Source organism: Pseudomonas rossensis (genome assembly GCF_039888995.1).
Lineage (GTDB): Bacteria > Pseudomonadota > Gammaproteobacteria > Pseudomonadales > Pseudomonadaceae > Aquipseudomonas > Aquipseudomonas rossensis.
Genome location: NZ_JBBWCB010000014.1, coordinates 1 through 55,844, shown reverse-complemented (window position 1 = coordinate 55,844; position 55,844 = coordinate 1). Strand labels below are relative to the sequence as shown.

Sequence of the window (55,844 nt, the reverse complement as noted above, 5' to 3'; positions counted from 1 at the left end):
ACATCGAAGAGGTTTACCGACAGGTGCTGCGCAGTGCCCAGCGCCGGGTGGTGATCGCTAATGCCTACTTCTTTCCGGGTTATCGCCTGCTGCGCGAGATCCGCAACGCGGCGCGCCGTGGCGTCGATGTGCGACTGATCCTGCAAGGTCAGCCCGATATGCTGGCGGCCAAACTCGCCGCGCGCATGACCTATGACTACCTGCTCAAATCCGGCGTGCAGATTTACGAATATTGCGACCGTCCGCTGCACGGCAAAGTCGCGCTGGTGGATGAGGATTGGAGCACGGTCGGTTCGAGCAACCTCGACCCGTTGAGCCTGTCCTTGAACCTGGAAGCCAATGTGTTGATCCGTGATCGCGCCTTCAACCGCGACCTGTTCGAGCGCCTCGAAGACCTGAGTAACAACCATTGCAAGGTCATGTCCACAGACAAGTCCCCGCGCGGGCGGGTCTGGCACATGACCGTCGGCTTTCTGGTGTTTCACTTTCTGCGGCACTTCCCGGCCTGGGCCGGTTGGCTGCCGGCGCATAAACCGCGCCTGAAACCTTTTACCCATTCTGCCGGGAGTGACACCTGATGAGCCACTCTGATACGCAACCGGCGGCCCACGCCGACACCCCGACCAAATCCCGCTGGAGCCGCTGGAAACGGCCGCTGACAATGCTGTTTTTCCTGGCGCTGATCGTGCTGTTCACGATGCTTGCCCAGCGCATGGAATGGGATGAAGTGTTCACCAACCTCGCCGATTTCAAGGTGCGCACGCTGATTATCGCGGCCGGTCTGACCTTGGTGAGTTTTCTGGTCTACGCCTGCTTCGACCTGATCGGCCGTACCTACATTCGCCAGGACCTGACGTGGAAGCAGATCCTGCCGGTGGGGATTATCAGCTATGCCTTCAACCTCAACCTGAGCGCTTGGGTTGGCGGTATTGCCATGCGTTATCGGCTGTATTCGCGACTCGGGGTGAGCAAGGGCAACATCGCGAAAATTCTCGGGTTGAGCCTGGCGACCAACTGGTTCGGTTACATGGTGATTGCCGGTGCGGTGTTCAGCAGCGGACTGGTGCGAATGCCGCCAGGCTGGAAGCTGAGCAGCGGCGCCTTGCAAGGTGTGGGCGTGTTGTTGCTGCTGGTGAGCGCGGGGTACCTGGCAGCGTGTCAGTTTTCCAAGCGGCGGGAGTGGACGATACGCGGGGTAGAAATCAACCTGCCGTCCCTGCGCATGGCGGTGCTGCAACTGGCCCTCGGGGCGCTGAATTGGTCGCTGATGGCGGCGGTGATTTTCACCTTGCTGCCGAGCAAGCTCGATTACCCGCTGGTGCTTGGGGTGTTGCTGATCAGCGCAATTGCCGGAGTCATCACGCACATCCCCGCCGGGCTCGGCGTGCTGGAAGCGGTGTTCGTGGCGCTGCTGCAACATGAAGCGTCCCGAGGCAGCCTGGTGGCCGGATTGCTGGCCTATCGGGCGATCTATTTCATTCTGCCGCTACTGATTACCCTGGTGATGTACCTGATCGTGGAAGCCAAGGCCAAGTCGTTGCGGATCGCGAAAAAGCCCAAGTGATCTGGTGTTTGCTCGCGATTGATCGCAAGAACACCACAGGTCTCAGGTTGATTGGATAATGCTCAACCGCTCACCCACCACCATCTCGGTGATCCAGCCCACCAGGATCGAGGTGTACGCCTGTTGTGAAACAGGTTCGCTCAAGGCGTGATCGGCGCCGTCGATAATCCGGTGGGTCAGCGAATGCGTCTGCTGACAGGCCGCGCGGTAACTCATGATGGTGGCGTGGGGCACATGGTCGTCGGTCTCCGATTCGACCAGCAGCACATCCCCCGTAAATTGCGAACAGGCATGCAGTGCCCGATTGCTGTCGGCGCGGACTAACGTGCTGCGGTAATCACGTAAATCGAGCTTGTCCAGGTCGCGTTTGGGCGTGTGCCATTGATCATCGCGATACAGCGCCGGCGCCCGCAGCGCCAGCCAGCGCACCGGGCGCAATGACGTCAGGATCGAGGCCAGGTAACCGCCATAACTGGTGCCGACCACGGCAATCGCCGATGTATCGAGCGCCGGGTGCGCGAGCAACCGGTCATACGCCGCCAGTAGATCGCGCAGGTTGTCTTCCCGCGTCACTCGACTCAGCGCAATACCGGCCCCGCCGGTATGTCCGCGCAAGTCGAACGTCAGGCAAACGCAACCCAAACCGGCGATGCCTTTCGCCCGCTCCAGGTCCCGCTCCTGACTGCCGCCCCAACCGTGCACAAAGAGCACGCCGGGCACTTTCGATTTGGGACTGAGAAAGGTCCCAATCATCTGCTCATTGTCGATGTCGATTTGAATGGTTTCGCTTCTAGCCGTCATAGGATTTAACCGTTACGTACTTGAGAAGAAAGTCACTGCTTTGCGCTGGCCCGCGATACACCTCGATGGCGTCCGCCGGCAGCGGCTGGTCGATGTAGGTCTCGACCGAAGACACGCGAATCGCACGCATCCCGGGGTCGTTGACGAAGCTTTGCAAGGCGGCGACTTCGGCGCTGCTGGCACCACCCATCCGCCAGGACTGCTCGAGCACGCCGCTGCGCTGTTTGCCGTTACTGTCCACACCTTGGGCGATGTCGTAGTTGCGCCGCGAGGCGTAGAAACCGGGATAAGCCTCATCCGCGGCCCTGTCAAACACTTGCGCCTGACGGATCGCCAGCCGCACATCGTCCGGCAGTTCCAGCGCGAGCAGATCGTCGTAGTCACCCCGCACCACCAGCAGGTTCGACCCTCCATAAACCTGCTCGCCCTGACCGTCTTCGGTCAAGTATTGATCACCGCAATAACTCAGCACCTGGTCGCCGATAAAGCTCTGACCGACGCTGTGGGTGATCACTTGGTCCAGGTCCTGCTCCAGCACCACGCCTTCGGTGAACAGCGCATTGGCATCGGGTCTGGCGAGGATGGCATCGAACTGGTCGAGGTTTTTGATCACTTCCTGGCCACGGCCGGCACAGGCATGAATAGGTTTGATGCGGATAGGACCGGTGTAGAGCAGGTGTTCTGCCGCGGGCCGCGCATCGTCCATGGAAAAAACACTGAGGCCGTCGAGCACCACGCTGCGCACACGTTCGGAAAACAACGGTGACCAGCCTTCCGGAGCGTGAGCATTTTTGTTGCGCAACCCGTGACTGATGGCTTTGGTGCAGATGAAATCATGCTCGACATAACCGCCCCACAAATCCTCCGGTCCCTTGACGCCCAATTGCCGGGCGGCAGCGACGCCAACAAGCGTCTGGGTCGGCAACAGATAAAGGTCTCGACCGTTGTGCAGCTCCGGGTCGTAACTGCCGCCGAATTTAAGCCCCAGTATCTGCGCCAGCCAACGGGCCAGCGCACGATTGGTTTCCACTTCGTGCAACGGAGCCTCGGGGCGCACAGAGTGGGCGACCACCAATTTCTTGCGGCTTGCTGGGGTCATGCGTCCCCCTTCAGTCTGCGCTTGATGAATGTAGTTGAAGGGGTGCAGAGATCAGGCCAAGGGAGACCAAAGACAAACGTTCTTCAAATCAGCCAGTTGCGAAAAACGTGATAGCACCGTGCCTGCTTGATTCTGCACGACAAGGGTTTCAACTCTGGCATTTTGCACGACTGACGCTCATCCCTGACTCGCACCCACCCCAAACCGTGTCCGGTAATCACTCGGCGCCAACCCGGTAATCTTCTTGAAGGTCACCCGAAAGGCACTCGGATCCTGATAACCCACCGTCCAGGCAATGTGATCGATGGTGCCGTTGGTGAACTCCAGCATTTCCCGGGCCTTGCCGACCCGCAGGTGCTGGCAGTACTCAGTGGGTTTGAGTCCGGTTGCCGCACGAAATCGACGCAGGAACGTGCGCTCTTCCAGCCCTGCCCGCTCGGCCATCGTTGCCAGCGACACATCGGTCGCTCCGGTGCTCTGCAGCCAATGCTGGACCTTGAGAATCGAAGCATCTCCATGGCTGAGAATGGGTGAAAAATTGCTGCCGCATTCACTTGCGCTGTCACTGTGTTCCACCACCAAAAACCGCGCGGTGCTGGTGGCGATGCTCGGCCCCAGCAGGCGGTTGACCAGGCGCAAGCCCAGTTCGGACCAGGCCATCAGCCCGGCGGTGGTGATCAGGTCGCCGTCGTCAACGATGGGGGTGTCGGCCTTGAGGTTGATCGCCGGGTAACGCTCGGCGAAGGCTTTGGCCGAGGTCCAGTGAGTGGTGGCGCTGCGACCGTCGAGCAGGCCACTTTCGGCCAACAGAATCGACCCCACACAAACCCCGCCGAGTGTCGCGCCATTGGCGTGTTGCTGTCGCAACCAGCGAATCAGCCCCTGCGGTGCCTGGCCTTCGGAAAAACCGGCAATCGACGGCGGGATCAACACCGCCACCAACGCGCCGTCCGCCGCGGGATGACTGTCATAGACCCGCCCGGGCGTCTGATCCCCATCAACCTGCCAATGGCTGACCCGCAGCAACGGCAACTGCGCCGCCTGATGCTCGGCGGCAATCCGGTTCGCCACCCCGAACAAGTCCGTCAACCCATGCACCGCCGCCATCTGCGCACCGGGATAGATCAGTACGCCCAGCTCGGCGATTGGCCTTTCTGCGTCCATTGTCAGTTTTCCCCCTTCTATTGTCGGTGCGGCCAATCCTCGGACGGCCTGCCAGACCCAATACTTCATTCCACACCCAGCAAGCACTTCGAGGAAACATTCATGGCCAAGCAAGCACTCATCGTAGTCGATATCCAAAACGACTACTTCCCCCAAGGCAAGTGGCCGCTGGTCGGCGCCGACGCCGCCGCGGACAACGCCGTATGGTTGATCAAAGCCTTCCGCGATGCGGGTGATTCGGTGGTGCACATCCGCCACGAATTCACCTCCGACGAAGCGCCCTTCTTCACGCCGGGCTCCGAGGGCGCGAAGCTGCACCCCAAAGTCCTGAATCGCGCCGATGAGCCTGTGGTGCTCAAGCATTTCGTCAACTCGTTCCGTGAAACACAACTGAAATCGATCCTCGACGAACAAGGCATCAAGGAACTGGTGGTCGTCGGCAGCATGAGCCACATGTGTGTCGATGGCATCACCCGCGCCGCCGCGGACTTTGGCTACAGCGTCACCGTGATTCACGACGCCTGCGCCTCTCGCGACCTGGAATTCAACGGCGTCACGGTGCCCGCCGCCCACGTTCACGCCGCCTTTATGTCGGCCCTGGGCTTCGCCTATGCCAGCGTGGTGTCCACCAACGACTTCCTGGCAGCCACTCACTAAAAGATTTTTTGTCGAGCCTCACAATTCGACGTCCCGTAAACCGAAAGGCCAGTAGCGTTCGCACGTTACTGGCCTTCTTACTTATGGCGCCTGCCCGCCCGTCAAAAAATCTCACGCGTGAGCTATTGAGGACAGTAAAAAATGCCTATAGTGTTTCTCACGCGTGAGTTTTTCAAAGCGAGGTCAGCACCATGAACAGCAGCTCTCCACCAGATCCGTCTTCCGGATCTGTCACCGATTCAGCGAGCCGCAAGGGAGAGCGCTTGAAACCATCCGCGAAAAAACCATCGAGCTTTTACATGAAGCAGATGCGCGCGGGCCTGGGTGCCGCCGGTTATGTGAAACACGAGACTTGGGTGCTTCCCGAAAACCGAAGCCTGCTCAAGCAGATGGAGAAACAGCTACGCCAACCGATTCTGGCTGGCTCATTCATGTCGGAGAATTACATGAGCGCAGGTAATAACTGGAACATCGATCGCCTCTTTAGCGCCCTTCAGGCCCTGGACGAAGTGGTTTCGAACGACATCACTCTTTCTCTCGTTCAAGGCTCCGAGTCCAGCATCAAGCTGGAAATGAACGATTTCGGTGGCTTGCCGATTTACATCGCGGTCGTTGGCGAGCAAATCATCGTCGACACCGTGCTGGTGGACGTCGAGTCGATCAAGGACGTACCGGCCTTCAACGATGCCGTACTGCGCAGCCGGGAAATGTTCCCGCTGTCCTCGATCGGTATCGAGTCCATGCCCAACGGGCAGGTCGTTTACAACATGTTCGGCGCGCTGAGCTCCGACTCCAGCCTGACCAACATCGTGACCGAGGTCAAAACCCTCGTCGACAACGTGCAGCGCGCCAGCGAAGCCTTTGAACGTTTCTTCAATTAATTATTCGGGAATAGGAAATATCCAATGACTCAGTCCATCTGGAGCAAATTGTTCACCGCGCTGCGCGGCGGTGCCAATGAAGTCGGAGAATCGATCGTCGACCAACAGGCCCTGCGCATCCTCGACCAGGAAATTCGCGATGCTGACAGCGCCCTGGCCAACGCCAAGCGCGAGCTGGTCACCATCATGGCCAAACATAAACTGTCGGCTGACCGCGTCAGCGAGTACAACGCCAAGATCAAGGACCTGGAGTCCAAGGCGATGGCCGCGATCCAGGCCAACCGTGAAGATCTGGCAATGGAAGTGGCCGAAGCCATTTCGACCCTGACCAATGAACTGGACGTCGAGCAAAAGCAGGCCACCGAATTCGGCGGTTACGCTGACAACATGCGTAAAGACATCACCAAGGCCGAAAACCGCATCAAAAGCCTGCGTCAGCAAGTAGACATGGCCAAGGCTCGCGAAAGCGTACAAAAAGCCCAGGTCAGCGCTTCGATCGCCAGTGGCGGCGCCAACGGCAAGCTGGAAACCGCCGTCGGTACGTTGAACCGCCTGCAGGCCAAGCAGCAGCAACGCGCCGCTGAACTGGAAGCCCAGGACGAACTGGCCGATGCTTCGACCGGCACCGACCTGGAGCGCAAGCTTCGCGAAGCCGGTATCACGCCGAACGAAGGCAGCGCCAATGCGATTCTGGAACGCCTGAAGCAAAAGTCGGCCGAGTAACCGGCCCTGCGCTGATGCCTGGCACTTAACCTGTGGGAGCGAGCTTGCTCGCCCCCACATGGGTTGTGTTGCTTCTCAGCCAATTGGTTGCCCTTCTTTTTTGTCGAGTCGAGGTCAAGGATGGATGCCCTGAAGGGTTTCAAGACAATCGCCGGCGTGGCGATTTTCATGGTCGCGTTACAAGTGCTCAACGCCGTGACCGGCTATAGCTTTCTGGCATTTGGCCTGGTCCCGCGGACACTCTACGGACTGCCCGGCATCCTCACTTCGCCTTTCCTTCACGCGTCTTTCGCGCACCTAAGCGCGAACCTGATTCCCTTTTTGATCCTCGGCACGCTGGTCATCATTGACGGGCTCAACCGCTTTATCGCCGTCAGCGCGATCATCATTGTTCTGGGCGGTTTGCTGGTCTGGCTGTTCGGCTTTTCCGGCGTGCACATCGGCGCCAGCGGCTGGGTGTTTGGGCTGTGGGCGTACATCCTGTCCCGCGCCTGGTTCCAGCACAGTTGGGGCAATCTGATCACCGCCGTGGTCGTCGCCTTGTTGTATGGCGGGCTGGTCTTTGGCTTCCTGCCTCGCCAGGGGGTTTCCTTCGAAGGACATATCTTTGGCGCGTTCGCCGGATTTATTGCAGCGAAGGTACTTTTATCTGCGCCCCGCAGCAGGTTTAATGCCGCCCGGTAACCGCACCTGAGCGCTCAGACGCCGAAGCGATTACATCGCCAGGAACGGTACCCCCACGGAGTCAGGGACGAAATGTCGATTTTTCTTTTATTACGCGTGTACGCCGCGACGTTCTTCCACCGGTTCGGCTGGGCAGGTCTGGCCATTGCCTTGGGCGTACACCTGACCACCGCCTGGCTGGGGCTGGTGTTTCTGGGCGAACAACACCTCACCGCCCCCGCCACGTTTACCTACTTCTATCTCACCACCACACTCACTGTCGGCTACGGCGATCTCGCGCCACAGACATCGGCGGGACGAATTTTCGTGGCAACCTGGGTCATGCTCGGGGGCATTGCGCTGCTGACGGCAGCCATCGGCAAAACCACCAGCAGCGTCATCGATGCATGGAGAAAAGGCATGAAGGGCAAAGGCGATTACACCGGCAAGGTCGGCCATACGGTTCTCATCGGCTGGGAAGGCGCGTCCAGCGAACGGGTCATTGAATTGTTGCTTCAGGACGAAACCTCCAACGACAACCTGATCGTCATTTGCGATTGCACCCTTGAAGAAAACCCGATGCCGGGCAAAGCGAGCTTCATCAAAGGTGAAAGCCTGTCCTCTGTGGCGTTATTACTGCGCGCCGGCGTTCCGGCTGCCGAACGCGTTCTGGTGCGAACCCATTCAGACGACCTGACCCTGGCCACCGTGCTGGCGGTCAATCAACTGAAGCCTGTCGGGCATGTGGTCGCCCACTTCAATGACAGTGAAGTCGCTGCGCTCGCCAGCGCCTACGCGCCCAGCCTGGAATGCACCTCAAGCATGGCCATCGAGATGCTGGTGCGCGCCTCTCAGGATCCGGGCTCGTCAGTGGTCATCAATGAACTGCTGTGCGTCGGCCAAGGCGCCACCCAATACCTGATGAAACTGCCCGAGGCCTTCGAAGCCACGTTCGGCGATCTGTACGCGCAGATGAAAGAGCACCACAACGCCACCCTTATCGGCTATCGCGCCAAAGGCGCCCGACAACCGTCGATCAACCCGCCCAGCACCACGCACGTTGAGGGCGGCGAACTCTTCTACATCGCCTCCACTCGCCTCAAGGAAATCTCCAATGGGATGGTTTAAACATTTGATGGGGCTTGAGGCCCCGAAAGCGAATACCGAATCGAAATGGACAGCCAGCGAAACCCTGCCCACCACCGGTCCGCTGGGCCTGGCATTGGGCAAGGGCGTGATGTTCGACACTTCCCTGAGATTGTTGCTCGACGGCAACACCACGGTGACGATCCCGGGCTCCCAACAGATCTGGAGCAATGGCACCGTCGATCTAGGGCAGTCGACCTGGCTGTCGCGCTACTACATGAACGACGAAGACTACTGGCTGCAGGTGCACACCACCGGCGACATCGCCGGGCAGGTCGAGTCGGTGATCCTGTTCAACTACCTCAGTTACATCACCATCAGCAGTGAAGCGGAGCTGCGTCGTCTGGCCGGCCCGCAAAGCCTGATCGGGCTGCCGACCTACACCCACAACGGCGTCGAATACACCCGCGAATGGGGCACCGAAAACGGCCAGACAGAACTGGTGACGCTGAGCGAACAGCTGAAAAATCCGGATGAGTCCTACAGCATCGAACACCGTTCGATGCTGTACGCCCGCGAAACCGGCCTGACCGATCGCCGGGAGTTCCTGTTGTTTTCCGTCGAAGAAGACGCCGAAGGCACCATCAGCTTGAGCACATCGCTGGGCATTTCGCTGTACACCACCGACCTGAACACTATTTAAAAGGAAGAAGTCCATGCTCGAAGCGCTCTCCATCTCCCTGAACAAAGCCGCCGTGCTCGGCTTCGTTTCGTACATCCTCGGCGCCGCCGTGCTGTTCGCGCTGTTCCAGTTCATCTACACCCGCATCACCCCGCACAAGGAATTCGAACTGATCCGTTCGGGCAACGTGGCGGCCGCAATCGCTTTGGGGGGCGCCATCATCGGTTTCGCTATTCCGGCCAGCAATGTGATTGCCTACTCGATCAGCATCCTCGACTTCGTCGTCTGGGCAGTGATCGCGGCCCTCGTTCAACTGCTGGCGTTTCTGGTGACCAGCCTGGTGCTCAAAGGCACCTCTGAGCGCATCAAAAAAGGTGAAATCGCTGCCGGCATCTACGTGGCAGCCGTGGCCATCAGCGTCGGCATGTTGAACGCCGCGTGCATGACCCCTTCCCAGAACTGATTGCGCCCGGAGATCCCGATGAAACGAAGCAAGTACGTTCAGCTTTCGCTGGCAGCGTCGGTCGCCATGGCGATATCAGGCTGCGGGCCGACGGAAAAAACCTACGCGGTGCAGAAGAAGTACAACTTCCAGTCCGTTCAGCAGTGTGCCGATGAAAAGCTTCCGGTGGACGTCTGCTCGGACGCCTACATGACGGCCATGGCCGAGCATCGCCGCATTGCGCCGGTTTACGACAACCAGGCCGATTGCGATGCCGACTTTGTCGCCGACTGGTGCCAGCAGGATTCCGCCGGCAAGTTCATCCCCAAGCTGGGCGGTTTCGAACTGACCGCCGATGGCCAGGTGACGCAATCCCAGGTGGACGCGGCCAAGGCGCAGTTACCTGCCTCGGAAGCGGCGAACAGTGGGGGCTCGGGTTTCTCCACCAGCAGCCTTTTGACCGGCCTGCTGATCGGCAACATGCTGAGCAGCAACCGCAACAGCTACTACTCCGAGCCGGTTTACCGTTATCGCGATGATCGCGGAAATTACGGTTCATCAACGCTCAACCAGCGGATTTCAAAGGGCTCGACGTTTACCAAGTCCAATCAGGCGAGGTACGGCAGCAGCAACTACGCCGACTCGGTCCGTTCTTCCACCAGCAAGCCGGTTTCCGCTGCCTCGTCCACCTCCCGTGGCGGCTTCGGCAGCAAGGCCAGCGCACGCAGCGGCTGGGGCGGCGGCGGCGGTTCGAGCAGTTAAGGAAACCGGACCATGAAGAAAATCCATTGCACAGAGCGTCCTGACTGGAAACAGACGGCCGAGAATCTCGGCTTTCTGTTCCATACCATCGACGACGAACCCTATTGGGACGAGAGCGCCTATTACCAGTTCACGCTCAAACAGATCGAGAACGATCTCGAAGACCCGACCACCGAGATTCATGAGATGTGCATGGACCTGGTGGCCCGTGTGGTTCAGAGCGAAGAGCTGCTGGAACGCCTGAGCATCCCCGCGCCTTTCTTCGACATGATTCGCACGTCATGGCTCGAAGGTCACCCGCACCTGTACGGGCGCATGGACTTCTCCTACAACGGCACCGGGCCCGCCAAGTTGCTGGAACTCAACTACGACACGCCGACCAGCCTGTATGAGGCCGCGGCGTTTCAGTGGGGCTGGCTGGAGCAATGCATCGAGCGCGGCTTGCTGCCCAAGCATGCCGACCAGTTCAACAGCATCGACACCAAACTGCATCAGGCCTTTGCTCAACTGCAGCTCAAGCAGCCGTTCTATTTCGCCTCGATGAAAGACTCGGTCGAAGACAAAGGCACCACTGACTATCTGCGCCTGATCGCGGAAAAGGTTGGTATCGAATCACGGCACATTGATCTCGAAGACATCGGCCTCACCAGTGACGGACGCTTCGTCGACCTTGAAGATCGCTGGATTCCCCACCTGTTCAAGCTGCATGCCTGGGAGTTCATCTTCCACGAGCCGTTTGGTGCAGCGATTGCGCAGAGTGATACGCAGTTTTTCGAACCGGCCTGGAAATCCATCATCTCCAACAAAGGCATCCTGCCGCTGTTGTGGGAGTTCAACAAAGGTCATCCGAATTTGCTTGCGGCACACCTGGATACCGATCCGGGCAAAGCCGTGCCGAAAGGCTGGGTGCGCAAGCCGTTCTTCTCGCGGGAAGGGGCCAATATCGAGCTGCAAACCGCTGACGGTCTGATCGTGAAAGAGGACGGCCCCTACACCGATGCGCCGTTTATCCTTCAGGAATTCGCGCCGCTGCCGCAGTTCGGCGACAGCTTTACTTTGATTGGTTCCTGGGTCATCGGCGATCAAGCGGCGGGGATCGGCGTGCGTGAGGACAACAGCTTGATCACCAAGGATTCGAGCCGGTTCTTGCCGCATCTGATACTCGACTGACCCCTCCATCGCCCACTAAAAAGGCCCGGTGTGGACATATCGACAGACGCCCGCAAGACTTATGGCTGAAATGCCGGATAATGGCCGCCAAATCGTCTAGCCGTTATTCTGGTAATCCCCCATGGAAATCAAGGTCAACTTTCTCGACAACCTTCGGCTTGAAGCCAAGTTCGATGACTTCACGGTGGTGGCCGATCAACCTATCCGCTACAAAGGCGATGGCTCGGCACCGGGTCCGTTCGACTACTTCCTGGCGTCGTCGGCGTTGTGTGCCGCCTACTTTGTGAAGTTGTATTGCAGCACGCGCAATATCCCCACCGATAACATCCGCCTGTCGCAGAACAATATTGTTGACCCGGAAAACCGTTACAACCAGATTTTCAAGATCCAGGTCGAGCTACCGGCGGACATCTCCGACAAGGACCGCCAGGGCATCCTGCGCTCCATCGATCGCTGCACCGTGAAAAAAGTGGTGCAAGCCGGGCCTGAGTTTGTGATCGAAGAAGTGGAAAACCTCGACGCCGACGCCCAGGCGTTGTTGATGCCTGCTTCCAGTTCAGCGGCTGGCACCTATATCGCGGGCAAAGACCTGCCGCTGGAGCAGACCATCGCCAATATGTCAGCCATTCTGGCTGACCTGGGCATGAAGATTGAAATCGCTTCGTGGCGCAATATCGTTCCCAATGTGTGGTCGCTGCACATCCGCGACGCGCACTCGCCGATGTGCTTCACCAATGGCAAGGGTGCGACCAAAGAAGGCGCGTTAGCGTCGGCGCTGGGCGAGTTTATCGAGCGACTCAACTGCAACTTCTTCTACAACGACCAGTTCTGGGGCGAAGACGTCGCCAACGCGCCGTTTGTGCATTACCCGGACGAACGCTGGTTCAAGCCTGGCCGTAAAGATGAACTGCCGGCCGAAATACTCGACGCCCACTGCCTGAAGATTTACAACCGCGACGGCGAGTTGCGTGGTTCCCACCTGATCGACACCAACTCGGGCAATGAAGAGCGCGGCATCTGCTCGCTGCCATACGTGCGCCAGTCGGACGGCGAAGTGGTGTATTTCCCATCCAACCTGATTGAAAACCTGTTCCTGAGCAACGGCATGAGTGCCGGCAACACGCTGGCCGAAGCCCAGGTGCAGTGCCTGTCGGAGATCTTCGAGCGTGCGGTAAAACGCGAAATCATCGAAGGTGAATTTGCACTGCCGGATGTGCCCGCCGATGTGCTGGCGAAGTACCCCGGGATTCTGGCCGGTATTCAGGCGCTGGAAGAGCAAGGGTTCCCCGTATTGGTGAAGGATGCATCCCTGGGCGGTGAATTCCCGGTGATGTGCGTCACGTTGATGAACCCGCGTACCGGCGGTGTGTTCGCCTCTTTCGGCGCGCACCCGAGCCTGGAAGTGGCGCTGGAGCGCAGCCTGACCGAATTGCTCCAGGGCCGCAGCTTCGAAGGCCTCAACGACTTGCCCCAGCCGACGTTTGAAGGCCATGCGGTGACCGAGCCAAATAACTTCGTCGAGCACTTCATCGACTCCAGCGGCGTGGTGTCGTGGCGCTTCTTCAGCTCCAAGTCCGATTACGAATTCGTGGAGTGGGACTTCTCCGGCCAGGGTGAAAACTCGAATGCCGAAGAAGCCGCGACCTTGTTCGGCATTCTCGAAGGCATGGGCAAGGAAGTGTACATGGCGGTCTACGAGCATATCGGCGCGACGGCATGCCGCATCCTGGTGCCGGACTATTCGGAAATCTATCCCGTGGACGACCTGATCTGGGATAACACCAACAAAGCGCTGTTCTTCCGCGCCGATATCCTGAACCTGCATCGCCTCGACGACGACGAACTGCAAGCGCTGGTTGAGCGCCTGGTGGAAAGTGAGCTGGATGACTACACCGACATCACCTCCCTGATCGGCATCGAATTTGACGACAATACGGCCTGGGGTCAGCTGACGATCCTGGAGTTGAAGCTGCTGATTTATCTCGCCTTGCAGCAATTTGAAGAGGCGAAAGAGGCAGTGGAGATGTTCCTGCAGTACAACGACAACACGGTTGAGCGCGGCTTGTTCTACCAAGCCGTCAACGCGGTGCTGGAGATGAAGCTGGACGAAGACCTGGAACTGGAAGACTACGAGGCCAATTTCCGCCGGATGTTTGGCAACGAACGAATGGATGCAGTGATCGGCTCGGTCGATGGCAGCGTGCGCTTTCATGGTTTGACGCCGACCAGCATGAAACTGGAGGGCCTCGACCGGCACCTGCGGTTGATCGACAGCTACAAGAAACTGCACTCGGCACGGGCCAATGTGAGCGCTTTATCCCGTTAAACAGCGCCAACAAAAAAGCGAAGCCAGATGGCTTCGCTTTTTTTGTTTACGGTTCTGAAAAAGCTGCGGATCAGAACGGGATATCGTCATCAAAGCTGTCGAAATCCGGAGCCGGCTGAGGAGCGGCCTGCTGCTGTGGAGCTGGGCGCGACTGTTGCGGTGCTGCCGATTGCTGCGGACGCGGAGCCTGTTGGCGAGGGGCCGGGGCGGACTGCTGGTAGTTATTGCCCCCGCCTTGTTGGTCGCCCTGCTGTGGACGGCCGCCCAGCAGCTGCATGGTGCCTTGCATGTCGACCACGATTTCAGTGGTGTAACGCTTGATACCGTCTTTTTCCCACTCGCGGGTCTGCAGCTTGCCTTCGATGTAGACCTGCGAACCTTTACGCAGGTACTCGCCGGCGATCTCTGCAACTTTGCCGAACATCGACACACGGTGCCATTCGGTCTTCTCGACCTTCTGACCAGTTTGCTTGTCGGTCCACTGTTCGCTGGTCGCCAGACTCAGGTTGGTCACGGCGTTACCGTTAGGCAAGTAGCGAACTTCGGGATCCTGGCCGCAAGTGCCGACCAATATGACTTTGTTAACCCCACGGGCCATAACGTTCTCCTAGGCTACGCACGCTGCCCCGGCCGGGTTGTTCACCAGGCGCTCAAGGGTGGTGCGATCCAATAGTTCTGTGTCCAATTTGATGTAAATCGCCGCTTCATCTTCGACGATCACTGCATCTGTTACCCCTACGACGGCCTTCAGGCGCTCGACCAGACCCGCTTCGCGGATCGCCTCGGGCGACAACGGCAAGCGCAGGCTCGTCACGTAGGGAGGTTCGCGCATGGTAACAGCAAAGGCCAGCCAGAGGGCAGCCAGACCGGCGCATCCAAGGAACACAACCGACAGACCGCCATGCTGGAACAACCAGCCGCCAAGGATGCCGCCCAGTGCCGAACCGAGGAACTGGCTGGTGGAATAAACCCCCATCGCCGTACCCTTGCCGCCTGCCGGTGACACCTTGCTGATCAGCGATGGCAAGGAAGCTTCCAGCAAGTTGAACGCGGTAAAGAACACCACCGTCCCGATCACCAGAGCCCGCAAGCTATCGCCGAACTGCCAGAAGAATAGCTCAGTGAGCATCAGCGTCGCGACGGCGCCGAGTAAAACTCGTTTCATTTTGCGTTTCTTCTCGCCGTAGATAATGAACGGGATCATGGCGAAGAAGGAGATCAGCAGCGCAGTGAGGTAGACCCACCAGTGCTGTTCTTTGGGCAGCCCGGCTTTTTCGACCAGCGCCAAAGGCAATGCAACGAAGCTAGACATCAACATCGCGTGCAACACAAAAATGCCCAGGTCCAGACGCAGCAGGTCCGGGTGCTTGAGCGTCGGTATCAGCGCCTGGCGCGCGACGCCGGATTCGCGATGCTGCAACGGGCCGTTGGCTCGCGGCACCATGAACATCACAATCACGATGCCAAACAGCGCCATGCCGCCCGTGGCGAGGAACAACCCGGACAGACCGAAGGCGCGAGTCAGCAACGGCCCTACAACCATCGCGACAGCGAACGACAGACCGATCGTCATGCCGATCATGGCCATGGCTTTGGTCCGATGCTGTTCGCGGGTCAGGTCTGACAGCAACGCCATCACCGCCGCGGAAATCGCCCCGCCGCCTTGCAGGATTCGTCCGGCGATCACGCCCCAGATCGAATCGGCATTGGCTGCCAGCACGCTTCCCAGGGCGAAAATGATCAATCCGAGATAGATCACCGGACGGCGGCCGATGCGGTCGGATATGAAACCGAAAGGAATCTGGAAAATCGCCTGGGTCAGGCCGTAAGCGCCAATCGCCAGCCCGATGAGGGCCGGGGTCGCTCCTGCCAGATCCATCCCATAGGTCGCCAGTACCGGCAACACCATGAACATGCCAAGCATACGGAAGGCGAACACCAGGGCCAGACCGCTTGCTGCGCGGGTCTCACTGCCACTCATGCGTTCGCTGTGGGGATCGTGCATGGAAAAACCTCATGTGAACCGGCGGCGATTCTACCAGTCCCATCGATTGACGGGGTATATCGCGACGCTTTGACGCGCTCTGCTGACAGAGTCTTCATGTAAGGCTGCAACCCGCTCATTCGATAGTGTGCATCCATCCAGTATTTGGCCGTATACTCCTACGTTTTCGACGCCCGCCGAGCGAGGCCACTTTGGACAAGATCCTGATTCGTGGGGCCCGAACCCACAACCTGAAGAACATCGACCTGACCCTGCCACGGGACAAACTGATCGTCATCACCGGCCTGTCCGGATCCGGCAAATCGTCCCTGGCGTTTGACACTCTGTATGCCGAAGGCCAGCGCCGCTACGTCGAATCGCTGTCGGCGTACGCCCGGCAATTTTTGTCGATGATGGAAAAACCTGACGTCGACACCATAGAAGGATTGTCGCCAGCCATTTCCATCGAACAGAAGTCGACCTCGCACAACCCGCGCTCAACGGTCGGCACCATCACCGAAATCTACGACTATCTGCGCCTGCTTTACGCTCGCGTGGGTATTCCGCGCTGCCCGGATCACGACATTCCGCTGGAAGCCCAGACCGTCAGCCAAATGGTCGACCTGGTCCTCGCCCAACCGGAGGGCAGCAAGCTTATGCTGTTAGCGCCGGTGATCCGCGAGCGTAAAGGCGAACACCTTTCTGTCTTCGAAGAACTGCGCGCCCAAGGCTTTGTGCGAGCCAGGGTCAACGGCAGGCTCTGTGAACTGGACGAATTGCCGAAGCTGGATAAGCAGAAGAAGCACTCGATCGATGTGGTGGTCGACCGCTTCAAGGTGCGCGCCGACCTGCAACAGCGCCTGGCCGAGTCGTTCGAGACTGCTTTGAAGCTCGCGGACGGCATCGCCCTGGTCGCGCCGATGGACGACGAGCCCGGCGAAGAAATCATCTTCTCCGCGCGCTTCGCCTGCCCGATTTGCGGCCATGCCATCAGCGAGCTGGAACCCAAGCTGTTCTCCTTCAACAACCCGGCCGGCGCTTGCCCGACGTGTGATGGCCTGGGTGTTAAGCAGTTCTTCGACATCAAGCGATTGGTGAATGGTGAACTGACGCTGGCCGAGGGCGCGATTCGTGGCTGGGACCGGCGCAACGTCTATTACTTCCAGATGCTCGGGTCGTTGGCTTCACACTACAAGTTCAGCCTTGAAGTACCGTTCAACGATCTGCCGGTCGATCAGCAGAAGTTCATCTTGCACGGCAGCGGGTCGCAGAACGTCGACTTCAAGTACCTGAACGACCGTGGCGACATCGTCAAACGCTCGCACCCGTTCGAAGGCATCGTGCCGAATCTGGAACGTCGCTACCGCGAAACCGAGTCGGCTTCGGTGCGTGAAGAGCTGACCAAGTTCCTCAGCACACAACCTTGCCCGGATTGCCGTGGTACTCGCCTGCGTCGTGAAGCCCGGCATGTGTGGGTTGGCGAGAAGACGCTGCCGGCGGTGACCAATCTGCCGATTGGCGATGCCTGTGAGTACTTCGGTGTTCTGAAACTTACTGGCCGTCGCGGTGAAATTGCCGACAAGATTCTCAAAGAGATTCGCGAGCGACTGCAGTTCCTGGTCAACGTTGGCCTGGACTATTTGTCACTGGATCGCAGTGCGGACACGTTGTCCGGTGGTGAAGCGCAGCGTATCCGTCTGGCCAGCCAGATCGGCGCAGGCCTGGTTGGCGTTCTGTACATTCTCGACGAACCGTCGATTGGTTTGCACCAGCGGGACAACGATCGGCTGCTCGGCACCCTCAAGCACCTGCGGGACATCGGCAACACGGTGATCGTGGTCGAGCACGATGAAGATGCGATTCGTCTGGCCGACTACGTCGTGGACATCGGTCCGGGCGCAGGTGTACACGGCGGGCATATCGTCGCCGAAGGTACGCCGGCCGAGGTTATGGCTCATCCCGATTCGCTGACCGGCAAATATCTGTCTGGGCGGGTGAAGATTGCCGTTCCGGCCAAACGAACGCCCCGTAACAAGAAGTTGTCGCTTTCCCTCAAGGGCGCTCGCGGCAACAACTTGCGCAATGTCGATCTGGACATTCCAATTGGTCTGCTGACTTGCGTCACCGGCGTGTCCGGCTCGGGCAAATCGACGCTGATCAACAACACGCTGTTTCCTTTGAGCGCCACGGCACTCAACGGTGCAACGACGCTTGAAGCGGCTGCTCACGACAGCATTAAAGGTCTGGAGCATCTGGATAAGGTTGTCGACATCGACCAGAGCCCGATCGGTCGAACGCCACGCTCCAACCCGGCGACCTACACCGGGCTGTTCACACCGATTCGCGAACTGTTCGCCGGTGTGCCGGAGTCCCGCTCCCGCGGTTATGGTCCTGGGCGCTTCTCCTTCAACGTGAAGGGCGGACGTTGCGAAGCTTGTCAGGGCGATGGCCTGATCAAGGTGGAAATGCACTTCCTGCCGGACATCTATGTCCCATGCGACGTCTGCAAGAGCAAGCGCTACAACCGCGAGACTCTGGAGATCAAGTACAAGGGCAAGAACATCCACGAAACCCTCGAGATGACGATCGAGGAAGCGCGAGTGTTCTTCGACGCGGTTCCGGCCCTGGCGCGCAAGCTTCAGACGTTGATGGATGTCGGCCTTTCGTACATTAAGCTCGGGCAGTCAGCGACCACGCTGTCGGGTGGTGAAGCCCAGCGGGTGAAGCTGTCCCGCGAACTGTCCAAGCGCGATACCGGCAAGACGCTGTATATCCTTGATGAGCCGACCACTGGCCTGCACTTCGCGGATATCCAGCAACTGCTCGACGTACTGCATCGATTGCGCGACCACGGCAACACCGTGGTGGTGATCGAGCACAACCTGGACGTTATCAAGACTGCCGACTGGTTGGTGGACCTGGGGCCGGAAGGCGGTTCCAAGGGCGGCCAGATCATTGCTGTCGGTACGCCGGAAGAAGTGTCGGAGATGAAGCAGTCTCACACCGGTTTCTACCTCAAGCCGCTGCTGGCTCGCGACAAGGCCTGAATCGGGCCCACGAAAAAGCCCCTGTCACCACATCGGTGACAGGGGCTTTTTTGTAGCCGGCGGAATCAGAACTGCGATTGCAGGTAATTCTCCAGACCGATCAGCTTGATCAGACCCAGCTGCTTCTCGAGCCAGTAGGTGTGATCTTCTTCGGTGTCGTTCAGCTGAATACGCAGCATCTCGCGGCTGACGTAGTCCTTGTGCAGCTCGCAGAGCTCGATGCCCTTACAGAGTGCGGCGCGGACTTTGTATTCCAGGCGCAGGTCCGCGGCGAGCATGTCAGGCACTGTGGTGCCGACATCCAGGTCGTCCGGACGCATGCGCGGCGTGCCTTCGAGCATGAGGATCCGGCGCATCAGGGCGTCAGCGTGCTGCGCCTCTTCTTCCATCTCGTGGTTGATACGTTCGTAGAGCTCGGTGAAACCCCAGTCCTCGTACATCCGCGAATGGATGAAATACTGATCACGCGCCGCCAGTTCGCCGGTCAGCAACGTGTTGAGGTAATCGATTACGTCTGGGTGGCCTTGCATCGCCCTACATCTCCCTGCTTGAAAGTCTGTAGTTTGAACCAAGCAGACTGTTTGGTCACTCTGCTTGCGCGATAAAAGCGAAGATATTCTGAGAAAAGTGGTTTAAATAACGCAAAAACCGCCCAAATGAGGGCGGTTCTGCTTCTCGTTTAGACTTCGTTAAGCTGTACGCCCAACGCCGTTGCGATTGCTTCTCCGTACGCCGAGTCGGCCCTGAAAAAATGCTGCAATTGACGATCAATCACATCGCTGGAAACCCCTGCCATGGCGCCGGCAATGTTGTTGATCAGCAGGGTTTTCTGCGCATCGCTCATCAGACGGAACAGCGCACCCGCGTGGCTGTAGTAGTCAGTATCTTCGCGATGATCGTAACGATCAGCTGCACCACTCAGCGCCAGCGCTGGCTCTGCATAGCGAGGCGCTTGTTTCGGCGATTCGATGTAGCTGTTCGGCTCGTAGTTAGGTGTCGCACCGCCATTGCTGCCAAACGCCATCGAACCGTCGCGCTGATAGCTGTTTACCGGGCTGCGAGGCGCGTTCACCGGCAGTTGCTGGTGGTTGGTGCCAATGCGGTAGCGGTGAGCGTCTGCGTAAGCGAACACTCGACCTTGCAACATGCGGTCAGGCGACAAACCGACACCCGGGACCATGTTGCTCGGCCCGAACGCCGCTTGCTCGACTTCAGCAAAGTAATTCTGCGGGTTGCGATTAAGCTCCAGCTCGCCCACTTCGATCAGCGGAAACTCTTTCTGCGACCAGGTCTTGGTCACGTCAAACGGGTTCTCGTAGTGCGCCGCGGCCTGTGCCTCCGTCATGATCTGGATGCACACGCGCCATTTCGGAAAATCACCGCGCTCGATCGCGCCGAACAGATCACGTTGCGCGTAATCCGGATCGGTACCGGCCAGGCGCGCCGCTTCTGTCGGTGCGAGGTTTTTGATCCCTTGCTTGGTCTTGTAGTGCCACTTCACCCAGTGACGCTCGCCACTGGCGTTGATCAGGCTGTAAGTGTGGCTGCCGAAGCCGTGCATGTGACGGTAGCCATCGGGGATGCCACGGTCCGAGAACAGAATGGTGACCTGGTGCAACGCCTCAGGTGAGTGTGACCAGAAGTCCCACATCATTTGCGCGCTTTTCAGATTGCTTTGCGGCAGACGTTTTTGGGTGTGAATAAAGTCCGGGAATTTCAGAGGGTCGCGAATGAAGAACACTGGTGTGTTGTTACCGACGATGTCCCAGTTACCTTCTTCGGTGTAGAACTTCAGGGCGAAACCACGTGGGTCACGCTCGGTATCAGCTGATCCGCGCTCGCCGCCCACGGTGGAAAACCTCAGAAAGGTTGGAGTTTGCTTGCCGACAGATTCAAACAGTTTGGCGCTGGTGTACTCGGTGATGTCCCGAGTTACGGTGAACGTACCGTAAGCACCCGAACCTTTGGCGTGTACACGGCGCTCAGGGATGTTTTCACGGTTGAAGTGGGCAAGCTTCTCGATCAGGTGAAAGTCGTCGAGCAGCAGCGGGCCACGAGGGCCGGCGGAGCGGGAATTCTGGTTATCAGCGACAGGAGCGCCACTGGCGGTGGTAAGTGTTTTATTTTGGCTCATGCGATGTCTTCCTCTGTCAGTCTTTCCTACTGCCGGCTAATCGGCTGAGAGGGAGTATTGACCATCAACATGACACCATCAAATTCATTAAATTGTGAGAATCGATAGATAAATACTAATGAGGCTTTATCGCCTAGGCTTTTCGAACGCGCACAAAAAACCGGGCACTAGGCCCGGTTCTTCGTTTCAGACTGACGTCTTACTCAGCGGATACAGCTTCACCACCGGCAGGACGATCAACCAACTCGACGTACGCCATAGGCGCGTTGTCGCCAGTGCGGAAACCGCACTTGAGGATGCGCAGGTAGCCACCCTCACGGGTAGCGTAACGCTTGCCCAGGTCGTTGAAGAGCTTACCAACGATAGCTTTCGAACGAGTACGGTCGAAAGCCAGACGGCGGTTAGCAAGGCTGTCTGTCTTGGCCAAAGTGATCAGCGGCTCAGCAACGCGACGCAGTTCTTTAGCTTTCGGCAGTGTAGTTTTGATCAGCTCGTGCTCGAACAGCGACACTGCCATGTTTTGAAACATGGCCTTGCGGTGCGAGCTAGTGCGGCTCAGGTGACGACCACTTTTACGATGACGCATGGTTCATTCCTTACCAAACACAACGTTCGGTGATTACGACGATCAGGCAGTCGCCTTGTCGTCCTTCTTAAGACTTGCAGGCGGCCAGTTGTCGAGGCGCATGCCGAGGGACAGACCGCGGGAGGCCAGAACGTCCTTGATTTCAGTCAAGGATTTCTTGCCAAGGTTCGGAGTCTTCAACAGCTCTACTTCGGTACGCTGAATCAGGTCACCGATGTAGTAGATGTTTTCCGCCTTAAGGCAGTTAGCCGAACGTACAGTCAGTTCCAGATCGTCAACCGGGCGAAGCAGGATCGGATCGATCTCGTCTTCCTGCTCGACAACCACTGGCTCACTGTCACCTTTGAGGTCGACGAACGCAGCCAACTGCTGTTGCAGAATGGTTGCAGCGCGGCGAATTGCCTCTTCAGGATCCAGAGTACCGTTGGTTTCCAGATCAATAACCAGCTTGTCCAGGTTAGTACGCTGTTCAACACGGGCGTTTTCCACCACGTATGCGATACGGCGAACCGGGCTGAACGAAGAGTCAAGCTGCAAGCGACCGATGCTGCGGCTTTCGTCTTCATCGCTCTGACGCGAGTCTGCCGGTTCATAACCACGACCACGAGCTACGGTGAGCTTCATGTTCAGGGCGCCGTTAGACGCCAGGTTAGCGATTACGTGATCGGGGTTAACGATCTCGACATCATGATCCAGCTGAATATCGGCAGCGGTAACCACCCCCGAACCCTTCTTCGACAAGGTCAGCGTAACTTCGTCACGGCCGTGCAGCTTGATAGCCAGACCTTTAAGGTTCAACAGGATTTCAATTACGTCTTCCTGTACACCTTCGATGGCGCTGTACTCATGGAGCACACCGTCAATCTCGGCCTCGACTACTGCGCAGCCGGGCATTGAGGACAACAGGATGCGGCGCAGCGCGTTGCCCAGGGTGTGGCCAAAACCACGCTCGAGAGGCTCGAGAGTGATCTTGGCGCGGGTTGGACTGACAACCTGCACATCAATATGGCGGGGTGTCAGGAACTCATTTACCGAAATCTGCATGGATGCACCTATTTTCTAGCCCTTACTTGGAGTAGAGCTCGACAATCAGGCTTTCGTTGATGTCGGCGGACAGATCACTGCGAGCTGGAACGTTCTTGAAAACGCCCGACTTCTTCTCAGTGTCTACTTCTACCCATTCTACGCGGCCACGTTGGGCACACAGATCGAGAGCTTGGACAATGCGAAGTTGGTTCTTTGCTTTCTCGCGAATCGCGACCACGTCACCAGCACGAACCTGGTACGACGGCACGTTTACGGTCTGACCGTTAACGCTTACGGATTTGTGCGATACCAGCTGACGGGATTCGGCACGAGTAGAGCCAAAACCCATACGGTATACAACGTTGTCCAGACGGCATTCGAGCAGTTGCAACAGGTTTTCGCCAGTTGCACCTTTCTTGCCAGCAGCTTCTTTGTAGTAGCCGCTGAATTGACGCTCGAGAACGCCGTAGATACGACGGACCTTCTGCTTTTCACGCAGTTGGGTGCCGTAATCGGACTGGCGACCGCGGCGTTGGCCGTGGATACCAGGTGCTGCTTCAATGTTGCACTTCGATTCGATCGCGCGCACGCCGCTCTTCAAGAAGAGATCGGTGCCTTCGCGACGAGCGAGTTTGCATTTTGGACCAATGTAACGAGCCATTCTTTACAATCTCCTGGATTACACGCGGCGCTTCTTCGGCGGACGGCACCCGTTGTGCGGGATTGGCGTCACGTCGGTGATGCTGGCGATCTTGTAGCCACAGCCGTTCAAAGCGCGGACTGCAGATTCACGACCTGGACCTGGACCTTTGACGTTGACGTCGAGGTTTTTCAGGCCGTATTCCAGCGCAGCTTGACCAGCACGTTCAGCAGCTACTTGAGCAGCAAACGGGGTGGACTTGCGGGAACCGCGGAAACCCGAACCACCGGAGGTAGCCCAGGAAAGAGCGTTGCCTTGACGGTCGGTGATGGTCACGATTGTGTTGTTAAAAGATGCATGGATGTGGGCGATGCCATCAACCACTGTCTTTTTAACTTTTTTACGAGGACGAGCAGCAGGTTTAGCCATGATTAATTTCCTGTCGATTCGCTGGGGCGATTACTTGCGGATCGGCTTACGCGGACCTTTACGGGTACGCGCGTTAGTCTTGGTACGCTGACCGCGCACTGGAAGACCACGACGATGACGCAGACCGCGATAGCAACCGAGGTCCATCAAACGCTTGATTTTCATGTTGATTTCGCGACGCAGGTCACCTTCAGTGGTGAACTTCGCCACTTCGCCACGCAGCTGTTCAATCTGCTCGTCGCTCAGATCTTTGATCTTTGCGGCTGGGTTTACCCCAGTCACTGCACAAATCTTCTGTGCAGTAGTGCGACCAACACCATAGATGTAGGTCAGCGAGATAACAGTATGCTTGTTATCTGGAATGTTAACGCCTGCAATACGGGCCATTCAGTGGGACTCCAATTGACAGCTACCTACGCCCCGGAAGCCAAGAAATAGGGCGCGAGATAATATCGCTGTAATAACAAATAATCAACCCGGCAGCGCACTAGCTGCCGGGCTTGAAGCACAATCACACTCAGCCTTGGCGCTGTTTGTGACGCGGTTCCGCGCTGCAAATTACTCGAACAACACCTTCGCGGCGAATAATCTTGCAGTTACGGCACAGCTTTTTCACCGATGCACGAACTTTCATCACCAACTCCTCGAACCTTATGGGTACTCAGCGCAACATGCCGCTGCCGTAACCCTTCAGGTTGGCTTTCTTCATCAGGGATTCGTACTGGTGCGAAACGAGGTGCGATTGTACTTGGGACATGAAGTCCATCACAACCACGACGACGATCAGCAACGAGGTCCCGCCAAGGTAGAACGGTACGTTTGCCGCAACCACCAGGAACTGGGGCAACAGGCACACGGCCGTCATATATAGAGCACCGAACAAGGTCAAACGAGTCAGCACGCCATCAATATAGCGCGCAGACTGCTCACCTGGACGGATACCCGGAATAAAGGCACCGGACTTCTTCAGGTTTTCCGCTACGTCTTTCGGATTGAACATCAACGCCGTATAGAAGAAGCAGAAGAAAATAATCCCTGCACTAAACAGCAGAATATTCAACGGCTGACCAGGAGCGATCGACTGCGAGATGTCCTGCAGCCAGCCCATACCTTCGGACTGACCAAACCAGGTCCCCAACGAAGCCGGGAACAGCAGAATGCTGCTCGCGAAAATGGCTGGAATAACACCAGCCATGTTCACTTTCAACGGCAAGTGGCTAGTCTGCGCAGCGAAGACCTTGCGGCCCTGCTGACGCTTGGCGTAATGAACAGCAATACGACGCTGACCACGCTCAATGAACACCACGAAACCGATAATCGCTACTGCCAACAAACCGATGGCAACCAAGGCGAAAATATTGATATCACCCTGACGCGCAGACTCGAAAGACTGCCCAATCGCCCTCGGAAGACCGGCGACGATACCTGCGAAAATCAACATCGAGATACCGTTGCCAACACCGCGCTCAGTAATCTGCTCACCCAGCCACATCATGAACATCGCACCAGCCACAAAAGTGGATACCGCGACGAAATGGAAGCCAAAGTCACCAGTGAACGAAACGCCCTGCCCTGCCAGACCAATGGACATGCCAATTGCCTGAACGAGAGCGAGAACAACAGTGCCGTAGCGGGTGTACTGGGCAATCTTACGACGACCAGCTTCACCTTCCTTCTTCAACTGCTCCAGCTGCGGGCTCACGGCGGTCATCAGCTGCATGATGATCGATGCCGAAATGTACGGCATGATCCCCAGTGCAAAGATGCTCATCCGCTCCAGCGCGCCGCCGGAAAACATGTTGAACAAGCTAAGAATGGTCCCCTCATTCTGTCGAAACAGGTCCGCGAGTCGGTCCGGGTTGATACCTGGAACCGGGATGTGTGCGCCTATTCGGTAGACGATAATCGCCAGGAACAGAAAACGCAGACGAGCCCAGAGTTCAGACATACCGCCTTTGCCGAGCGCAGAGAGAGCACCTTGCTTAGCCATTTATTCCTCGAACTTGCCGCCAGCTGCTTCGATAGCCGCACGCGCACCTTTGGTGGCGCCGATTCCCTTTCCGATGGTAACAGCGCGAGTAACTTCGCCGGACAGCATGATTTTCACACGCTGTACGTTGACGTTGATCACGTTGGCATCTTTCAGGGACTGCACGGTGACAATGTCGCCTTCCACTTTAGCCAGCTCGGACAAACGCACTTCTGCGCGATCCATGGCCTTCAGGGAAACGAAACCGAACTTCGGCAGGCGACGATGCAGCGGCTGTTGACCGCCTTCAAAGCCTGGAGCAATAGTGCCACCGGAGCGGGAGGACTGACCTTTGTGGCCACGGCCACCGGTCTTACCCAAACCACTACCGATACCACGGCCCGGACGATGCTTTTCGCGACGGGAACCCGGCGCTGGACTCAGATCATTGAGTTTCATCGATTAACCCTCGACACGCAGCATGTAGTAAGCCTTGTTGATCATCCCGCGATTCTCGGGAGTATCAAGTACTTCTACAGTGTGACCGATGCGACGCAGACCCAAACCCTTAACACACAGTTTGTGGTTAGGGATGCGGCCGGTCATGCTTTTGATCAGCGTAACTTTAACGGTAGCCATGATCAGAAGATCTCCTTGACGCTTTTGCCACGCTTGGCGGCAATGGATTCAGGAGACTGCATAGCTTTCAAACCCTTGAAAGTGGCGTGAACCACGTTTACCGGGTTAGTCGAGCCGTAGCACTTGGCCAGAACGTTCTGAACACCAGCAACTTCGAGGACAGCACGCATAGCGCCGCCAGCGATGATACCGGTACCTTCAGAAGCAGGCTGCATGTACACCTTCGAAGCGCCGTGAGCGGACTTCATTGCGTACTGCAGAGTGGTGCCGTTCAGGTCAACTTGGATCATGTTGCGGCGAGCAGCTTCCATTGCCTTCTGGATCGCAGCAGGCACTTCACGCGACTTGCCACGGCCGAAGCCAACACGCCCTTTACCATCACCAACCACGGTCAACGCGGTGAAAGTGAAGATACGGCCGCCTTTAACGGTTTTGGCTACGCGGTTAACTTGAACCAGCTTCTCGATGTAGCCTTCGTCGCGCTTTTGGTCGTTATTTGACATAACTTAGAACTCCAGCCCAGCTTCACGAGCAGCATCAGCCAGCGCCTTGACGCGGCCGTGGTACTTGAAGCCAGAGCGGTCGAAAGCCACCTGCGAGACGCCAGCGGCTTTTGCACGCGTAGCGACCAGCTGGCCAACCTTAGTGGCCGCGTCGATGTTGCCAGTGGCGCCATCACGCAGTTCTTTATCCAAAGTCGAGGCACTTGCCAGGACTTTGTTGCCGTCGGCCGAAATGACCTGGGCGTAGATGTGCTGCGACGAGCGGAACACGCAGAGACGCACGACTTCGAGTTCGTGCATTTTCAGGCGTGCTTTGCGAGCGCGACGCAGTCGAGTAACTTTTTTGTCGGTCATTTGCTATGCCCTACTTCTTCTTGGCTTCTTTACGACGGACGACTTCGTCCGCGTAGCGCACACCTTTGCCTTTGTACGGCTCTGGTGGACGGAAGTCGCGGATCTCGGCGGCCACTTGACCTACCAGCTGCTTATCGATGCCCTTGATCAGGATATCGGTCTGGCTAGGAGTCTCAGCGGTGATGCCTTCCGGCAGTTCATAATCCACTGGGTGCGAGAAGCCAAGAGCCAGGTTCAGCACTGTGCCTTTTGCTTGCGCTTTGTAACCAACACCGACCAGCTGGAGCTTGCGCTCGAAGCCTTGGCTTACGCCTTGGACCATGTTGTTTACCAACGCACGAGTGGTACCAGCCATTGCGCGAGTTTGTTGATCGCCATTGCGAGCAGCGAAACGCAGCTCACCAGCTTCTTCAACAATCTCAACGGACGAATGGATGTTCAGTTCGAGAGTGCCCTTGGCACCCTTCACCGAAAGCTGTTGGCCTGCGAATTTTACTTCGACACCGGCTGGCAGCTTAACGGGGTTCTTAGCGACGCGTGACATGCTTATCCCCCCTTAGAACACAGTGCAAAGAACTTCGCCGCCGACACCGGCAGCGCGCGCAGCACGATCCGTCATCACACCTTTGTTGGTGGAGACGATAGACACACCGAGACCGCCACGAACTTTTGGCAGATCATCGACGGACTTGTACTGACGCAGGCCTGGACGGCTAACGCGCTTCACTTCTTCGATGACCGGACGGCCTTCGAAGTACTTCAGCTCGATGGACAGCAGTGGTTTGATTTCGCTGCTGATCTGATAACCCGCAATGTAACCTTCGTCCTTCAGGACTTTGGCAACAGCTACCTTCAACGTAGAAGATGGCATGCTTACGACGGACTTTTCAGCCATCTGGGCATTACGGATTCGAGTTAGCATGTCCGCTAACGGGTCCTGCATACTCATGGGCTAGACGCTCCTAATACAAAAAAATTAGCCTTGCGGCTACTACTTGTCGCCGAGTGCATCCGTGCGAAAAAAGCACGGGCTCAGGCGAGCCGGGTATTCTAGACACACCCCACAAATGAATCAAGCCCCAATAGGGGCTTGATTCAAGTTCAAGGTCACCGGCGGTCAGGATCTTGCGATTCGGACCACCGAGACTTTGATCGTGCTTACCAGCTGGCTTTAACCAGACCAGGTACGTCACCACGCATAGCAGCTTCACGCAGTTTGTTACGGCCGAGGCCGAACTTGCGGTAAACGCCGTGTGGACGACCGGTCAGGCGGCAGCGGTTACGCATGCGCGAAGCGCTTGCGTCACGTGGCTGCTTCTGCAGAGCTACTGTAGCTTCCCAACGCGCTTCTGGACTTGCGTTCAGATCAACGATGATAGCTTTCAGTGCTGCACGCTTTTTGGCGTACTTGGCAACCGTGAGCTGACGCTTCAGCTCGCGGTTTTTCATGCTCATCTTGGCCATTTTCCTACTCCAATCAGTTGCGGAACGGGAATTTGAAAGCACGCAGCAGCGCGCGACCTTCATCATCGTTCTTGGCAGTGGTGGTCAGGGTAATGTCCAGACCGCGGAGAGCATCGATCTTGTCGTAGTCGATTTCCGGGAAGATGATCTGCTCTTTAACGCCCATGCTGTAGTTACCACGACCATCGAAGGACTTGGCATTCAGGCCGCGGAAGTCGCGGACCCGAGGCAGGGAGATCGACAGCAGACGATCCAGGAATTCGTACATACGCTCACGGCGCAGGGTCACTTTGACGCCGATCGGCCAACCTTCACGGACTTTAAAGCCAGCGATGGATTTCCGAGCGTAGGTCACAACGACTTTCTGGCCGGTGATCTTTTCCAGGTCAGCAACAGCGTGTTCGATGACTTTTTTGTCGCCGACCGCTTCGCCCAGACCCATGTTCAGGGTGATTTTGGTAACGCGTGGAACTTCCATCACGTTCGAAAGCTTAAGTTCTTCCTTAAGTTTCGGTGCGATTTCCTTCCAGTAAATCTCTTTTAGTCGTGCCATGGTCTTCTACCTAGCAGTGTTCAAGCATCAACCGCTTTTTGGGTCGACTTGAAGACACGAATTTTCTTGCCGTCTTCTACTTTGAAACCAACGCGATCAGCCTTGTTGGTTTCGCCGTTGAAAATGGCAACGTTGGAAGCGTGCAGTGGCGCTTCTTTTTCGACGATACCGCCTTGTACGCCCGACGCAGGGTTTGGCTTGGTATGACGCTTAACCAGGTTCAGACCACCAACGACCAGACGGTCATCAGCGAGAACCTTAAGCACCTTACCGCGCTTACCTTTGTCTTTGCCGGCGATCACGATGATCTCGTCGTCACGACGAATCTTTTGCATGTCGGATCTCCTTACAGCACTTCTGGGGCGAGCGAGACGATCTTCATGAACTTCTCAGTACGAAGTTCACGGGTCACTGGCCCAAAGATACGGGTGCCGATCGGCTCTTGCTTGTTGTTCAGAAGAACAGCAGCGTTGCCATCAAAGCGGATAATGGAGCCATCAGCACGGCGAACGCCGTGGCGAGTGCGGACTACAACAGCAGTCATCACTTGGCCTTTTTTCACTTTACCGCGAGGAATTGCTTCCTTCACGGTAACTTTGATGATGTCACCGATACCAGCGTAACGACGATGGGAGCCACCCAGCACCTTGATGCACATAACACGGCGAGCGCCGCTGTTATCGGCCACATCGAGCATGGATTGAGTCTGAATCATATAATTTCTCCGACCCCTAGTCCTTAGACTTCCACAGCGCGTTCGAGAACATCAACCAGCGCCCAAGACTTGGTCTTGGCCAAAGGACGAGTTTCACGAATAGTGACTTTGTCGCCGATGTGGCACTGATTGGTTTCGTCGTGCGCGTGCAGCTTAGTCGAACGCTTAACGTATTTACCGTAGATCGGGTGCTTAACGCGACGCTCGATCAGAACGGTGATGGTTTTGTCCATCTTGTCGCTGACAACACGGCCAGTCAGCGTACGGACAGTTTTTTCGGCTTCAGCCATGATTACTTACCTGCCTGCTGGTTAAGCACAGTCTTCACGCGAGCGATGTCACGTTTAACTTGCGAGAGCAGATGAGACTGCCCCAACTGGCCAGTTGCTTTCTGCATACGCAGATTGAACTGGTCGCGCAGCAGGCCGAGCAGTTGCTCGTTCAGCTGCTGTGCGGATTTTTCACGAAGTTCATTCGCTTTCATCACATCACCGTCCGTTTAACAAAGGCGGTGGCGAGCGGCAGCTTTGCAGCAGCCAGGGCAAAAGCCTCACGCGCCAGCTCTTCAGTTACACCCTCGATTTCATACAGGACTTTGCCTGGCTGAATCTGGGCAACCCAGTACTCCACACTACCCTTACCTTTACCCATCCGAACTTCGAGTGGCTTTTTGGAAATAGGCTTGTCCGGGAATACACGGATCCAGATCTTGCCGCCACGTTTAACGTGACGGGTCAGTGCACGACGCGCTGACTCGATCTGACGAGCGGTGAGACGACCACGAGCTACAGACTTCAGCGCATATTCGCCGAAGCTGACTTTGCTACCGCGCTGAGCCAAGCCACGGTTGTGGCCAGTCATCTGCTTGCGGAACTTCGTACGCTTTGGTTGCAACATTTGGCGTACCCCTTACTTAGCAGCTTTTTTACGAGGCGCTGGTGCTTGTGGTTTCAGTTCTTCTTGGCGACCACCAATTACTTCGCCTTTGAAGATCCAAACCTTTACACCGATCACACCATAAGTGGTGTGAGCTTCGTAGTTGGCATAGTCGATGTCGGCACGCAGGGTGTGCAGTGGCACACGACCTTCGCGATACCATTCAGTACGTGCGATTTCAGCACCGCCGAGACGACCGCTCACTTGGATTTTGATGCCTTTGGCACCAATGCGCATGGCGTTCTGTACAGCGCGCTTCATAGCGCGACGGAACATTACGCGACGCTCCAGCTGCTGAGCTACGCTCTGCGCAACCAACATACCGTCGAGTTCCGGCTTGCGGATTTCTTCGATATTGATGTGCACAGGCACACCCATTTGCTTGGTCAGGTCCTGACGCAGTTTCTCAACATCTTCACCTTTCTTCCCGATAACAATACCTGGACGAGCGGTGTGGATGGTGATACGTGCAGTCTGAGCCGGACGATGGATATCGATACGGCTTACGGACGCGCTTTTTAGTTTGTCTTGGAGATACTCGCGCACCTTCAGATCAGCGAACAAATAGTCCGCATAAGTCCGACCGTCTGCGTACCAGACGGAGGTGTGCTCCTTGACGATTCCCAGGCGAATGCCAATGGGATGTACTTTCTGACCCATCTCTTCGACTCCGTTACTTGTCAGCAACCTTGACAGTGATATGGCAAGACCGCTTGACGATGCGATCAGCACGGCCTTTGGCACGTGGCATGATTCGCTTCAGCGAACGCCCTTCGTTGACGAAAACGGTGCTGACTTTAAGGTCATCAACGTCTGCGCCTTCGTTATGCTCGGCGTTGGCTACGGCCGACTCCAGCACTTTCTTGATGATCTCGGCGGCTTTCTTACTGCTGAAAGCCAACAGGTTGAGCGCTTCGCCCACCTTCTTCCCGCGGATCTGGTCGGCGACCAAGCGGGCTTTCTGGGCGGAGATTCGAGCGCCCGACAACTTAGCGGCTACTTCCATCGTTCCTTACCCCTTAACGCTTGGCTTTCTTGTCTGCCACGTGCCCACGATATGTGCGGGTACCGGCAAACTCGCCTAGTTTGTGGCCGACCATGTCTTCGTTCACGAGAACTGGAACATGTTGACGACCGTTATGCACTGCAATGGTCAAACCGACCATTTGTGGCAGGATCATGGAACGGCGCGACCAGGTTTTAACTGGTTTGCGATCGTTCTTTTCCGCCGCCACTTCGATCTTCTTCAGTAGGTGAAGATCAATAAAAGGACCTTTTTTCAGAGAACGTGGCACTGTCGTATCCCTCTATTTACTTGCGACGACGGACGATCATTTTGTCGGTACGCTTATTACCACGAGTCTTCGCGCCCTTAGTCGGGAAGCCCCATGGCGATACCGGATGACGACCACCAGAGGTACGACCTTCACCACCACCATGTGGGTGGTCAACCGGGTTCATGGCAACACCACGAACGGTTGGGCGAACGCCACGCCAGCGTTTGGCACCAGCTTTACCCAGCGAACGCAGGCTGTGCTCGGAGTTCGAGACTTCACCCAGGGTCGCGCGGCATTCAGCCAGCACTTTACGCATCTCACCAGAACGCAGACGCAGGGTCACGTAGACACCTTCACGAGCGATCAGCTGAGCCGAAGCACCAGCGGAACGAGCGATTTGCGCGCCTTTACCTGGCTTCAATTCGATGCCGTGTACGGTGCTACCAACTGGAATGTTACGCAGTTGCAGAGCGTTGCCCGGCTTGATCGGTGCCAGAGCACCTGCGATCAGCTGGTCGCCAGCACTCACGCCTTTAGGGGCGATGATGTAGCGACGCTCGCCATCTGCGTACAGCAGCAGAGCGATGTGAGCAGTACGGTTTGGATCGTATTCAATACGCTCGACAGTGGCAGAGATGCCATCTTTGTCGTTGCGACGGAAATCGACCAGACGATAATGCTGCTTATGGCCACCACCGATGTGACGAGTGGTAATGCGACCATTGTTGTTACGACCACCAGTCTTCGATTTTTTCTCGAGCAGCGGTGCGTGAGGAGCGCCTTTATGGAGCTCCTGGTTGACCACCTTGACCACAAAACGGCGGCCAGGGGAAGTCGGTTTGCATTTAACGATTGCCATGATGCACCCCTTCCTTACTCAGCACTGCTGCTGAAATCGAGATCTTGGCCTGGCTGAAGGGAGATAACTGCCTTCTTCCAGTCATTACGCTTGCCCAGACCGCGAGCAGTGCGCTTGCTCTTACCCAGAACATTCAGGGTAGTAACACGCTCTACTTTCACGCTGAACAGGCTTTCGACGGCCTTCTTGATTTCCAGCTTGGTTGCGTCAGTTGCAACCTTGAAAACGAACTGGCCTTTCTTGTCAGCCAGAACCGTAGCCTTCTCGGAAACGTGCGGGCCAAGCAGAACTTTAAATACGCGTTCCTGGTTCATCCCAGCAGCTCCTCGAATTTCTTCACGGCCGACACGGTGATCAACACCTTGTCGTATGCGATCAGACTAACCGGATCGGAACCTTGCACGTCACGTACATCAACGTGTGGCAGGTTGCGAGCAGCCAGGTACAGGTTCTGATCAACCACTTCAGACACGATCAAGACGTCAGTCAGGCCCATGCCGGTCAGTTTGTTCAGCAGATCTTTGGTCTTCGGTGCATCAACAGCGAAGTCCTGAACCACAACCAGACGATCAGTACGCACCAGCTCAGCAAGGATGGAACGCATTGCTGCGCGATACATCTTCTTGTTCAGCTTCTGGGTGTGATCCTGAGGACGAGCTGCGAAAGTGGTACCGCCGCCACGCCAGATTGGGCTACGGATAGTACCGGCACGAGCACGGCCAGTACCTTTCTGACGCCATGGGCGCTTACCGCCACCACGAACGTCGGAACGGGTCTTTTGCTGCTTGCTACCTTGACGGCCGCCGGCCATGTAGGCCACGACTGCTTGGTGAACCAGCGTCTCGTTGAATTCGCCGCCAAATGTCAGTTCGGAAACTTCGATCGCTTGAGCGTCATTTACATTTAATTGCATGTCAGCTTCCCCTTAACCGCGAGCCTTGGCTGCTGGACGTACAACCAAGTTGCCGCCAGTAGCGCCAGGAACAGCGCCCTTGACCAACAACAGATTGCGTTCAGCGTCCACGCGCACTACTTCGAGGGACTGCACGGTCACGCGCTCAGCGCCCATATGACCGGACATTTTTTTGCCCTTGAATACACGACCAGGAGTCTGGCACTGGCCGATAGAGCCTGGAACGCGGTGGGACACGGAGTTACCGTGGGTATTATCTTGCCCGCGGAAGTTCCAACGCTTGATCGTACCCTGGAAGCCTTTACCCTTGGACTGACCGGTTACATCAACCAGTTGACCAGCGGCGAAGATTTCAGCGTTGATCAGATCGCCGGCCTGGTACTCGCCTTCTTCAAGACGGAATTCCATTACGGTACGACCAGCGGCAACGTTCGCTTTAGCGAAGTGGCCAGCTTGAGCAGCTGTAACACGCGAAGCACGACGCTCGCCTACAGTGACTTGCACTGCACGATAGCCATCGGTCTCTTCAGTTTTGAACTGGGTGACGCGATTCGGTTCGATCTCAATGACCGTGACCGGAATGGAGACACCTTCTTCGGTGAAAATACGGGTCATACCGCATTTACGACCGACTACACCAATAGTCATGTTGTAAACCTCATGAGTGTACGGGGCTTTCACCCGCTATGGCCGCCCATTTCAGAGCGTTACACGACTAAGACCGAGTCTTAGCCGAGGCTGATCTGCACTTCCACACCGGCCGCAAGATCAAGCTTCATAAGCGCATCAACGGTTTTATCCGTTGGCTGGACGATGTCCAGAACGCGCTTATGAGTACGGATCTCGTACTGGTCACGCGCGTCTTTGTTGACGTGCGGGGAGACCAGAACGGTGAACCGCTCTTTACGGGTAGGCAGTGGAATTGGACCACGCACTTGAGCACCAGTACGTTTCGCGGTTTCCACGATTTCCTGGGTGGATTGGTCGATCAGGCGATGGTCAAAAGCCTTCAACCTGATACGGATTTGCTGATTTTGCATTGGATTTCAGACTCCGGCTGCTATTCCCACCGAGCGCAATACGCCCGTTAAAAGGAGGCGCAATTCTATAGACGGGCCAACTGAGTGTCAACCCAATAAAAAAGCCCCCGCAAGCGGGGGCTTTTTCATCAATCAACGCTTAGGCGATGATTTTGGCTACGACGCCAGCGCCGACGGTACGACCGCCTTCACGAATAGCGAAACGCAGGCCATCTTCCATTGCGATGGTTTTGATCAGGGTGACAACCATTTTGATGTTGTCGCCCGGCATTACCATTTCAACGCCTTCCGGCAGTTCGCAGTTACCGGTCACGTCAGTGGTCCGGAAGTAGAACTGTGGACGGTAGCCTTTGAAGAACGGAGTGTGGCGACCGCCTTCTTCTTTGCTCAACACGTACACTTCAGCTTCGAAGGTAGTGTGCGGCTTAACCGAACCTGGCTTGACCAGAACCTGGCCACGCTCAACGTCGTCACGCTTGGTGCCGCGCAGCAGCACGCCGCAGTTCTCGCCAGCACGACCTTCGTCGAGCAGCTTACGGAACATTTCAACGCCGGTGCAGGTGGTGACAACGGTGTCACGCAGACCAACGATTTCCAGCGAATCCTGAACCTTGACGATACCGCGCTCGATACGGCCAGTTACAACAGTACCGCGACCGGAGATCGAGAATACGTCTTCGATTGGCATCAGGAACGGCTTGTCGATAACACGAACTGGATCTGGGATGTAGCTGTCCAGAGTCTCAACCAGTTTACGAACGGCAGTGGTGCCCATTTCGTTGTCGTCTTGGCCGTTCAGAGCCATCAGAGCCGAACCGATGATGATCGGAGTGTCGTCACCTGGGAAGTCGTAAGTGCTCAGCAGATCGCGCACTTCCATCTCAACCAGCTCCAGCAGCTCAGCGTCGTCAACCATGTCAGCCTTGTTCAGGAAGACAACGATGTACGGAACGCCAACCTGACGGGACAGCAGGATGTGCTCGCGGGTTTGTGGCATCGGACCATCAGCGGCCGAGCAAACCAGGATAGCGCCGTCCATCTGAGCAGCACCGGTGATCATGTTCTTCACATAGTCAGCGTGACCTGGGCAGTCAACGTGAGCGTAGTGACGGATCAGCGAGTTGTATTCAACGTGCGCGGTGTTGATGGTGATACCACGAGCCTTTTCTTCCGGAGCGCTGTCGATCTTGTCGAAAGCAACAACGGCCGAACCGAAAACTTCGGAGCAGACGCGAGTCAGAGCAGCGGTCAGCGTGGTTTTACCGTGGTCAACGTGACCGATGGTGCCAACGTTAACGTGCGGGAGGTCACGTACAAATTTTTCTTTAGCCACGACAATTAACTCCTAGCCTAAAGGGGCTGAATCAGCCTTGTTTTTTGGTAACAGTTTCGACGATATGCGACGGAGCTGTATTGTATTTTTTGAATTCCATAGAGTAGCTTGCGCGACCTTGGGACATGGAACGAACGTCGGTCGCATAACCGAACATTTCACCCAACGGAACTTCGGCACGAATCACTTTGCCGGAAACCGTGTCTTCCATACCCAGGATCATGCCGCGACGACGGTTAAGGTCGCCCATCACGTCACCCATATAGTCTTCAGGTGTAACAACCTCTACCGCCATGATCGGCTCAAGCAACTCACCACCGCCCTTCTGGGCCAGTTGCTTGGTCGCCATGGAAGCAGCCACCTTAAACGCCATCTCGTTGGAGTCGACGTCGTGGTAGGAACCATCAAACACGGTAGCCTTCAGGCCGATCAGCGGATAGCCGGCGACAACGCCGTTCTTCATCTGCTCTTCGATACCCTTCTGGATAGCCGGGATGTATTCCTTAGGAACCACACCACCCACTACTTCGTTCACGAATTGCAGACCTTCCTGACCTTCGTCAGCAGGCGCAAAACGAATCCAGCAGTGACCAAACTGGCCACGACCGCCGGATTGACGAACGAACTTACCTTCGATTTCACAGTTCTTCGTGATGCGCTCACGATAGGAAACCTGAGGCTTGCCGATGTTGGCTTCGACGTTGAACTCACGGCGCATCCGGTCAACCAGGATGTCCAGGTGCAACTCGCCCATGCCGGAGATGATCGTTTGACCAGTCTCTTCATCAGTCTTGACGCGGAAAGATGGATCTTCCTGAGCAAGTTTGCCCAGAGCGACACCCATTTTCTCCTGGTCGTCCTTGGTCTTAGGCTCTACGGCAACCGAAATAACCGGCTCCGGGAAGTCCATACGAACCAGGATGATTGGCTTGTCACCGTTGCACAAAGTTTCACCAGTGGTGACGTCCTTCATGCCGATCAAGGCCGCGATATCACCAGCGCGTACTTCCTTGATTTCTTCACGGGCGTTTGCGTGCATTTGCACCATACGACCCACGCGCTCTTTCTTGCCTTTGACCGAGTTGATCACGCCGTCGCCGGAGTTCAACACGCCCGAGTAAACACGGACGAAGGTCAAAGTACCCACGAATGGGTCGGTGGCAATTTTGAATGCCAGAGCGGAGAACGGCTCGCTGTCATCTGCATGACGCTCCAGCTCGATAGTCTCGTCATCCGGGTCAGTACCCTTGATGGCAGGAATATCGACAGGTGCAGGCAGGTAATCGATAACGGCGTCGAGAACCAGGGGAACACCCTTGTTCTTGAAGGAAGAACCGCAAACAGCCAGAACGATCTCACCAGCGATAGTACGCTGACGCAGAGCGGCCTTGATTTCCTCGTTGGTGAGTTCTTCACCTTCGAGGTACTTGTTCATCAGCTCTTCGCTGGCTTCGGCCGCAGCCTCAACCATATTGCCACGCCACTCGTCAGCCAATTCCTGCAGTTCAGCAGGGATAGGCTTGCGAACTGGAACCATGCCTTTGTCAGCGTCATTCCAGTAAACAGCTTCCATGGACATCAGATCGATCTGACCCTGGAAGTTGTCTTCGGAACCGATAGCCAACTGGATTGGCACCGGAGTGTGACCCAGACGCTGCTTGATCTGACCGATCACGCGCAGGAAGTTCGCACCAGCACGGTCCATCTTGTTTACGTAAACAAGACGTGGAACGCCGTATTTGTTGGCTTGACGCCATACGGTTTCCGACTGAGGCTCAACACCCGAGGTGCCGCAGAACACAACGACCGCGCCATCGAGTACACGCAGGGAACGTTCAACTTCAATAGTGAAGTCAACGTGACCCGGGGTATCAATAACGTTGAAGCGGTATTGGTCTTTGTGCTGCTTCTCGGAACCCTGCCAGAAGGCGGTAATAGCAGCAGAAGTAATGGTAATACCACGCTCCTGCTCCTGCACCATCCAGTCTGTGGTCGCGGCGCCGTCATGCACCTCGCCCATCTTGTGACTTTTGCCAGTGTAAAAAAGGACGCGCTCGGTGGTGGTGGTTTTACCAGCATCCACGTGAGCAACGATACCAATGTTACGGTAGCGATTAATCGGTGTAGTACGAGCCATAAAGCCCTCGCAAAATTAGTGACGCTAAAATTAGAAGCGGTAGTGCGAGAAAGCCTTGTTGGCTTCAGCCATACGGTGCACGTCTTCACGCTTCTTAACTGCAGCACCTTTACCTTCGGCAGCGTCCAACAGTTCGCCAGCCAAACGCAGAGCCATAGACTTCTCGCCGCGCTTGCGGGCGAAGTCTACCAACCAGCGCATTGCCAGGGCGTTACGACGGGACGGACGAACTTCAACCGGAACCTGGTAAGTAGCACCGCCTACACGGCGCGACTTTACTTCGACCAGCGGAGCGATGGCGTCGAGAGCTTTCTCGAAGATTTCCAGGGGGTCGCTGTTCTTGCGTTCTTTAACCTTCTCCAGCGCGCCATAAACGATACGCTCGGCAACGGCTTTCTTGCCGCTCTCCATTACGTGGTTCATGAACTTGGCCAGGATTTGGCTTCCGTATTTTGGATCGTCAAGCACTTCGCGCTTGGCTGCTACGCGTCTTCTTGGCATGGATAAGCCCTCAAACGGTCTTCAGGTTCGCTCGGAATCGGTGCCCTTTCGGGACGCCTCCGACCTTACTCTTATCGACTCAGAAAAATAGAAAATCAGTTTTTACAAAAAGCCACTACTACTTAGGCTTCTTGGTACCGTACTTCGAACGACCCTGGTTACGACCTTTAACGCCGGAAGTATCCAAAGAACCGCGTACGGTGTGGTAACGAACACCTGGCAAGTCTTTTACACGACCACCGCGGATCAGTACCACGCTGTGCTCTTGCAGGTTGTGGCCTTCACCACCGATGTACGAGGAAACCTCGAAACCGTTGGTCAGACGCACACGGCATACTTTACGCAGTGCCGAGTTAGGTTTTTTCGGCGTAGTGGTATACACACGGGTGCATACGCCACGACGTTGCGGGCAGTTCTGCAGCGCAGGCACGTCGGATTTCTCGACGATACGCTTACGCGGCTGACGTACCAGCTGGTTGATAGTTGCCATCTACTAGCTCCACTGTTGTCTTGCGACGCTATTGTCTTGCAAGAAAAGCAAAATGGCAGGAACGAATTCCCGCCAAATTTAGGGGTACAAGAGTCTAAAGAGGATCTTGCCCCCAGTCAAGGCAAGGCCCCGACCTCCCCACTCATCCAACCTCGACAAATTGTCTCGATTCGATGAACGGAATGGCCAGGGCCTTACGCTCATTTACCGCAGAACTCAGTTACCGCTCGAGTTCAGCGCTTCGGTCAGTGCAGCTTCCACTTCACTGGCGCTTACGCGCAACGGTTTGTCAGCATCACGGCGGCGCTTGCGCTCGCTGTGATAAGCCAGACCGGTACCAGCCGGGATCAGACGACCCACGACCACGTTTTCTTTCAGGCCGCGCAGGTAATCGCGCTTGCCGGTTACCGCCGCTTCGGTCAGTACGCGAGTGGTTTCCTGGAAGGAAGCCGCCGAGATGAACGATTCGGTGGACAACGACGCCTTGGTGATACCCAGCAGCACGCGAGTGAACTTGGAAACGAATTTCTCGTCGCCAGCCAGACGCTCGTTCTCTACCAGAACGTGAGTCAACTCCATCTGGTCGCCCTTGATGAAAGTCGAGTCGCCGGATTCAGCGATTTCAACCTTGCGCAACATCTGACGCAGGATGGTCTCGATGTGCTTGTCGTTGATTTTCACGCCTTGCAGACGATAAACGTCCTGAATCTCGTTCACGATGTACTTGGCCAGCGCACTCACACCCAGCAGACGCAGGATGTCGTGTGGATCGCTCGGGCCGTCGGAGATAACTTCGCCGCGGTTTACCTGTTCGCCTTCGAAGACGTTCAGGTGACGCCACTTCGGAATCAGCTCTTCGTACGGATCGGTGCCGTCGTTCGGAGTGATAACCAGACGGCGTTTGCCTTTGGTCTCTTTACCAAACGCGATGGTGCCGCTGACTTCAGCCAGAATCGAGGCTTCTTTCGGACGACGCGCTTCGAACAAGTCGGCAACACGTGGCAGACCACCGGTGATGTCACGGGTCTTCGAAGTCTCTTGCGGGATACGAGCGATAACATCACCGATCGCAATCTTCGCACCATCCGCTACACCAACCAGGGCGTTAGCAGGCAGGAAGTACTGAGCAATTACGTCAGTACCCGGCAGCAAGAGATCCTTGCCGTTGTCATCAACCATCTTCACCGCAGGACGGATATCTTTACCGGCAGCTGGACGATCTTTGGCGTCGAGTACTTCAATGTTGGTCATACCGGTCAATTCGTCAGTCTGACGCTTGATCGTGATGCCTTCTTCCATGCCCACGTAGGTCACGGTACCTTTCATTTCGGTAACGATTGGGTGAGTGTGCGGATCCCACTTGGCCACGATTGCGCCAGCGTCGACCTTGTCACCTTCTTTAACCGAAATCACAGCACCGTACGGCAGCTTGTAACGCTCGCGCTCACGACCGAAGTCATCAGCGATCGCCAGCTCACCGGAACGGGACACAGCAACCAGGCAACCATCTACTCGCTCAACGTGCTTCAGGTTGTGCAGACGGACGGTACCGCCATTCTTCACCTGAACGCTGTCGGCTGCGGAGGTCCGGCTTGCCGCACCACCGATGTGGAACGTACGCATGGTCAGCTGGGTACCCGGCTCACCGATGGACTGGGCAGCGATAACGCCGACCGCTTCACCGATGTTCACCTGGTGGCCACGAGCCAAGTCACGGCCGTAGCACTTGGCGCAAATGCCGTAGCGCGTTTCACAGCTGATCGGCGAACGCACGATCACTTCATCGATGCTGTTCAGCTCGATGAACTCAACCCACTTCTCATCTACCAGCGTGCCGGCAGGAACGATGATTTCCTCGGTACCTGGCTTGTACACGTCACGGGCAATAACACGACCCAATACGCGCTCACCCAACGGCTCAACAACGTCACCGCCTTCAATGTGCGGAGTCATTACCAGGCCATGTTCGGTGCCGCAATCGATCTCGGTTACTACCAGATCCTGCGCCACGTCTACCAGACGACGAGTCAGGTAACCGGAGTTCGCAGTTTTCAACGCGGTATCCGCCAAACCTTTACGAGCACCGTGAGTGGAGATGAAGTACTGAAGTACGCTCAAACCTTCACGGAAGTTCGCAGTAATCGGCGTTTCGATGATGGAACCGTCCGGCTTGGCCATCAGGCCACGCATACCGGCGAGCTGACGGATCTGCGCAGCAGAACCCCGTGCGCCCGAGTCGGCCATCATGTACATCGAGTTGAAGGATTCCTGGTCGACTTCGACGCCATGACGGTCGATGACTTTCTCTTTCGAGAGGTTGGCCATCATCGCCTTGGAAACTTCGTCGTTCGCCTTGGACCAAAGGTCGATCACTTTGTTGTACTTCTCGCCCTGGGTTACCAGGCCGGAGGCGTACTGACTTTCGATCTCTTTCACTTCATCAGTGGCAGCACTGATGATGCGGGCTTTTTCATCCGGGATAACGAAGTCGTTAACACCGATGGAAACGCCGGAAATGGTCGAATAGGCAAAACCGGTGTACATCAACTGGTCAGCGAAGATCACGGTCTCTTTCAAACCAACCACGCGGTAGCACTGGTTGATCAGCTTGGAGATCGCCTTTTTCTTCATCGGCTGGTTGACGACGTCGTACGACAGGCCAGGTGGAACAACCTGGAACAACAGCGCACGGCCGACAGTGGTGTCGACAATACGGGTGTTCTTGACGCTGCCGCCATCACGATCGTTGACGGTTTCGTTGATCCGCACTTTGACCTTGGCGTGCAGTGCGGCTTCGCCAGCACGGAACACACGGTCAACTTCTTGCAGATCCGCGAACACACGACCTTCGCCCTTGGCGTTGATCGCTTCACGAGTCATGTAGTACAGACCCAATACAACGTCCTGCGACGGAACGATGATTGGCTCACCGTTGGCTGGCGACAGAATGTTGTTGGTCGACATCATCAACGCACGCGCTTCCAACTGGGCTTCCAGTGTCAGCGGTACGTGCACGGCCATTTGGTCGCCGTCGAAGTCGGCGTTGTACGCAGCACAGACCAGAGGGTGCAGCTGGATAGCTTTACCTTCGATCAGTACCGGTTCAAACGCCTGGATACCCAGACGGTGAAGGGTCGGTGCACGGTTGAGGAGAACCGGGTGTTCGCGGATTACTTCAGCGAGAACGTCCCAAACCTCTGGCAACTCGCGCTCAACCATCTTCTTGGCAGCTTTGATGGTGGTAGCGAGACCACGCATTTCCAGCTTGCCGAAAATGAACGGCTTGAACAGCTCGAGAGCCATCTTCTTCGGCAGACCGCACTGGTGCAGACGCAGGGTCGGACCTACGGTAATTACCGAACGACCAGAGTAGTCAACACGCTTACCGAGCAAGTTCTGACGGAAACGACCTTGTTTACCCTTGATCATGTCAGCCAGGGATTTCAAAGGACGCTTGTTGGAACCGGTGATAGCGCGGCCACGACGACCGTTGTCGAGCAATGCGTCGACGGCTTCCTGCAACATACGCTTTTCGTTGCGCACGATGATGTCCGGAGCGGACAGATCAAGCAGGCGCTTCAAGCGGTTGTTACGGTTGATCACTCGACGATACAGATCGTTGAGGTCGGAAGTCGCGAAGCGACCGCCATCCAGCGGGACCAGTGGACGCAGATCTGGCGGCAGAACCGGCAGAACGGTCAGCACCATCCATTCTGGAAGGTTGCCGGAACCCTGGAAGGCTTCCATCAACTTCAGACGCTTGGACAGCTTCTTGATTTTGGTTTCGGAGTTGGTTTGCGGAATTTCTTCACGCAGACGGCCAATCTCGTGTTCCAGGTCGATAGCGTGCAACAGTTCACGGACAGCTTCGGCACCCATGCGGGCATCGAAATCGTCGCCGAACTCTTCCAGCGCTTCGAAATACTGCTCGTCGTTGAGCAACTGACCTTTTTCAAGGGTGGTCATGCCTGGATCGATAACGACATAGCTCTCGAAGTAGAGAACGCGTTCGATATCACGCAGGGTCATGTCCATCAGCAAGCCGATACGGGACGGCAGCGATTTCAGGAACCAGATGTGGGCAACTGGCGAGGCCAGTTCGATGTGTGCCATGCGCTCACGACGAACTTTAGCCAGTGCAACTTCAACGCCGCACTTCTCGCAAATCACGCCACGATGCTTCAAGCGCTTGTACTTACCGCACAGGCACTCGTAATCCTTTACCGGGCCAAAGATCTTGGCGCAGAACAGGCCGTCACGCTCAGGTTTGAACGTACGGTAGTTGATGGTTTCCGGCTTTTTAACTTCACCGAACGACCACGAACGGATCATCTCAGGCGATGCCAATCCAATACGGATGGCGTCGAACTCTTCGACTTGACCCTGGTTTTTCAGCAAATTCAGTAGGTCTTTCAAGGCCTTTCCTCCTGGCGGAGCAGAGAGCGGGCAATCCTGCCCCGCTCTCGATTCGCGTCACGTGTTATTCGGTTTCCAGATCGATATCGATGCCGAGGGAACGAATTTCCTTGATCAACACGTTGAAAGACTCGGGCATGCCCGGCTCCATACGGTGATCGCCATCCACGATGTTTTTGTACATCTTGGTACGGCCGTTCACATCGTCCGACTTCACTGTGAGCATTTCTTGCAGAGTGTAAGCAGCACCGTATGCTTCCAGTGCCCAGACCTCCATCTCCCCGAAACGCTGACCACCGAACTGCGCCTTACCACCCAGCGGCTGCTGGGTAACCAGGCTGTACGAACCAGTAGAACGAGCGTGCATCTTGTCGTCTACCAAGTGGTTCAGCTTCAGCATGTACATGTAGCCAACAGTAACCGGGCGCTCGAACTTGTTGCCGGTACGGCCGTCGGTCAGCTGCATCTGGCCGCTTTCTGGCAGATCTGCCAGTTTCAGCATGGCCTTGATTTCGCTTTCCTTGGCGCCGTCGAACACTGGAGTGGCCATTGGAACACCGCCACGCAGGTTCTTCGCCAGATCCAGGATTTCCTGGTCGGAGAAGCTATCCAGATCCTCGTTACGACCGCCGATCTGGTTGTAGATCTCGTCGAGGAATTTACGAAGCTCAGCGACTTTGCGCTGCTCTTCGATCATCCGGTTGATCTTCTCGCCCAGACCTTTAGCCGCGAGGCCGAGGTGGGTTTCAAGGATCTGACCAACGTTCATACGCGAAGGTACGCCCAACGGGTTGAGGACGACGTCGACCGGGGTGCCATTGGCATCGTGCGGCATGTCTTCAACCGGCATGATCACGGAGACCACACCTTTGTTACCGTGACGACCGGCCATCTTGTCGCCCGGCTGGATGCGGCGACGGATTGCCAGGTAAACCTTGACGATTTTCAGCACGCCTGGAGCCAGGTCATCGCCCTGCTGCAGTTTGCGCTTCTTGTCTTCGAACTTGTCGTCCAGCAGACGGCGGCGATCAACGATGTAGGCCTGAGCCTTCTCGAGCTGCTCGTTCAGAGCATCTTCAGCCATGCGCAGTTTGAACCACTGACCATGCTCAAGACCGTCGAGAACTTCGTCGGTGATTTCCTGACCTTTCTTCAGACCGGCGCCGCCTTCGGCTTTGTGGCCGACCAGAGCGGAACGCAGACGTTCGAAAGTGGCGCCTTCAACGATACGGAACTCTTCGTTCAGGTCCTTGCGGATCTCGTCGAGTTGAGTCTTCTCGATCGACAGTGCACGAGCATCACGCTCAACGCCGTCGCGGGTGAAGACCTGTACGTCGATGACGGTACCCTTGGTGCCGGTAGGCACGCGCAGGGAGGTGTCTTTAACGTCGCTGGCTTTTTCACCGAAGATGGCACGCAGCAGTTTTTCTTCCGGAGTCAGTTGAGTCTCGCCTTTCGGAGTGACCTTACCAACCAGGATGTCGCCTGCGCCAACTTCAGCACCTACGTAAACGATACCCGCTTCGTCCAGCTTGTTCAGTGCAGCCTCACCCACGTTCGGGATGTCTGCAGTGATTTCCTCTGGCCCAAGCTTGGTGTCACGTGCCACACAGGTCAGTTCCTGAATGTGGATCGTGGTAAAGCGGTCTTCTTGAACAACTCGTTCCGACAGGCAGATGGAGTCTTCGAAGTTGTAACCGTTCCAGGCCATGAACGCGATGCGCATGTTCTGACCCAGCGCCAGTTCACCCATGTCGGTGGACGGGCCATCAGCCATGATGTCGCTACGCTGAACCCGATCACCTTTACGCACCAGCGGACGCTGGTTGATGCAGGTGTTCTGGTTGGAGCGGGTGTATTTGGTCAGGTTGTAGATGTCGACACCAGCTTCACCGGTTTCAACTTCATCATCAGCAACACGAACCACGATACGGCTGGCGTCGACGGAATCGATAACGCCACCACGACGAGCCACGACGCAAACGCCGGAGTCACGAGCTACGTTACGCTCCATGCCAGTACCGACCAGCGGCTTGTCAGCGCGCAGGGTTGGTACAGCTTGACGCTGCATGTTCGAACCCATCAACGCACGGTTGGCGTCATCGTGCTCGAGGAACGGGATCAGCGACGCTGCAACCGAAACTACCTGCTTCGGAGAAACGTCCATCAAGGTGACGTCTTCCGGCGCCTTGACGGTGAACTCGTTCAAGTGACGAACAGCTACCAGCTCGTCGATCAGCATTTTCTTGTCGTTCATCGTGGCCGAAGCCTGAGCGATCACGTGATCAGCTTCTTCGATGGCGGACAGGAACACGATCTCGTCGGTGACCAGAGCGTCTTTCACCACACGGTACGGGCTTTCGAGGAAGCCGTACTGGTTGGTGCGCGCATAAGCGGCCAGGGAGTTGATCAGACCGATGTTCGGACCTTCCGGCGTTTCAATCGGGCATACACGACCGTAGTGAGTCGGGTGTACGTCACGAACTTCAAAGCCAGCACGTTCACGAGTCAAACCGCCAGGGCCGAGTGCAGAAACACGACGCTTGTGGGTGATCTCGGACAACGGGTTGTTCTGGTCCATGAACTGGGAAAGCTGGCTGGAACCGAAGAACTCTTTCACCGCCGCAGCCACTGGCTTGGCGTTGATCAGGTCTTGCGGCATCAGGCCTTCGCTTTCAGCCATCGACAGACGCTCTTTGACCGCACGCTCAACACGTACCAGGCCAACGCGGAACTGGTTCTCGGCCATTTCGCCTACGCAGCGAACACGACGGTTACCCAGGTGGTCGATGTCATCGACGATGCCTTTACCGTTACGGATGTCGACCAGAGTCTTCAGCACCGCAACGATGTCTTCTTTGCACAGCACGCCCGAACCTTCGATCTCGGTACGACCGATACGACGGTTGAACTTCATCCGGCCGACCGCAGACAGGTCATAGCGCTCAGGACTGAAGAACAGGTTGTTGAACAGAGTCTCGGCAGCGTCTTTGGTTGGCGGCTCGCCTGGACGCATCATGCGATAGATCTCGACCAGCGCTTCCAATTGGTTGCTGGTGGAGTCGATCTTCAGAGTGTCAGAGACGAACGGACCGCAGTCGATATCGTTGGTGTACAGAGTTTCGATGCGAACAACCTGGGACTTGGCGATTTTTGCCAGGATCTCGGTGTTCAGCTCGGTGTTGCACTCTGCCAGGATTTCGCCGGTTGCCGGATGCACGATGACCTTGGCGGTAGTGCGACCCAGGACGTAGTCCAGAGGCACTTGCAGCTCTTTGATCCCGGCTTTTTCCAGCTGGTTGATGTGGCGAGCAGTGATACGACGACCTTGCTCGACAATAACCTTGCCTTTGTCATCCAGGATATCTAGGACAGCAATTTCACCACGCAGGCGGTGAGGCACCAGTTCCAGGCTGAGGTTTTCACCTTGCACGTGGAAGACGTTGGTGGTGTAGAACGCGTCGAGCACTTCTTCAGTGGTATAGCCGAGCGCGCGCAGCAGTACCGATGCAGGCAGCTTGCGACGACGGTCGATACGCACGAATACGCAGTCTTTCGGGTCGAACTCAAAGTCCAACCACGAACCGCGGTAAGGAATGATCCGCGCCGAATACAACAGTTTGCCGGAGCTGTGCGTCTTGCCACGGTCGTGGTCGAAGAACACGCCCGGGGAACGGTGCAGCTGGGAAACGATTACACGCTCGGTACCGTTGATTACAAAGGTACCGTTCTCAGTCATCAGGGGGATTTCACCCATGTAGACTTCTTGCTCTTTGATGTCCTTGATCGCTTTGTTCGACGATTCTTTGTCGAAAATGATCAGGCGCACTTTTACCCGCAAAGGTACGGCGTAAGTTACACCGCGCAATACGCATTCTTTGACATCAAATGCCGGTTCGCCCAGGCGATAACCGACGTACTCCAGCGCAGCATTGCCGGAGTAGCTGATGATCGGGAAAACGGATTTGAAGGCCGCATGCAGGCCCACGTCGCGGAACTGATCTTTAGTCGCTCCCGCTTGCAAGAATTCACGATACGAATCCAGCTGGATGGCCAGGAGGTACGGCACATCCATGACGTCCGGCAACTTGCTAAAGTCCTTGCGGATACGTTTTTTCTCAGTATATGAGTAAGCCATCAGCGTTCCCCAGCTTGGTCACCTGCTTGTTTGGCCCCTCCCGACGGGAGCAGCCAGAAAATCGTGCAAACCCCATGGTTTGCGCCACCGCATCGGGTGGTTACAGCTCGTTATCAACACCGACCCAGTCGGCTGCCAATAACGGAAAAAGGCCGGTGGCAAGAGCCACCAGCCATCAGCCTTTCGCTTAACGCTCGGGCTGGAGACGCAAAGTCGATGCTTACTTCAGCTCGACTTTAGCGCCTGCTTCTTCCAGAGTGGCTTTTGCTTTGTCAGCTGCGTCTTTCGAAACAGCTTCCAGAACGACGCCAGGAGCGCCGTCAACTACAGCCTTGGCTTCTTTCAGGCCCAGACCGGTCAGTTCACGTACTGCCTTGATCACGTTAACTTTCTTCTCGCCAGCTTCCAGCAGCATGACGTTGAATTCAGTTTGTTCTTCAACAACGGCAGCGACAGCAGCTGGACCAGCGGAAGCAGCGGCAGCGGAAACGCCGAACTTCTCTTCCATGGCCTTGATCAGCTCAACGATTTCCAGAACGGATTTTTCGCCGATTGCTTCGATGATTTGGTCGTTAGTCAGAGACATGACTATAAATTCCTGTATTGGGGTGACAGCCTACGCGGCCATCGAAATAAACAATAAACGCTGAAAGGAGTCGCTCAGCCTTAGGCTGCGGCAGCTTCTTTCTGGTCGCGAAGAGCCGCCAGAGTACGAGCCAATTTGCTGGTTGCGCCTTGAATCACGCTCATCAGCTGAGAAATTGCTTCGTCACGGGTCGGCAGGCTTGCCAGTACGTCGATCTGATTAGCTGCGAGGAACTTGCCCTCGAACGCAGCTGCCTTGATCTCGAACTTATCCTGACCTTTTGCGAACTCTTTGAAGATACGAGCAGCAGCGCCCGGATGTTCTTTGGAGAATGCAATCAAGGTCGGGCCGGTGAACACGTCGTTGAGCACGTCATATTGAGTGCCAGCAACGGCGCGCTTGAGCAGAGTGTTACGTACAACACGTACGTAAACGCCAGCTTCACGAGCCTCTTTACGGAGTCCGGTCATAGCGCCTACTGTTACGCCACGGGCATCAGCCACGACAGCGGACAGAGCAACTTGGGCAGCCTTGTTGACTTCAGCGACGATGGCCTTCTTGTCTTCAAGTTTAATTGCCACGGGAAAAACTCCTGCTTGTTACCGTTTCATCCAACCGAGGCCAGATGTCGTTTTGGTGTCTGATTCGGTAAGGAACCGGGAGCACCATCTGCGTAGGCTTGAGGTTTAAGACTTGCGTCGCCTACGGTCTTGGATAGCCCCCGCCAGGCAGGGACCCCAATCTTCCAATTGGCGCAATCGCTTGCGCCAACCTTGTGTCTTACGCGTCGAGCGAGCCTTGGTCGATGACCAGGCCTGGACCCATGGTGGTGCTCAGGGTAACGCGCTTGACGTAAATACCTTTCGAGGAAGCTGGCTTGATACGCTTCAGATCAGCGATCAGCGCTTCAACGTTTTCTTTCAGCTTGACGGCGTCGAAACCAACCTTGCCAACGGAGGTGTGGATGATGCCGTTTTTGTCGGTGCGATAACGAACCTGACCAGCCTTGGCGTTCTTAACCGCGGTAGCTACGTCTGGCGTTACGGTGCCGACTTTAGGGTTAGGCATCAGGCCACGTGGGCCCAGGATCTGACCCAACTGACCAACAACGCGCATTGCATCCGGGGATGCGATAACTACGTCATAGTTCAGGTCGCCGCCTTTCATTTCGGCAGCCAGATCGTCCATACCTACACGGTCAGCGCCGGCAGCCAAAGCGGCCTCAGCAGCTGGACCCTGGGTGAACACAGCAACGCGAACGGTCTTGCCAGTGCCGTGTGGCAGCACAGTAGCGCTACGAACGACCTGGTCGGATTTACGCGGGTCAACACCCAAGTTTACAGCAACGTCAAACGACTCGCTGAACTTGACGGTCGACAGCTCAGCCAGCAAAGCAGCAGCGTCTACAAAGTTGTAGGACTTGCCTGCTTCGATTTTGCCGGCGATAGCCTTTTGACGCTTGGTCAACTTAGCCATTACACACCCTCCACGTTAAGGCCCATGCTACGAGCAGAACCGGCGATAGTACGCACGGCCGCGTCCATATCAGCTGCAGTCAGATCCGCGTTTTTGGTTTTCGCGATTTCTTCCAGCTGAGCACGGGTAACGGTGCCAACCTTAACGGTGTTCGGACGAGCGGAACCGCTAGTCAGACCAGCAGCTTTCTTCAGCAGAACCGAAGCAGGTGTGGACTTGGTTTCGAAAGTGAAGCTACGGTCGCTGTAGACAGTGATGATCACTGGAGTCGGCAGACCTGGCTCAATACCCTGAGTACGGGCGTTGAAAGCCTTGCAGAATTCCATGATGTTCACGCCGTGCTGACCCAGAGCAGGACCAACAGGTGGGCTTGGGTTAGCCTGAGCGGCCTTCACTTGCAGCTTGATGTAAGCGGTAATCTTCTTGGCCATGAGGCACTCCAATTACGGGTTCGAACGCCTCGAAAGGCTCCCCGGTTACTTGCGCGTTTATCCCAGTGACGACAAAACCCCACAGCCTAGGGCTGCGGGGTTGGGATGCTTGCTCAGCTAGACTTTTTCGACCTGGCTGAACTCTAGCTCTACCGGAGTAGAGCGACCGAAAATGAGCACTGCCACTTGGATCCGGCTCTTCTCGTAGTTAACTTCTTCGACCGTGCCAGTAAAGTCGGCAAACGGACCGTCATTGACACGCACCGACTCACCTGGCTCGAACAACGTCTTCGGCTTCGGCTTGTCGCTACCATCAGCAACGCGACGCAGAATCGCTTCTGCCTCTTTATCTGTGATAGGTGCAGGCTTATCAGCAGTACCGCCGATAAAACCCATCACCCGAGGAGTATCCTTGACCAAGTGCCAGGTACCCTCATTCATGTCCATCTGAACCAGCACATAACCTGGGAAGAACTTGCGCTCGCTTTTGCGTTTCTGGCCATTACGCATTTCAACCACTTCTTCAGTGGGAACCAGAATTTCGCCAAAGCCATCTTCCATGCCAGCCAGCTTTACGCGCTCTACCAACGAGCGCATGACATGCTTCTCGTAACCCGAGTAAGCATGCACAACGTACCAACGCTTAGCCACGGGACACCCTTAGCCGACAATCAAGGAAACAAGCCAGCCGAGCAGGGAATCAAGCCCCCACAACAGCAACGCCATAACCAGTACAACAGCCACAACGATCAACGTGGTCTGCGTGGTTTCTTGGCGAGTTGGCCATACGACTTTACGAATCTCGGTACGAGCTTCCTTAACCAGTACAAAGAAAGACTTGCCCTTGACTGTTTGCAGGCCTACAAAGGCAGCTACAGCAGCAATGGCGAGCAAAGCTAGTACGCGGTACAGGATCGGCGAAGCAGAGTAATACTGATTGCCAACAACGCCAACAACCACCAAAGCGACTACTACTAGCCACTTGAGCAGATCGAAGCGAGAGCCTTGAGCTTCAGCTTTAGGAGTCATCTATGAAGATCCTGTGAAAAGAAAGCCAGACACACCAAGTGAATCTGGCAGGTCAGGAGGGAATCGAACCCCCAACCTACGGTTTTGGAGACCGTCGCTCTGCCAATTGAGCTACTGACCTAAAACAAAATCAGGCCGACCATTATGCCGGCCCGAAAAAGACATTACAACAACTTACTCGATGACTTTAGCTACGACACCAGCGCCGACGGTACGACCGCCCTCACGGATAGCGAAGCGAAGCCCATCTTCCATCGCGATGGTTTTGATCAGGGTGACAGTCATCTGAACGTTGTCACCAGGCATTACCATTTCAACGCCTTCTGGCAATTCGCAGTTACCGGTCACGTCCGTGGTACGGAAGTAGAACTGCGGACGGTAACCCTTGAAGAACGGAGTATGACGACCGCCTTCTTCCTTGCTCAGAACGTAAACTTCTGCAGTGAACTTGGTGTGCGGCTTGACAGTACCCGGCTTGACCAGAACCTGGCCACGCTCAACATCATCACGCTTGGTACCACGCAGCAATACGCCGCAGTTCTCGCCGGCACGACCTTCGTCGAGCAGCTTGCGGAACATCTCAACACCAGTGCAAGTAGTTTTGACAGTGTCACGAAGACCAACAATCTCAACTTCTTCCTGAATGCGGACAATGCCACGCTCAACACGACCAGTCACAACAGTACCGCGACCGGAGATCGAGAAAACATCCTCAATCGGCATCAGGAACGGCTTATCAATAGCACGCTCAGGCTGCGGAATGTAGCTATCCAGAGTCTCGACCAACTTCTTGACGGCAGTAGTGCCCATCTCGTTGTCATCTTGACCATTCAGCGCCATCAGCGCCGAACCAATGATGATCGGAGTGTCATCACCTGGGAAATCGTAAGCGCTCAGCAGGTCGCGCACTTCCATCTCAACCAGTTCCAGCAACTCAGCATCATCAACCATGTCAGCCTTATTCAGGAAGACAACGATGTACGGGACGCCAACCTGACGAGACAGAAGGATGTGCTCACGGGTTTGCGGCATCGGACCATCAGCGGCCGAGCAAACCAGAATCGCGCCATCCATCTGGGCAGCACCGGTAATCATGTTTTTTACGTAGTCAGCGTGACCTGGACAGTCAACATGTGCGTAGTGACGCACAGCCGAATCGTACTCAACGTGAGCGGTGTTGATGGTAATACCACGAGCTTTTTCTTCAGGGGCGCTATCGATCTTGTCGAAGTCAACCTTTGCCGAACCGAAAACTTCGGAACAGACGCGGGTCAAAGCAGCAGTCAGAGTGGTTTTACCGTGATCGACGTGACCAATGGTACCAACGTTGACGTGTGGCTTATTACGTTCGAACTTTTCCTTAGCCATCAAAATCACCCCTAGGAGAAGAATTGAGCAGGTCAAACAAGCCATTAAAACAAAGGCAGATATTTTCATATCTGCCTTGTTATATGGAGCTCTTGAGCGGATTTGAACCGCTGACCTCACCCTTCCCAAGGGTGTGCTCTACCAACTGAGCTACAAGAGCGTAACGCTATGCAGGATCTGCAAACTTGGAGCGGGTAGCGGGAATCGAACCCGCATCATCAGCTTGGAAGGCTGAGGTTCTACCACTAAACTATACCCGCGAGCTTGCAGCTCTCGCTAAAAATGGTGGAGGGGGAAGGATTCGAACCTTCGAAGTCGTAGACGTCAGATTTACAGTCTGATCCCTTTGGCCGCTCGGGAACCCCTCCTAAGCGAGCCGGCATTCTATATCATGCCAGCCTTCTGTCAAGCATTTTCTCATTAAAAACCTGAGGTTAGCTGCGTTGACATCACTTTGCGGTATTAACCATTAAAGGTCTTCACTGCGAAGCGGGCGCCATTCTATGCAAACTATTCGGCGGGTGCAACCCCCTCGCACGGCATTATTTTATGTTTTAACTCATTGAATTCTCTTGAAAGGTTTTTCAGCTGCGAGTCATCCAGCCAACGCCGGCTTTCTGGTGCCACACGCACCCAGTAACCATCAGACCCGGCGGGGGGCCTCAGCAAGGACTCGAACTTGATTTCCATGCCACTCAATCGCCGCTCAACCGCCTGAGCCGCTTCCTGACGAGCAAAACCGCCCAGATAAAGGCAACCATCGCCTGCCTGGGTAGACTTTCCTCTATCACGAGCCGCATCAGCTGTCTCACTCAACAAGCGAATATCCTGCTGCGCCCCCCTATACAAACTCAAAGGGGTTACATCCTTCGCACGCAGAGGAGCCTCTTGTTGGTGCCAGATGTAATAGAACACATTGAGAACAAGCAGCAGCAGAAACAACCAACGCATAAAAACCTCAGGACAAGGGGCACGCCATAGCCAAACCTACAAACACCAGATCAGGAACAACCCTGGCCTCAGGCACGATCTCGGAAACCAGGTTTGCATCTCCTCCAGTGAGGAACACAGCAAAATCATCCCCCCAATAGCTCCGCGCCAACTCTAGCTGCGTCAGGACAAAGCCTCTCAGCATCAACGAGCATCCCCGCTCGACCGCTTCGACAGTTGTCCGACCAGGAACGAGACTTTCCATAGCGCGCTCGGCTGCTAGATCGCCATAACGAATTCTACGGGTGTGGGTACGCAATTGGTTTCGCATCAGAGGCATTCCCGGGCATATAAATCCTCCGAGGTGCTCTCCATCCCTAGAGATGAAGTCCGCAGTAACTGCCGTACCAAAATCAAGCACAAGGCACGCACCCGAAGCCAGTTGGAATCCCCCAAGCATCGCCAGCCAACGGTCGAGCCCTAACCGCTCGAACTCCTCATAACCATTACGAACCCCGGACATTTCGCGGGAGGGCGCTGCACATACCACCGACACACCAAAAGCTTCTGTCAGCAGAGAAATCAGTGCACTGGTTTCATCGGTAGTCCTGACACTGACCAACCGACAAAACTTGAGAGTGAGACCCTTGAGCGTTTTCAAGCTCTCCAACAAAGCGAGATCCGAATCAACGACGCCCTCGCCAACCACCCGCCGAACATCCGCGTCGAGCACACGCCACTTGATAAAACTGTTTCCGCAGTCGAGCTCAAGAATCATCACGCAACCTCAGACTGAGCTCACCACCACTAAAGACTTTTTCCACACCACCCACCTTCAAGCGCAGAGCACCCTGACTATCAATACCCAGCACTTCGCCTTCTATATGGTTAACACCTGCGATCAACGAAACGGCCCGCCCCTGCCAGAGATGATTTTGCTCCCACTCTGCCTGGATAGCTGAAAATCCGTCGACTTGATGACGACACAGATATGCCTGGAGCATCGCGCCCAACTCCCCGACCAAGTGATTTCGATCAAACACCTTGCCCGACTCTAGCCGCATGGACGTCCACTGCTGATCTACCTCATCGGTAATCTGCATGTTCACATTAATTCCCACACCCAGCACAACGTGACACACATCAGCAGGATCTCCCACCAACTCGAGCAATATCCCGGCGATCTTCTTCTGACCAACCAGAACATCATTGGGCCACTTCAATCCAGCCCCCGAAATACCAAGCTCACGGAGGGCCTGCATGACGGCGAGCCCAACAACTAGACTCAAGCCTTCCAGCTGACGCATCCCACCTTCAATACGCAGCACGAGGCTGTAATAGATGTTTTCCGCGAATGGACTCGCCCATTTACGTCCACGCCGCCCGCGACCTGCAGTTTGTCGTTCGGCAAGCACCAGAAAGGGTGCCGCCTGCCCCCGCTCTATGGCACGCAAAGCCTCGGCATTAGTGGAGTCAATTGAATCAAAAACCAGGATGGGCCAATCACAAGAAGGCGCCCGCTCTTTTATCTCGACAGGATCAAGCAGCGTTAATGGCGCAGCCAGTTGATATCCGCGACCCCGCACCTTATGAATGGATAATCCCAGCTCAGCTTCTAAATGCTGAAGCTGCTTCCAAACGGCACTACGACTGATACCCAAGGCGACACCCAGGGCCTGACCCGAATGGAATCGGCCATCCTTAAGAAGCTTTAACAATGTCAGCATGCAAGTCTCGCCTCACAATGAGGCCCGCATGATAGCCATGCCCCGCGCCATTGCATAGAAACCCTACAGGTCAGTTTTCCTGCGGACAAAACAAAACCCCTACCTGCATACGCAGATAGGGGTTTCGGAATTTAATCTTGACGATGACCTACTCTCACATGGGGAAACCCCACACTACCATCGGCGATGCATCG

General features: G+C 56.1%; 64 protein-coding genes and 4 tRNA genes (1 of these 68 running past the window's edge). 13 read left to right on the top strand and 55 right to left on the bottom strand.

All coding sequences use genetic code 11. The features are described from left to right. Together clsB and WLY71_RS06570 are read left to right on the top strand one after the other, a co-directional pair. A protein-coding gene (clsB, locus tag WLY71_RS06575) for a cardiolipin synthase ClsB (protein WP_347802928.1) crosses the window boundary here: on the top strand, window positions 1-578 show its 3' portion. Its footprint begins 706 nt before the window's first position; the window shows 578 of its 1,284 coding nt (coding positions 707-1,284); its start codon lies beyond the left edge, outside the window; it ends in the stop codon at window positions 576-578. Beyond that, on the top strand, window positions 578-1,564 hold the full coding sequence (locus tag WLY71_RS06570; protein WP_347802927.1) for a lysylphosphatidylglycerol synthase domain-containing protein: 987 nt from the start codon (window positions 578-580) through the stop codon (window positions 1,562-1,564). The genes clsB and WLY71_RS06570 overlap by 1 nt, the downstream gene beginning before the upstream one ends. A 42-nt stretch (window positions 1,565-1,606) precedes the next feature. Here the strand turns inward: WLY71_RS06570 and WLY71_RS06565 are convergent, their stop codons facing one another. From WLY71_RS06565 to WLY71_RS06555, 3 genes are all read right to left on the bottom strand, one after another. Next, entirely contained in the window at window positions 1,607-2,365 is a 759-nt protein-coding gene (locus tag WLY71_RS06565) for an alpha/beta hydrolase family protein (protein ID WP_347802926.1), read from the bottom strand. Beyond that, window positions 2,355-3,464 carry a DUF3182 family protein gene (locus WLY71_RS06560; RefSeq protein WP_347802925.1) on the bottom strand — a complete coding sequence of 370 codons (1,110 nt, stop codon included), beginning with the start codon at window positions 3,462-3,464 and terminating at the stop codon, window positions 2,355-2,357. Before WLY71_RS06560 ends, WLY71_RS06565 begins: the two co-directional genes overlap by 11 nt. A 177-nt stretch (window positions 3,465-3,641) precedes the next feature. After that, window positions 3,642-4,628 carry a GlxA family transcriptional regulator gene (locus WLY71_RS06555; RefSeq protein ID WP_347802924.1) on the bottom strand — a complete coding sequence of 329 codons (987 nt, stop codon included), beginning with the start codon at window positions 4,626-4,628 and terminating at the stop codon, window positions 3,642-3,644. 102 nt (window positions 4,629-4,730) lie between these two features. On the opposite strand from WLY71_RS06555, the gene WLY71_RS06550 reads away from it, so the two are divergent. The 10 genes from WLY71_RS06550 to WLY71_RS06505 all read left to right on the top strand — a co-directional run bounded on the left by WLY71_RS06550 (window position 4,731) and on the right by WLY71_RS06505 (window position 14,020). Beyond that, a complete protein-coding gene (locus WLY71_RS06550; RefSeq protein WP_347802923.1) occupies window positions 4,731-5,285 on the top strand; it encodes a cysteine hydrolase family protein in 555 nt (184 codons plus the stop codon). Window positions 5,286-5,584: 299 nt separating this feature from the next. Beyond that, on the top strand, window positions 5,585-6,166 hold the full coding sequence (locus WLY71_RS06545) for a YjfI family protein (RefSeq protein ID WP_347802922.1): 582 nt from the start codon (window positions 5,585-5,587) through the stop codon (window positions 6,164-6,166). A 24-nt stretch (window positions 6,167-6,190) separates the two neighbouring features. Next, a complete protein-coding gene (locus WLY71_RS06540; protein WP_347802921.1) occupies window positions 6,191-6,889 on the top strand; it encodes a PspA/IM30 family protein in 699 nt (232 codons plus the stop codon). 120 nt (window positions 6,890-7,009) lie between these two features. Next, window positions 7,010-7,573 carry a rhomboid family intramembrane serine protease gene (locus tag WLY71_RS06535; protein WP_347802920.1) on the top strand — a complete coding sequence of 188 codons (564 nt, stop codon included), beginning with the start codon at window positions 7,010-7,012 and terminating at the stop codon, window positions 7,571-7,573. A gap of 72 nt (window positions 7,574-7,645) precedes the next feature. After that, window positions 7,646-8,680: an ion channel gene (locus WLY71_RS06530; protein ID WP_347802919.1), complete on the top strand. Its 1,035-nt coding sequence runs from the start codon at window positions 7,646-7,648 to the stop codon at window positions 8,678-8,680. Beyond that, window positions 8,667-9,341, top strand: coding sequence for a DUF2491 family protein (locus tag WLY71_RS06525; RefSeq protein WP_347802918.1), 675 nt, complete (start codon window positions 8,667-8,669; stop codon window positions 9,339-9,341). The genes WLY71_RS06530 and WLY71_RS06525 overlap by 14 nt, the downstream gene beginning before the upstream one ends. A 13-nt stretch (window positions 9,342-9,354) precedes the next feature. Continuing rightward, window positions 9,355-9,783 carry a DUF350 domain-containing protein gene (locus WLY71_RS06520; protein WP_347802917.1) on the top strand — a complete coding sequence of 143 codons (429 nt, stop codon included), beginning with the start codon at window positions 9,355-9,357 and terminating at the stop codon, window positions 9,781-9,783. An 18-nt stretch (window positions 9,784-9,801) separates the two neighbouring features. Next, entirely contained in the window at window positions 9,802-10,524 is a 723-nt protein-coding gene (locus WLY71_RS06515) for a DUF1190 domain-containing protein (protein ID WP_347802916.1), read from the top strand. A 12-nt stretch (window positions 10,525-10,536) separates the two neighbouring features. Continuing rightward, window positions 10,537-11,694: a glutathionylspermidine synthase family protein gene (locus WLY71_RS06510; protein ID WP_347802915.1), complete on the top strand. Its 1,158-nt coding sequence runs from the start codon at window positions 10,537-10,539 to the stop codon at window positions 11,692-11,694. A 121-nt stretch (window positions 11,695-11,815) separates the two neighbouring features. Then, a complete protein-coding gene (locus tag WLY71_RS06505) occupies window positions 11,816-14,020 on the top strand; it encodes an OsmC domain/YcaO domain-containing protein (RefSeq protein WP_347802914.1) in 2,205 nt (734 codons plus the stop codon). A gap of 70 nt (window positions 14,021-14,090) precedes the next feature. Here the strand turns inward: WLY71_RS06505 and WLY71_RS06500 are convergent, their stop codons facing one another. Together WLY71_RS06500 and WLY71_RS06495 are read right to left on the bottom strand one after the other, a co-directional pair. Further along, window positions 14,091-14,618 carry a single-stranded DNA-binding protein gene (locus WLY71_RS06500; RefSeq protein ID WP_056743429.1) on the bottom strand — a complete coding sequence of 176 codons (528 nt, stop codon included), beginning with the start codon at window positions 14,616-14,618 and terminating at the stop codon, window positions 14,091-14,093. A 9-nt stretch (window positions 14,619-14,627) separates the two neighbouring features. Further along, window positions 14,628-16,025, bottom strand: a complete 1,398-nt coding sequence (locus WLY71_RS06495) for an MFS transporter (RefSeq protein WP_347802913.1) — start codon at window positions 16,023-16,025, stop codon at window positions 14,628-14,630. A gap of 191 nt (window positions 16,026-16,216) precedes the next feature. On the opposite strand from WLY71_RS06495, the gene uvrA reads away from it, so the two are divergent. Next, window positions 16,217-19,051, top strand: coding sequence for an excinuclease ABC subunit UvrA (uvrA, locus tag WLY71_RS06490; RefSeq protein WP_347802912.1), 2,835 nt, complete (start codon window positions 16,217-16,219; stop codon window positions 19,049-19,051). Window positions 19,052-19,116: 65 nt separating this feature from the next. Here the strand turns inward: uvrA and bfr are convergent, their stop codons facing one another. The 50 genes from bfr to birA form a co-directional block, all read right to left on the bottom strand. Further along, window positions 19,117-19,581 carry a bacterioferritin gene (gene bfr / locus WLY71_RS06485; protein ID WP_123365585.1) on the bottom strand — a complete coding sequence of 155 codons (465 nt, stop codon included), beginning with the start codon at window positions 19,579-19,581 and terminating at the stop codon, window positions 19,117-19,119. Window positions 19,582-19,730: 149 nt separating this feature from the next. Further along, window positions 19,731-21,185 carry a catalase gene (locus WLY71_RS06480; protein ID WP_347802911.1) on the bottom strand — a complete coding sequence of 485 codons (1,455 nt, stop codon included), beginning with the start codon at window positions 21,183-21,185 and terminating at the stop codon, window positions 19,731-19,733. Between the two features lie 199 nt (window positions 21,186-21,384). Next, a complete protein-coding gene (gene rplQ / locus WLY71_RS06475; protein WP_008145500.1) occupies window positions 21,385-21,771 on the bottom strand; it encodes a 50S ribosomal protein L17 in 387 nt (128 codons plus the stop codon). A 42-nt stretch (window positions 21,772-21,813) separates the two neighbouring features. Next, window positions 21,814-22,815 carry a DNA-directed RNA polymerase subunit alpha gene (locus WLY71_RS06470; protein WP_003186012.1) on the bottom strand — a complete coding sequence of 334 codons (1,002 nt, stop codon included), beginning with the start codon at window positions 22,813-22,815 and terminating at the stop codon, window positions 21,814-21,816. A gap of 22 nt (window positions 22,816-22,837) precedes the next feature. Further along, window positions 22,838-23,458, bottom strand: a complete 621-nt coding sequence (gene rpsD / locus WLY71_RS06465) for a 30S ribosomal protein S4 (protein WP_003210056.1) — start codon at window positions 23,456-23,458, stop codon at window positions 22,838-22,840. Window positions 23,459-23,476: 18 nt separating this feature from the next. Next, the gene (gene rpsK, locus WLY71_RS06460; protein WP_002555466.1) at window positions 23,477-23,866 is read right to left on the bottom strand and encodes a 30S ribosomal protein S11; all 390 of its coding nucleotides are present in this window, start codon (window positions 23,864-23,866) and stop codon (window positions 23,477-23,479) included. A gap of 30 nt (window positions 23,867-23,896) precedes the next feature. Next, a complete protein-coding gene (gene rpsM / locus WLY71_RS06455) occupies window positions 23,897-24,253 on the bottom strand; it encodes a 30S ribosomal protein S13 (RefSeq protein WP_003186020.1) in 357 nt (118 codons plus the stop codon). 130 nt (window positions 24,254-24,383) lie between these two features. Beyond that, the gene (gene rpmJ / locus WLY71_RS06450; protein WP_002555468.1) at window positions 24,384-24,500 is read right to left on the bottom strand and encodes a 50S ribosomal protein L36; all 117 of its coding nucleotides are present in this window, start codon (window positions 24,498-24,500) and stop codon (window positions 24,384-24,386) included. Between the two features lie 27 nt (window positions 24,501-24,527). After that, window positions 24,528-25,856 carry a preprotein translocase subunit SecY gene (gene secY / locus WLY71_RS06445; protein WP_008073883.1) on the bottom strand — a complete coding sequence of 443 codons (1,329 nt, stop codon included), beginning with the start codon at window positions 25,854-25,856 and terminating at the stop codon, window positions 24,528-24,530. Then, a complete protein-coding gene (rplO, locus tag WLY71_RS06440) occupies window positions 25,857-26,294 on the bottom strand; it encodes a 50S ribosomal protein L15 (protein ID WP_007896782.1) in 438 nt (145 codons plus the stop codon). It lies immediately after the preceding gene. Window positions 26,295-26,297: 3 nt separating this feature from the next. Next, window positions 26,298-26,474: a 50S ribosomal protein L30 gene (rpmD, locus tag WLY71_RS06435; protein WP_003186033.1), complete on the bottom strand. Its 177-nt coding sequence runs from the start codon at window positions 26,472-26,474 to the stop codon at window positions 26,298-26,300. Between the two features lie 2 nt (window positions 26,475-26,476). Next, on the bottom strand, window positions 26,477-26,977 hold the full coding sequence (gene rpsE / locus WLY71_RS06430; protein ID WP_003186035.1) for a 30S ribosomal protein S5: 501 nt from the start codon (window positions 26,975-26,977) through the stop codon (window positions 26,477-26,479). A 3-nt stretch (window positions 26,978-26,980) separates the two neighbouring features. Continuing rightward, window positions 26,981-27,331, bottom strand: coding sequence for a 50S ribosomal protein L18 (gene rplR / locus WLY71_RS06425; RefSeq protein WP_003186037.1), 351 nt, complete (start codon window positions 27,329-27,331; stop codon window positions 26,981-26,983). Between the two features lie 10 nt (window positions 27,332-27,341). Then, complete coding sequence (gene rplF, locus WLY71_RS06420) at window positions 27,342-27,875, bottom strand: 50S ribosomal protein L6 (protein ID WP_003176412.1); 534 nt, start codon at window positions 27,873-27,875, stop codon at window positions 27,342-27,344. Between the two features lie 12 nt (window positions 27,876-27,887). Next, window positions 27,888-28,280: a 30S ribosomal protein S8 gene (gene rpsH / locus WLY71_RS06415; RefSeq protein WP_003186040.1), complete on the bottom strand. Its 393-nt coding sequence runs from the start codon at window positions 28,278-28,280 to the stop codon at window positions 27,888-27,890. A gap of 209 nt (window positions 28,281-28,489) precedes the next feature. Then, on the bottom strand, window positions 28,490-28,795 hold the full coding sequence (gene rpsN / locus WLY71_RS06410; protein ID WP_003176414.1) for a 30S ribosomal protein S14: 306 nt from the start codon (window positions 28,793-28,795) through the stop codon (window positions 28,490-28,492). 13 nt (window positions 28,796-28,808) lie between these two features. Continuing rightward, window positions 28,809-29,348: a 50S ribosomal protein L5 gene (gene rplE / locus WLY71_RS06405; protein ID WP_003176415.1), complete on the bottom strand. Its 540-nt coding sequence runs from the start codon at window positions 29,346-29,348 to the stop codon at window positions 28,809-28,811. A 20-nt stretch (window positions 29,349-29,368) separates the two neighbouring features. Beyond that, window positions 29,369-29,683 (bottom strand): 50S ribosomal protein L24, encoded by a 315-nt coding sequence (gene rplX / locus WLY71_RS06400; RefSeq protein WP_033059465.1) that lies wholly within the window; start codon window positions 29,681-29,683, stop codon window positions 29,369-29,371. A gap of 11 nt (window positions 29,684-29,694) precedes the next feature. After that, window positions 29,695-30,063 (bottom strand): 50S ribosomal protein L14, encoded by a 369-nt coding sequence (rplN, locus tag WLY71_RS06395; RefSeq protein WP_002555479.1) that lies wholly within the window; start codon window positions 30,061-30,063, stop codon window positions 29,695-29,697. Window positions 30,064-30,086: 23 nt separating this feature from the next. Further along, entirely contained in the window at window positions 30,087-30,353 is a 267-nt protein-coding gene (gene rpsQ / locus WLY71_RS06390) for a 30S ribosomal protein S17 (RefSeq protein ID WP_003176419.1), read from the bottom strand. A gap of 2 nt (window positions 30,354-30,355) precedes the next feature. Further along, window positions 30,356-30,547, bottom strand: coding sequence for a 50S ribosomal protein L29 (gene rpmC / locus WLY71_RS06385; RefSeq protein WP_002555481.1), 192 nt, complete (start codon window positions 30,545-30,547; stop codon window positions 30,356-30,358). Further along, complete coding sequence (rplP, locus tag WLY71_RS06380; protein WP_045057467.1) at window positions 30,547-30,960, bottom strand: 50S ribosomal protein L16; 414 nt, start codon at window positions 30,958-30,960, stop codon at window positions 30,547-30,549. The genes rpmC and rplP overlap by 1 nt, the downstream gene beginning before the upstream one ends. Before the next feature lie 12 nt (window positions 30,961-30,972). Further along, complete coding sequence (gene rpsC / locus WLY71_RS06375; protein WP_003176422.1) at window positions 30,973-31,659, bottom strand: 30S ribosomal protein S3; 687 nt, start codon at window positions 31,657-31,659, stop codon at window positions 30,973-30,975. A gap of 13 nt (window positions 31,660-31,672) precedes the next feature. Next, a complete protein-coding gene (gene rplV, locus WLY71_RS06370; protein ID WP_003210077.1) occupies window positions 31,673-32,005 on the bottom strand; it encodes a 50S ribosomal protein L22 in 333 nt (110 codons plus the stop codon). A gap of 13 nt (window positions 32,006-32,018) precedes the next feature. Next, complete coding sequence (gene rpsS, locus WLY71_RS06365) at window positions 32,019-32,294, bottom strand: 30S ribosomal protein S19 (RefSeq protein WP_002555486.1); 276 nt, start codon at window positions 32,292-32,294, stop codon at window positions 32,019-32,021. Between the two features lie 16 nt (window positions 32,295-32,310). Next, entirely contained in the window at window positions 32,311-33,135 is an 825-nt protein-coding gene (gene rplB / locus WLY71_RS06360) for a 50S ribosomal protein L2 (protein ID WP_003176423.1), read from the bottom strand. A gap of 14 nt (window positions 33,136-33,149) precedes the next feature. Beyond that, window positions 33,150-33,449 (bottom strand): 50S ribosomal protein L23, encoded by a 300-nt coding sequence (gene rplW, locus WLY71_RS06355; RefSeq protein ID WP_002555488.1) that lies wholly within the window; start codon window positions 33,447-33,449, stop codon window positions 33,150-33,152. Continuing rightward, a complete protein-coding gene (gene rplD, locus WLY71_RS06350; RefSeq protein ID WP_007896707.1) occupies window positions 33,446-34,048 on the bottom strand; it encodes a 50S ribosomal protein L4 in 603 nt (200 codons plus the stop codon). Before rplD ends, rplW begins: the two co-directional genes overlap by 4 nt. A gap of 12 nt (window positions 34,049-34,060) precedes the next feature. Then, a complete protein-coding gene (gene rplC, locus WLY71_RS06345) occupies window positions 34,061-34,696 on the bottom strand; it encodes a 50S ribosomal protein L3 (RefSeq protein ID WP_003186059.1) in 636 nt (211 codons plus the stop codon). Window positions 34,697-34,776: 80 nt separating this feature from the next. Beyond that, on the bottom strand, window positions 34,777-35,088 hold the full coding sequence (gene rpsJ, locus WLY71_RS06340; protein ID WP_003186070.1) for a 30S ribosomal protein S10: 312 nt from the start codon (window positions 35,086-35,088) through the stop codon (window positions 34,777-34,779). Between the two features lie 139 nt (window positions 35,089-35,227). Continuing rightward, complete coding sequence (tuf, locus tag WLY71_RS06335) at window positions 35,228-36,421, bottom strand: elongation factor Tu (protein WP_201190746.1); 1,194 nt, start codon at window positions 36,419-36,421, stop codon at window positions 35,228-35,230. A gap of 31 nt (window positions 36,422-36,452) precedes the next feature. Continuing rightward, window positions 36,453-38,558, bottom strand: coding sequence for an elongation factor G (fusA, locus tag WLY71_RS06330; RefSeq protein WP_347802910.1), 2,106 nt, complete (start codon window positions 38,556-38,558; stop codon window positions 36,453-36,455). Window positions 38,559-38,588: 30 nt separating this feature from the next. Continuing rightward, window positions 38,589-39,059 carry a 30S ribosomal protein S7 gene (gene rpsG / locus WLY71_RS06325; RefSeq protein ID WP_002555493.1) on the bottom strand — a complete coding sequence of 157 codons (471 nt, stop codon included), beginning with the start codon at window positions 39,057-39,059 and terminating at the stop codon, window positions 38,589-38,591. Window positions 39,060-39,177: 118 nt separating this feature from the next. Then, complete coding sequence (gene rpsL / locus WLY71_RS06320) at window positions 39,178-39,549, bottom strand: 30S ribosomal protein S12 (RefSeq protein WP_002555494.1); 372 nt, start codon at window positions 39,547-39,549, stop codon at window positions 39,178-39,180. 216 nt (window positions 39,550-39,765) lie between these two features. Beyond that, window positions 39,766-43,965, bottom strand: a complete 4,200-nt coding sequence (rpoC, locus tag WLY71_RS06315) for a DNA-directed RNA polymerase subunit beta' (RefSeq protein WP_347802909.1) — start codon at window positions 43,963-43,965, stop codon at window positions 39,766-39,768. 64 nt (window positions 43,966-44,029) lie between these two features. Next, window positions 44,030-48,103 carry a DNA-directed RNA polymerase subunit beta gene (gene rpoB / locus WLY71_RS06310; protein ID WP_095131480.1) on the bottom strand — a complete coding sequence of 1,358 codons (4,074 nt, stop codon included), beginning with the start codon at window positions 48,101-48,103 and terminating at the stop codon, window positions 44,030-44,032. A 220-nt stretch (window positions 48,104-48,323) separates the two neighbouring features. Next, window positions 48,324-48,689: a 50S ribosomal protein L7/L12 gene (rplL, locus tag WLY71_RS06305; protein WP_008145490.1), complete on the bottom strand. Its 366-nt coding sequence runs from the start codon at window positions 48,687-48,689 to the stop codon at window positions 48,324-48,326. Window positions 48,690-48,769: 80 nt separating this feature from the next. Next, window positions 48,770-49,270 (bottom strand): 50S ribosomal protein L10, encoded by a 501-nt coding sequence (gene rplJ / locus WLY71_RS06300; protein WP_010467255.1) that lies wholly within the window; start codon window positions 49,268-49,270, stop codon window positions 48,770-48,772. A gap of 199 nt (window positions 49,271-49,469) precedes the next feature. Next, window positions 49,470-50,165 carry a 50S ribosomal protein L1 gene (rplA, locus tag WLY71_RS06295; protein ID WP_007896626.1) on the bottom strand — a complete coding sequence of 232 codons (696 nt, stop codon included), beginning with the start codon at window positions 50,163-50,165 and terminating at the stop codon, window positions 49,470-49,472. Beyond that, on the bottom strand, window positions 50,165-50,596 hold the full coding sequence (gene rplK, locus WLY71_RS06290; RefSeq protein WP_003210097.1) for a 50S ribosomal protein L11: 432 nt from the start codon (window positions 50,594-50,596) through the stop codon (window positions 50,165-50,167). The genes rplA and rplK overlap by 1 nt, the downstream gene beginning before the upstream one ends. 117 nt (window positions 50,597-50,713) lie before the next feature. Next, entirely contained in the window at window positions 50,714-51,247 is a 534-nt protein-coding gene (gene nusG / locus WLY71_RS06285) for a transcription termination/antitermination protein NusG (RefSeq protein WP_007896622.1), read from the bottom strand. A gap of 9 nt (window positions 51,248-51,256) precedes the next feature. Then, window positions 51,257-51,625 carry a preprotein translocase subunit SecE gene (gene secE / locus WLY71_RS06280; protein ID WP_008145488.1) on the bottom strand — a complete coding sequence of 123 codons (369 nt, stop codon included), beginning with the start codon at window positions 51,623-51,625 and terminating at the stop codon, window positions 51,257-51,259. A gap of 45 nt (window positions 51,626-51,670) precedes the next feature. Further along, a tRNA-Trp gene (locus tag WLY71_RS06275) sits at window positions 51,671-51,746 on the bottom strand. Window positions 51,747-51,799: 53 nt separating this feature from the next. Continuing rightward, on the bottom strand, window positions 51,800-52,993 hold the full coding sequence (gene tuf, locus WLY71_RS06270; protein WP_019693885.1) for an elongation factor Tu: 1,194 nt from the start codon (window positions 52,991-52,993) through the stop codon (window positions 51,800-51,802). Window positions 52,994-53,077: 84 nt separating this feature from the next. Continuing rightward, window positions 53,078-53,153: transfer RNA gene (locus WLY71_RS06265), tRNA-Pro, on the bottom strand. Between the two features lie 26 nt (window positions 53,154-53,179). Further along, a tRNA-Gly gene (locus WLY71_RS06260) sits at window positions 53,180-53,253 on the bottom strand. A 23-nt stretch (window positions 53,254-53,276) separates the two neighbouring features. After that, window positions 53,277-53,361 (bottom strand) — tRNA-Tyr (locus WLY71_RS06255). 142 nt (window positions 53,362-53,503) lie between these two features. After that, window positions 53,504-53,944, bottom strand: coding sequence for a hypothetical protein (locus WLY71_RS06250; RefSeq protein ID WP_347802908.1), 441 nt, complete (start codon window positions 53,942-53,944; stop codon window positions 53,504-53,506). A gap of 7 nt (window positions 53,945-53,951) precedes the next feature. Next, window positions 53,952-54,701 carry a pantothenate kinase gene (locus WLY71_RS06245; RefSeq protein WP_347802907.1) on the bottom strand — a complete coding sequence of 250 codons (750 nt, stop codon included), beginning with the start codon at window positions 54,699-54,701 and terminating at the stop codon, window positions 53,952-53,954. Continuing rightward, window positions 54,691-55,650 carry a bifunctional biotin--[acetyl-CoA-carboxylase] ligase/biotin operon repressor BirA gene (gene birA / locus WLY71_RS06240; RefSeq protein ID WP_347802906.1) on the bottom strand — a complete coding sequence of 320 codons (960 nt, stop codon included), beginning with the start codon at window positions 55,648-55,650 and terminating at the stop codon, window positions 54,691-54,693. The genes WLY71_RS06245 and birA overlap by 11 nt, the downstream gene beginning before the upstream one ends. Window positions 55,651-55,844: the final 194 nt, after the last annotated feature.

Coding starts and splice junctions, on each gene's coding strand:
- WLY71_RS06570 (WP_347802927.1), top strand. CDS start 578: ATGAGCCACTCTGATACGCAACCGGCGGCCCACGCCGACACCCCGACC.
- WLY71_RS06565 (WP_347802926.1), bottom strand. CDS start 2,365: ATGACGGCTAGAAGCGAAACCATTCAAATCGACATCGACAATGAGCAG.
- WLY71_RS06560 (WP_347802925.1), bottom strand. CDS start 3,464: ATGACCCCAGCAAGCCGCAAGAAATTGGTGGTCGCCCACTCTGTGCGC.
- WLY71_RS06555 (WP_347802924.1), bottom strand. CDS start 4,628: ATGGACGCAGAAAGGCCAATCGCCGAGCTGGGCGTACTGATCTATCCC.
- WLY71_RS06550 (WP_347802923.1), top strand. CDS start 4,731: ATGGCCAAGCAAGCACTCATCGTAGTCGATATCCAAAACGACTACTTC.
- WLY71_RS06545 (WP_347802922.1), top strand. CDS start 5,585: ATGAAGCAGATGCGCGCGGGCCTGGGTGCCGCCGGTTATGTGAAACAC.
- WLY71_RS06540 (WP_347802921.1), top strand. CDS start 6,191: ATGACTCAGTCCATCTGGAGCAAATTGTTCACCGCGCTGCGCGGCGGT.
- WLY71_RS06535 (WP_347802920.1), top strand. CDS start 7,010: ATGGATGCCCTGAAGGGTTTCAAGACAATCGCCGGCGTGGCGATTTTC.
- WLY71_RS06530 (WP_347802919.1), top strand. CDS start 7,646: ATGTCGATTTTTCTTTTATTACGCGTGTACGCCGCGACGTTCTTCCAC.
- WLY71_RS06525 (WP_347802918.1), top strand. CDS start 8,667: ATGGGATGGTTTAAACATTTGATGGGGCTTGAGGCCCCGAAAGCGAAT.
- WLY71_RS06520 (WP_347802917.1), top strand. CDS start 9,355: ATGCTCGAAGCGCTCTCCATCTCCCTGAACAAAGCCGCCGTGCTCGGC.
- WLY71_RS06515 (WP_347802916.1), top strand. CDS start 9,802: ATGAAACGAAGCAAGTACGTTCAGCTTTCGCTGGCAGCGTCGGTCGCC.
- WLY71_RS06510 (WP_347802915.1), top strand. CDS start 10,537: ATGAAGAAAATCCATTGCACAGAGCGTCCTGACTGGAAACAGACGGCC.
- WLY71_RS06505 (WP_347802914.1), top strand. CDS start 11,816: ATGGAAATCAAGGTCAACTTTCTCGACAACCTTCGGCTTGAAGCCAAG.
- WLY71_RS06500 (WP_056743429.1), bottom strand. CDS start 14,618: ATGGCCCGTGGGGTTAACAAAGTCATATTGGTCGGCACTTGCGGCCAG.
- WLY71_RS06495 (WP_347802913.1), bottom strand. CDS start 16,025: ATGCACGATCCCCACAGCGAACGCATGAGTGGCAGTGAGACCCGCGCA.
- bfr (WP_123365585.1), bottom strand. CDS start 19,581: ATGCAAGGCCACCCAGACGTAATCGATTACCTCAACACGTTGCTGACC.
- WLY71_RS06480 (WP_347802911.1), bottom strand. CDS start 21,185: ATGAGCCAAAATAAAACACTTACCACCGCCAGTGGCGCTCCTGTCGCT.
- rplQ (WP_008145500.1), bottom strand. CDS start 21,771: ATGCGTCATCGTAAAAGTGGTCGTCACCTGAGCCGCACTAGCTCGCAC.
- WLY71_RS06470 (WP_003186012.1), bottom strand. CDS start 22,815: ATGCAGATTTCGGTAAATGAGTTCCTGACACCCCGCCATATTGATGTG.
- rpsD (WP_003210056.1), bottom strand. CDS start 23,458: ATGGCTCGTTACATTGGTCCAAAATGCAAACTCGCTCGTCGCGAAGGC.
- rpsK (WP_002555466.1), bottom strand. CDS start 23,866: ATGGCTAAACCTGCTGCTCGTCCTCGTAAAAAAGTTAAAAAGACAGTG.
- rpsM (WP_003186020.1), bottom strand. CDS start 24,253: ATGGCCCGTATTGCAGGCGTTAACATTCCAGATAACAAGCATACTGTT.
- rpmJ (WP_002555468.1), bottom strand. CDS start 24,500: ATGAAAGTTCGTGCATCGGTGAAAAAGCTGTGCCGTAACTGCAAGATT.
- secY (WP_008073883.1), bottom strand. CDS start 25,856: ATGGCTAAGCAAGGTGCTCTCTCTGCGCTCGGCAAAGGCGGTATGTCT.
- rplO (WP_007896782.1), bottom strand. CDS start 26,294: ATGAAACTCAATGATCTGAGTCCAGCGCCGGGTTCCCGTCGCGAAAAG.
- rpmD (WP_003186033.1), bottom strand. CDS start 26,474: ATGGCTACCGTTAAAGTTACGCTGATCAAAAGCATGACCGGCCGCATC.
- rpsE (WP_003186035.1), bottom strand. CDS start 26,977: ATGTCAAATAACGACCAAAAGCGCGACGAAGGCTACATCGAGAAGCTG.
- rplR (WP_003186037.1), bottom strand. CDS start 27,331: ATGACCGACAAAAAAGTTACTCGACTGCGTCGCGCTCGCAAAGCACGC.
- rplF (WP_003176412.1), bottom strand. CDS start 27,875: ATGTCACGCGTCGCTAAGAACCCCGTTAAGCTGCCAGCCGGTGTCGAA.
- rpsH (WP_003186040.1), bottom strand. CDS start 28,280: ATGAGTATGCAGGACCCGTTAGCGGACATGCTAACTCGAATCCGTAAT.
- rpsN (WP_003176414.1), bottom strand. CDS start 28,795: ATGGCCAAGATGAGCATGAAAAACCGCGAGCTGAAGCGTCAGCTCACG.
- rplE (WP_003176415.1), bottom strand. CDS start 29,348: ATGGCACGACTAAAAGAGATTTACTGGAAGGAAATCGCACCGAAACTT.
- rplX (WP_033059465.1), bottom strand. CDS start 29,683: ATGCAAAAGATTCGTCGTGACGACGAGATCATCGTGATCGCCGGCAAA.
- rplN (WP_002555479.1), bottom strand. CDS start 30,063: ATGATTCAGACTCAATCCATGCTCGATGTGGCCGATAACAGCGGCGCT.
- rpsQ (WP_003176419.1), bottom strand. CDS start 30,353: ATGGCTGAAGCCGAAAAAACTGTCCGTACGCTGACTGGCCGTGTTGTC.
- rpmC (WP_002555481.1), bottom strand. CDS start 30,547: ATGAAAGCGAATGAACTTCGTGAAAAATCCGCACAGCAGCTGAACGAG.
- rplP (WP_045057467.1), bottom strand. CDS start 30,960: ATGTTGCAACCAAAGCGTACGAAGTTCCGCAAGCAGATGACTGGCCAC.
- rpsC (WP_003176422.1), bottom strand. CDS start 31,659: ATGGGTCAGAAAGTACATCCCATTGGCATTCGCCTGGGAATCGTCAAG.
- rplV (WP_003210077.1), bottom strand. CDS start 32,005: ATGGAAGTAGCCGCTAAGTTGTCGGGCGCTCGAATCTCCGCCCAGAAA.
- rplB (WP_003176423.1), bottom strand. CDS start 33,135: ATGGCAATCGTTAAATGCAAACCGACTTCCCCTGGCCGCCGTTTTGTG.
- rplW (WP_002555488.1), bottom strand. CDS start 33,449: ATGAACCAGGAACGCGTATTTAAAGTTCTGCTTGGCCCGCACGTTTCC.
- rplD (WP_007896707.1), bottom strand. CDS start 34,048: ATGCAATTAAATGTAAATGACGCTCAAGCGATCGAAGTTTCCGAACTG.
- rplC (WP_003186059.1), bottom strand. CDS start 34,696: ATGACTATTGGTGTAGTCGGTCGTAAATGCGGTATGACCCGTATTTTC.
- rpsJ (WP_003186070.1), bottom strand. CDS start 35,088: ATGCAAAATCAGCAAATCCGTATCAGGTTGAAGGCTTTTGACCATCGC.
- fusA (WP_347802910.1), bottom strand. CDS start 38,558: ATGGCTCGTACTACACCGATTAATCGCTACCGTAACATTGGTATCGTT.
- rpsG (WP_002555493.1), bottom strand. CDS start 39,059: ATGCCAAGAAGACGCGTAGCAGCCAAGCGCGAAGTGCTTGACGATCCA.
- rpsL (WP_002555494.1), bottom strand. CDS start 39,549: ATGGCAACTATCAACCAGCTGGTACGTCAGCCGCGTAAGCGTATCGTC.
- rpoB (WP_095131480.1), bottom strand. CDS start 48,103: ATGGCTTACTCATATACTGAGAAAAAACGTATCCGCAAGGACTTTAGC.
- rplL (WP_008145490.1), bottom strand. CDS start 48,689: ATGTCTCTGACTAACGACCAAATCATCGAAGCAATCGGCGAAAAATCC.
- rplA (WP_007896626.1), bottom strand. CDS start 50,165: ATGGCTAAGTTGACCAAGCGTCAAAAGGCTATCGCCGGCAAAATCGAA.
- rplK (WP_003210097.1), bottom strand. CDS start 50,596: ATGGCCAAGAAGATTACCGCTTACATCAAGCTGCAAGTGAAGGCCGCT.
- secE (WP_008145488.1), bottom strand. CDS start 51,625: ATGACTCCTAAAGCTGAAGCTCAAGGCTCTCGCTTCGATCTGCTCAAG.
- tuf (WP_019693885.1), bottom strand. CDS start 52,993: ATGGCTAAGGAAAAGTTCGAACGTAATAAGCCACACGTCAACGTTGGT.
- WLY71_RS06250 (WP_347802908.1), bottom strand. CDS start 53,944: ATGCGTTGGTTGTTTCTGCTGCTGCTTGTTCTCAATGTGTTCTATTAC.
- WLY71_RS06245 (WP_347802907.1), bottom strand. CDS start 54,701: ATGATTCTTGAGCTCGACTGCGGAAACAGTTTTATCAAGTGGCGTGTG.
- birA (WP_347802906.1), bottom strand. CDS start 55,650: ATGCTGACATTGTTAAAGCTTCTTAAGGATGGCCGATTCCATTCGGGT.